The following is a 41,638-nucleotide window of genomic DNA, read 5'->3' on the forward strand; positions in this document are numbered from 1 at the left end:
AGGACAATGCCGAGCGTTTTATTTTCTTCTCCCGCGCTGTTTTGGAATTATGTCTGGCTTTAAACCTCAAACCGGATATTATTCATTGCAATGATTGGCAAACCGGTTTGATTCCCGTTTATTTGAAAACCCTGTATGCCGACACCCCCTCTCTCAGGTCTACCGCCAGCCTTTTCACTATTCACAACCTGGGATATCAAGGCCTTTTCTGGCACTATGACCTTCATCTGACCGGATTAGGCTGGGAATTATTCACCCCCCGGGCCTTGGAATTCTTCGGCAAGTTGAACCTGATGAAAGGCGGGATCGTTTTTGCCGATACCTTGAATACGGTCAGCCCCAACTATCGAAAAGAAATTTTGACCCCGGCCAACGGATTTGGCTTGGAAGGGATACTCAAGACCCGGGAGAACGACCTGTATGCCGTCTTGAATGGAGTAGATTCCCAGGTTTGGGATCCCTCTAAAGATCCTTTTCTGCCGGTTCCCTATACCTCTTCCAATCTGGAAAACAAAAAGATCTGTAAAAGCCATCTCCAGGGATTATTCCACTTAAAGAAAAAGGGGGAACTCCCGATTATTGCCATTATTTCCAAGTTGTTGGATCGGAAAGGCCTGGATCTTGTCAGCCAGTTTTTCCCCCGTTTAATGGAATTGGATTTGCAAATCATTTTAATGGGCCAAGGGGCCGAACAATACCAAAGCTGGGCCATGGAAATGGTCGAGAAATACCCGGGTCTGATCGGCCTCGAAATGGGTTATAACGAACCCTTGGCCCATCAAATTCAGGCCGGGGCCGACATTCTGCTCATGCCCTCCCGTTATGAACCCTGCGGCCTCGACCAGTTATATGCCTTGAAATACGGCACCATCCCTATCGTCAGGGCCGTAGGGGGATTGGAAGATACGGTTGAAGACTATGACCCCCAGAATGACCAGGGGACGGGTTTTAAATTCAAGGAATATGAATGGGAGAAACTGTTTCAAACCATTCAAAGGGCCTTAGCGGTCTTTCGGGATAAACCTCGCTGGAAGCGCTTGATACAGAGGGCCATGAATCAGGATTTTTCCTGGGAAAAATCGGCCTCCCAGTATGATGCGCTTTACCAAAAGGCGATGCAGAAAAAAAGGGTTTTGTAAAAACATGAAGGCTTAACACATAAGTAGATAACCTTTTACCTTGTACCTTATACCTTGAGCCTATTTTTATGAAAGCTTCTATGGAAAAGGGCTTTGAACTGTTAAAAAAAACCATCCGGGTGGCCAATTCCAGTATTGGTTTTGAAGACCGCCTTCAGGGGGTTTTGGATTTGCTGGTTCGAAAAGAAGAGATCGAAAGAGCGGCCTTGTTTTTTGTTACCCCGGAGCAGGAGACCCTGGAATTAAAAAAGGTAAGCCCTCAGGGCGTTCCCTGGAATAGCCGCTCCTTTCATATGGCCCAGACCCCTATCAAGGAAGTCATTCAAAATCGCAGTGCGGTTCTGATCCCCCAATTGACCCGTAAAGAACACAAGGCCCTGTTAAAAAATCCCTTCTTCAAAGGTTTTAATTCCCTGATCGCCCTTCCGGTCGGAGACGATAACGTTCTTTATGGTGTTTTAGGTCTGCTTTCCCGACAGGCCTTAACCCCTGACCCTCCCCACCTGGAGGCCCTCGATCTGGTAGCCTGGGAACTGGCCGGTATTATAAGAAATTCCAGAGTGTATACCGAATCCAAGAAACGGATTGCCGAACTCAGTGTCTTGTACCAAGTGGGTAAAGTGATCGGCTCGACACTGGAATTGAATGACCTGATTGAAAAGACAGTGGCCATAACCGCCCAGGTGATCAACGCCACCGGTTCAACCTTAATGATCTTAGAAAAACATTCCGAAACGGTCCTTGTGGAATCGGAATTTGGGCTGGTGCCCTCTTTGGTGAAAGGGAAAATTCATCAAGATATCCTGGATCAAAAAGGGGATCATATCTATAACCGGGGGGCTACCGCTTATTCCAGATCCCAACTCGATCTGCCTTTTAAAGACGAGAAGGCCAAAGGATCGGTAGAGCCCCATCTCATTTCATCCTACATGTGTATCGCCTTAAATTTCAAAGGCCTTTATCGGGGTCGGCTTTGTGTTTATGAAAAGATAGGTCTGGGCGGGGAGTCTGATGCCTTCTTTAACGAGGAGGACTTGTCGGTCCTTTCGACCATCGGCAATATTATCGCCAGTTCCCTTGAAAATGCCTTGACCTTTCAAAGAATCGAAACCCTGGCCCGAAAAAATGAATGGATGGTTAGAAATCTATCTACTCTTTACCAGATTGATAGTGCCATGATGACCACCGCTTCGTTGAAAGACCACCCCCAGATTATTTTAGAGGCCATTACCTTGGAAGAAGGGTTGGGGTTTAACCGGGCCGTCCTGCTCTTAGCCGATGAAGACCGGAAAATCCTGACTCCCAAGGCCTGGTCTATCCAAAGAGAAATCAAGAAAGGCCCTTCCGGTCAACCGGGAAACGGTCTAACCGGCAGCGGCTTAAGCCGCTTTCTGGTCGATCAAGCCGCTCAAATAAGAAACTTACGCCCGGACTCGGATCACGTTTTCAAGAATATAAAAATCCCCCTGACCAAAGAATCGGGTATTTTGGCTCGAACCTTTTTGGAAGGCCGCACCTTTGTAGTAGAACAGGCCATGGAAGACCCGGATACCAACAAAGATCTGGCCAAGCGTTTGAAATTGGACGCCTTCGCATCCATCCCGATGTATGCCAAGGATAAAGTGGTCGGGGTTATCGAAGTAGACAACTTTATCGATAAACGTCCCATTACCCAAGAAGACCTTTATTTGTTAACCCTATTGGCCCATCAGGCCGGACTGGCCTTTGAAAACGCCCGGCTCTACGATTTTATTGAAAAGACCAATGATGAACTAAAAGTGGCCCGGGAACGACTTATAGAATCCGAAAAAATGGTGGCCATCGGAGAAATGACTTCCGGATTGGCCCATGAGATCCGAAACCCCTTAGTGTCCATCGGGGGATTCGTCCGACGTCTTAATAAAAAATTCCAGGGCGATGATCAAGCCCAGTCTTATTTCCAGGTAATTATAAACGAAGTGGAGCGGCTGGAAAAAATTTTAAATGAAATGACGGATTTTTCTCAGAACCATCGCGGTAATTACAAGGAATGGGATCTGAATCAAATCGTGGAAGAGGCCTTGAACCTGATTCAAAGGGAATTGGACGAAGGCCATATTGGTGTTCAAAAAAAATGGGGTAAAATCCCTAAGGTATTCGGCGACAACCGTCAGTTACGCCACGTTTTTTATAACCTGTTCCTGAATTCCTGTCAGGCTTTGCCCCATGGAGGGCTGTTGACCCTGCGAACCTTCTTGGACAAAGAGCCGGGGCGATCCTGGATTGCCTGTGAAGTCAAGGATAACGGAGGGGGAATCCCGCCGGAACTTCTTCATAATATCTTTAATCCCTTTTTTACCACCAAGGACCATGGCTCGGGCCTGGGACTTTCCATCGTCCACAAGATCATTACCCGCCATCAGGGGGAAGTGGATATCGACAACCGGCCGGGAGAGGGGGTCTCTTTTTTGATCAAATTTCCCTTAGCCAAAGAAGCCCAGCACTATTTCGGTAAAATAAAAATTTTTGAGGAGGAAAATCATGAAAAGGATCTTAATCGCAGATGACGAAGAGGCCCTCCAAAGGCTTTACAAGGAAGAATTTGAGGAAGAGGGCTATGAGGTGCTTTTGGCCGGAAATGGCAAAGAGGTGATTTCCCTGTTGGAAGATCCCGATCACCTGCCGGATCTGATCGTCATGGATATTCGCATGCCGGAAATGAACGGCATTGATACTTTGAGGATGATCAAGGAAAAGTATCCCCAATTGCCGGTCATCCTTTGTTCGGCCTATAGTGAATTCAAACAGGATTTTTCGACCTGGGCCTCGGACGATTATGTGGTTAAATCTTCCGATCTCACGGAACTTAAAGAAGCAGTCAAGCGGCACTTGAAAGAATAAGTCATGGGAAAATAGGGGCCGATTTCGGATTTTAAATTTCGGATTTCGGAATTAAAAAGGCAATCCCTTTTGACATTCGATAGGTTCATGACTCCTTGACACTAAATCTCATTCCATATTTCGTGGCGCCCCAGGGCAGGAACGCTTAGTTCTGATTTGATCAGGTTTTTATAAACCCCTATAGGTTCGTTAACAGGGCTTGGAGTTCATTTCCAATTTTCCAGCATCTGATTCATGATTATTCTGATATTTTCCTCCGGTCCCTTTCTCGGGATGAATTGGGTAATAATTTCTAAAAAGGCCTGGGCGGCACGAGACAACTCCTGTCCTTCAAGATAAGCGATGTTGACCGTTAGATAGAGGTTTTCTCCCCGTATGGGTCGTTCGATAAGTTTTTTTTCATTAAGTTCGGAGAGGACGGACGATTTGACTAAAAAGGAAATACCTTCACCACGTTGGACGACTTGTTTGATAAATTCGGCATTCCCGCTTTCCATAAGAATATTGGGGACCAACTTCTTCCCTATAAATAGATCATTAATTATTTTTCTGGTTGCTGATCCGGTTTCTTTCATTATAAGAGGTTCCCGGGCCAAATCTTCAACGCCAAGGTTTTCTTTTTTCCCTAAAGGGTGATTGGCGGCCAGTATCAGCACTAATTCTTCCTGACAGAAGGGAATGATCCGGATCCGGGGATCATCTTCTATATGGGCGATCACGGCAATTTCATTTTGAAAAGCCAGGAGGCTTTGCATAATATTAAAAGAATTCCCCTCGTCCAGGAAAATTTTGACCTGCGGATAGGTTTCGCAAAAGGCGGAAAGAATAGCCGACATGAAATATCGAGCATAGGTTTTGGTTGTCCCAAGACGTAATACCCCTCTTTTCAATTTTTTCAGGTCCTCAATGACATGTTCCACCTGCAGTTCATATTCAAAGAGCCTTTTTACATATTCAAACAGGGTCTTTCCTTCATCGGTCAAATAAATTTTTCGGCCCCGTTTCTTGAACAATTTCAGAGTAGCCTGGTCCTCCAATTGTTTAATCTGGGCGGTCACTGCCGGTTGCGAAACAAAAAGTTTCCTGGCTGCAACAGTAAAATTTTGAGAGCGTGCCGCCTCATAAAAAAACCTTAACTGGTTGAGATTCAGCATTTTGAAAACCCTGGATTCCCGATAAAAATATTCGGGAATGACGGAAAAAGCGTCACCGTAATATTATTTAAGTTCAAAATAGGATATAAATTCTTCACAAAATAACTTGAATGATTTATTTTTCTGATATATATTTTAATTCTATAACCTCAGCTTATACTATCATAAGAAAAAACAAATTGACAGATTTTTAATCTGGTACAATGATAAGTTCAAACTTTGCTTCACTCTGATTAAATCAAACGACACAACAATTTCAAAAAAGTAAGAAACTGAAACCTTTTTCTGTTTATAAGATTAATGGGTAGGCATTTTGATCTTGTTAAAGAGGAAGGACTAACCCGGCATGATGATGACCTGATTTTTTTTAAAGGGAGGTCATTTTGCAGGATCAGTGAAAGGAGGTGACTTTTTTAATGCAATAGGGGTTTTTATTGAGACGAACCTTAGACCAATAGAAGAGGGAGGTTTTTTATGTCAGAGCTAAAAAAGTTTCCGTATGCCGAAGAGGTAGACTTACCCGCTGAACTGAAAGGTTGGGAAGAGATGTATCCTGCTCACCGGTTATTCAGCAAAGACCGAGACGAATGGGAAAAGAGACATTTTTGGTTTCAGGATAAAATTCATGCTCCAGAACCGATGTATCCGCTTGATGATATTTTTCATGAAGCCTGGCAAATCGCCCTTTCCCAATTTACCACCCGCGTGTTCTGTATTCCTCCTGCCCAGGGAGTCGCCCAAAGAATGTTGGGTTGCTATATGTACATCGCTGCCGTAGAACCGCCTCCGGGAGAAGTCATCGGTCAAAAAGCCGAGCTTTTCGGCAAGCGGGTCCCTTATACCTTCCAGAATTATGAAAAACAGTTCGAGCAATGGCTGGTGCGCTTTAAACAACTGGGCGAAGACATGGAAAAACTCCAGATTCCCGCGGAACTGCCCATGTTCGTTCCTGAGGAAGAAGTGATTCCCATGCCAAAGGGAACGACCTCGGCTAACGATCTGATGGAAAGCTATAACACCATCATCAGTCTTATCTTCAAGGCCTGGCAATACCACTTTCAATATTTGAACCTCGCCTATCTCGCTTATCTTATGTTCGTCGATACCGCCAAGAGGCTTTTCCCGGGAATTAAGGAGAGCACCATCGGTAAAATGGTGGCCGGGGCTGAAGTCTCCATGTTCCGGCCGGAGGAGGAACTCTGCCGTTTGGCACGTTTGGCAACCGGCAAACCGGCCATTGCGGCCATCCTGAAAAAAGAGACTTCCGCCGAAGCAAAAATGAACGAGCTTCAAGGCAGCAGTGACGGCCAGGCCTGGCTGGATGAAATCGAAAAAATCAAAAACCCCTGGTTTTATGTATCCTGCGGCAGCGGCTGGTATCACTATGAAGGAAGCTGGATAACCAAAATGGATGTCCCCTTCAGTTACTTGAAGAGTTATGTCGAAAGACTGGAGGCGGGACTGGACATTGAACGAAAACTGGAAGGAATATCAGCCGAAAGAGACCGCATTGTCAGCGAATACAAGGATCTGATTCAATCGGACGACGACAAAAAATCCTTTGATGATGCCTATAATGTTGTCCGATCAATTTATCGCTATGCCGAAGATCACCTTTTCTGGGTTGAGCACTGGCTCCATACCATCTGGTTCCGTAAGATAAGGGAATTCGGTAATATTCTGACCAAAAACAATCTGTTAAAAAATCCGGATGATATCTATCTCTTCAACCGCTTTGAAGTCCCCATGCTCCTCGAAGATCTGGCTACTACCTGGGCTCTGGGTGAAGGAGTCCCTTCACGAGGGCAACATTGGATGGAAACAGCCGAAAAAAGAGAAAAAATTCTGGAAGCCGCCAGAAAATGGCATGCCACCCCTGCTCTGGGAGTCCCACCGGCCGAGGTTTCCGAGCCTTTTACCGTTATGCTCTGGGGTATTACCACCGATACAGTAGGAGAATGGTTGAAAGGAACCGGCGCCGGAGATCAGGATATGAATGAGCTGAAGGGTTTTGCTGCTTCGGCGGGTATCGCCGAAGGGCCGGCCCGAGTCCTCAAGCTGCTCGAAGATGTAGTCAAACTGCAAACGGGCGAGATCATGGTGGCCCCCTGTACCAATCCCTCCTGGGCACCGGTTTTTACAAAGATTAAAGCAGCCGTAACGGATATTGGAGGGCTGACCTCCCATGCCGCCATTGTTTCCCGGGAATATGGCCTGCCCTCGGTAACGGGTACAGGAGTGGCAACCTCCGTTATTAAAACAGGCGATATCATTAAAGTGGATGGAAGCACGGGTATTGTAACTATTATAAAAAAGGCTTAACCAAAAGTTAAATTAGGACGCAGATTTTCGCCGATACCCCCAAGGATCACTATCTTTATATCTAAAATCCTGGCAATCTGCGTTTATCTGCGTCCAAAAAAGAAATTCCTATAATATGAACTTATTGGAGATGCTTTCCGGAGCATCCCCGGCCTTACGTTGTTGGTATTATGGAAGGAGAACCTCATGTCGGAACAATGGATCTACTGGTTAAAGGAAGTGGGGACCGAACACAATGATATTATCGGGAAAAAATGCGCTAATCTGGGAGAGCTGACCAGGGGTGGTTTTCGTGTTCCACCGGGTTTTGCCCTGGGAGTGGGCGCCTATGATCGTTTTATGAACGAGACTGATGCCACCGTTCGTCTTCTGAAATATCTTGAGTCTTTCAAGGCTGATCCGGAAGATGTAGCGGACACCCCAAAATATGATGCCCTTTCCAAGGAAATCCGGTCGTTAGTCGAATCGATAAAAATGCCTCCCACCATGGAAAAAACCATACGGGAATATTATCTTGGACTGTGCAGAGAAACAGGCATGGAGAATGCCTTTGTAGCGACTCGATCAGCCGGCCCCAAAAGCCATCCCGGACAATATGAAACCTATCTCAATGTAAGCGGCGAAGAGGATGTCATCAAGAATGTCATTCGTGTCTGGGCAAGCACTTTTAATACCCGATCGATCATTGCCAGAGCCAGGTTGAATCTTCCCCTCCATTACGATCCGATAGGCGTTGCCGTCCTGACGATGGTAGATGCCAAGGCGGCCGGAGTGATATTCACGGTTAACCCCGTTAACGGGGATCAATCAAAAGTAGCCATCGATGCCAGTTTTGGGTTCGGTGAAGCAGTGGTCTCCGGCAATGTTACGCCAGATCACTATCTGGTTGATAAAGTGACTCTCGAGATTGACGAGAGAGTGGTATCGGACAAAGGTGCCGAATTTGCCTATAACCCGGAAACACGGATCATTGAATACAAGGAATTACCCGAGGCCCAGAGAAAAATCGCCTGTCTTGAGGAAAAAGAAATTATCGAACTCACCAAAATCGCCAAAAAAGTGGAGGCCCACTTTGGCTGCCCCCAGGATATCGAATATTCGATTTCCAAGACCATACCCTTTCCTGAAAGTATCTTTCTGGTTCAGGCCCGTCCCGAGAGTGTCTGGGGAAAGAAGAAGAAAGAAACGGTTTTGGGCAAGAAGAGCGGTTTTGAATTGTTATTTGAAAAGGCGACTACCCCGATTAAACTTTCCTGATCGTGACTGAAATTCGGGATTTTTTAATTAATTCTGCCAGGAGGTTATATAATGTCGAAAGAGAATATACTCGCGGGAAAAAGAATTCTCATCGTTGATGATGAACCGGATATTTTAGATATCCTCGAAGAATCACTGACAACAAGTGAACTTTCGAGAGCCTCAAATTTTAGTTCGGCTAAAGAGATGCTGGAAACAAAGGTTTTCGATCTGGCCATCCTGGATATCATGGGTGTCGACGGCTATGCCTTGCTTGAAATAGCCAACAGTAAAAATATTCCGGCGGTCATGCTTACAGCCCATGCCTTTACACCGGATAATCTTCTTAAGTCCATGAAAGAGGGGGCTGTTGCTTATCTGCCCAAGGAAGAAATCACCGGGATCACTGAATTCCTGGCGGAATTATTTAAAGCCAAAGAAAAAGGCCTGTCCCCTTGGGCCCCATGGGAGAATAGATTTCCCCCTTCCTATTTTTCAACACGATTCGGAGCGGCCTGGAGAAGTGCGGATAAGGAATTTCTCGATCAATTGAAAGAAATTTTAAGGCAGAGGAGCTCTTCGAAAAAGTAATACGATCATAAAATAGAAAAATATTTTGAGGGGTCTGGGCCGCAGGTTAACTCAAGAAGCGGCACCCGATAATACTTATATAGTATCTTAAAAAGGAGAAAAAAACCATGAAAGATTTACGTGATTTTATTGTGATGGCTGAAAAGGAAGGGATGTTGAAGCGGATCAAACCCGAGGTGGACTGGGACCTGGAGTTGTCCCATATCGCCAAGCTGAACGAGGAAAAAAGCGGGCCGGCCCTCCTTTTTGAAAATATCAAAGGCTACCAAACCCCCTTGATGACCAGCATTTTTACTACCACCCAGCGCCTGGCCCTGATCATGGGCGAACCCAGAGAATCCACCCTGGTAGATTTGATGCGGGTCTGGGTGGGTAAAGGGGAGACCAAGATCCCGCCCAAATGGGTGGACAGTGGCCCCTGCAAAGAAAACATCCTCAAGGGGGACGACATCGATTTATTCAAATTTCCCGTACCCAAATTCTTCCCCAAAGACGGGGGACGCTATTTTGGGACGGCCCACTTCGTAGTGACCAAAGACCCGGATTCGGGCTGGGTCAATCTGGGGACCTACCGTTTGCAGCTCCTGGACAAGAATCATCTCGGGACCCAGTTTATCAAAGGCAAACATGCCGATATCATGCTCAAGAAATATCAGGCCATGAAAAAACCCATGCCCGTGGCTGTGGTAGTCGGCTGTGACCCCTTGTTGTTCCTCATGGGTGCGGCCCGCTTATCGGCCTTCGAATCGGAATATGATTTAGCCGGCTCGATTCGAGGCCAGGCCATCGAAGTGGTCAAAGCGGAAACCAATGACTTGCCCGTACCGGCCACGGCCGAGATTGTCGTCGAAGGCGAAGTGGATGCCGAGGCCTTTATGCCTGAAGGTCCTTTCGGAGAATATACCGGCTATTATTCCGGCGTCGGCACCGACCCCAGGAATTTTATCAAAGTCAATTGTGTGACCCATCGGAACAACCCCATCTTTATGGCCACCACCGTGGGCCGGGCTGTAACCGATACCCACATGACCATGGCTTTAAGCTATGGGGCGACCTTGTGGCAGCAATTGGTGGCCATGCGCATACCGGGATTGAAGGCCGTCTACTGCCCACCTGAAGGGTCAGGGAGATTTCTGGCCATCATTTCCCTTAAACAGATGTACCCCGGCCACGCCGATCAGGTCCTGACCGCCGCCATCTCCACGGAAATGGGCGCCTATGGCCTGAAAACCGTGATCGTCGTCGATGACGATATCGATCCCTGGGATATTCCCCGAGTCATGTATGCCTTGAGCTTCCGGTTCCAGCCGAACCGGTCTCAAGTCATCAAACGGGGAAGGTCCACCCCCCTTGATCCGTCTCTTCCTCTTGACCAGAGGTGGATCACCGGAAGACTTCTTCTCGATGCGACCATCCCTTATGACTGGAAGGATAAACCGATTCCCATCGTCTTGGATTCCGAGATGGTCAAAAAAGTCGAGGCCCGCTGGACGGAGTTGGGGTTGTAACTCAAAAACTGGGTTCGGAGTTTTGAGTTCGAAGTTCGGATTCAGGCCTGACCAATTCAAGCAGAAAGGACTAACATGAAACCCATACGCTATACCCAGGAAATGGTTGACGAGTTTACCCGTAATGGGTATTGGACCAATGAGACCTTTTACGATTTTTATGATCGAAATGCCAGCGAAATAGGGGATCGCGAGGCCCTGGTCGATTCCAAATACCGTTTGACCTGGGCCCAGGCCAAACGGCTTACCGACGGGATTGCCCAAACCTTTGTCAAAATGGGCATTCCCAAAGACACCCGGATCATTATCCAATCTCCAAATAGCGTCTATGGCTTTCTGGCCCGGATTGCCAGTGAGAGGGCCGGGCTGATCTCTCTGACAGTCTATCCCTATCTTCGGGAAAGAGAGTTGGAATACTTTGTCGAACGGACCCAAGCCGAAGCCGTCATCATTTGCTATATTTATCGGAACTTTAACTATCTGGAGATGTACAAAGGATTACAGGCCCGATTTCCCTTCCTGAAACACATCTTTCTCTTTGAGGAAACGGTGCCCCCGGAAGCCCCGTCCGGCACCTATTCTCTGGTTAAATTAGCGGAGGAATCCCTTTCCCGGCCCATCGATGTGGAACTGTTGAAAAGCCGTCGCCATGATCCTAAAAGGGAGGTAGGCTTGCTGACCAGTACGACCGGTACAACCGGTTTGCCGAAACTGGTTGAATGGCCGATCGCTTCCCGGGTCTGCACCTCCAAAGGCCGGGTCGATATCTGGAAACTCACCAAAGACGATATAACCATGGCCATTGCTCCTCATGCCGGTGGAGCGGCCGGAACCTTGACCTATTTTGCCGCCCCCCTGGCCGGAGCCAAGACCGTCATGCTGGAAGAATTCAATCCGGAAGAAGCCCTGGCCTTGATTGAAAAAGAAAAAGCCACGGCCATTGGAGTGGTACCTACCCACCTGGTGCGGATGCTCGAAGCCGACACTTCCAAGTATGACTTAAGCTCGCTGCGATTTATCCGTTCAGCCGGGGGATACTTGCCGCCCCAGGTGGCTGAAGAGGCCGAATTGGCCTTTGGAGCGGCCATTACCAGCGACCTGGGCACCCAGGATGTCGGGTCCGTATCCGGCTGTTCGGTAGATGACCCCAAAGACCTGAGACGGCGAACCGTGGGCCGGATGCTCCCGGGCAACAAGGTCATTCTTAAAGATGAACAAGGAAAACCGGTCCCCGAAGGAGAACCCGGAATCCTCTGGTTTCGAGGGCCCCATGCCCCGGCCGGCTATTACCGGGACCCGGAATTAACGGCCACCGTCTTCGATAAAGACGGCTGGACCACTACCGGGGATATTGTCAAATTTGACCAGGGCTGCCTCTGGATCTTAGGAAGGGCCAAGGACATGATCATCCGTGGTGGACAGAATATCTACCCGGCAGAGATCGAAGGCCTGCTCAACGGCCATCCCAAAGTCTCCAGTGTGGCCATCATCGGCTACCCGGACCGGGAAATGGGGGAAAGGGCCTGTGCCTATGTTGTTCCCAAATCCGGCCAGACCTTCACCTTCGAAGAGATGATTTCTTTCCTGAAAGAAAGAAAAATTTCAGCCTATAAGCTCCCGGAACGGCTGGAAGTAGTCTCTGCCCTGCCCACGGTCGGGGATTCGGGAAAGATCGACAAGAAGGTATTGAAGTCCCAGTTAGAAGAAAAGGTGAAAGCAGAAAATAAATAGGCGCAAGGCACAAGGCATAGGCGCAAGGCACAAGGCTCAAGGCTCAAGGTAAAGACCACTTAAACCTTCCATCTTAATGCCTTGCACCCTGCGCCCTGCGCCTTGCGCCTAAAAGGAAACCTTATGCCCAAATCCATTCTGATCATTTCCACCCTGGACACCAAATCCCAGGAGACCTTTTATCTCCGCGACCGGATTCGAGCCTTGGACTGTCCGGCCCTGTCCATGGATCTATCCATGGGTGCACCGGCCAAAGAAGTTGGAGACATCCTTCCGGACCGGATAGCCCGGGAAGGGGGGGCTTCCATTGAGGCCATCCGTGAATCCAGAGACCGCACCTTTATCACCAAAACAATGACCCAGGGAGCCGTTAAGATCGCCGGGAAGATGTGGCAGGAGGGGCTACTCTCCGGCATCGTCGGATTAGGCGGAGCCACCCTTTCCATGATCGCCACCAACATTATGCGTGCCCTGCCCTTCGGGCTTCCCAAGCTGATGGTCTCTTCCTCGGCCGCCCTGCCCGGTCTTTCCACCCGCTATATCGGCACCGGCGATATCACCTTATTCCATACGGTCATAGAACTCTCGGGCTTGAGCCCCCATCTGTGCAATGTGCTCAATCGGGCAGCCCGCTCCATCTGCGCCATGGCCCAGGAACCGCTCTTCTCCCCGGAAATGGCCAAGGGACCCGGGCAAAAACAAATTGCCTTGTCCATGTTCGGTCCTTGTGATACATTGGCCCATCAGGTCCAGGAGCAGTTATTCCAGTCGGGGTTTCAGGTGATCGGTTTCCATGCCGCCGGGATCGGTGACCGGGCCATGGAAGAGATGATCGCCCAGGGCTTTTTTGACGGCCTGGTCGACCTGGCCCCGGGCGGGGTGGGAGAAGAAATTTTTGGGGGGATGCGCTCGGCCGGCCCTCATCGATTAGAAGCGGCCGGGAGAATCGGTATCCCGCAAATCATCGCCCCCAGCGGCGTTAATTTCATGAGCCCCAATCGGAAGAATTACAAGGCCGAATACCAGGAGCGTCGCAAATATGACCTGGATAAGGACCGCACCTGGCTGCGGCTGAGTACCTCGGAATTAAAACAGGTGGCCGAGGTGATGGCCCAAAAACTTAATCGGGCCAAGGGACCGGTTGTTTTTTTGATCCCCACCAGGGGCTGGTCCACGGCCGATGCACCCGGCGGCCCGGCCTACGATCCCAAAGAGGATGCGGTTTTTACTGAAACTTTGAAAAAAATGTGCCGGCCTGAAATCAGCATCGAGACGGTTGAGGCCTATCTCAATGATCCGGCCTTTGCCCAGGCCGTTGTTCAGGCCATGATAAAGATCAATGTCCGATAATGGCTTCTTGAAAAAGGATGGAGTCGCGCCCAAAAGGATGGAATCGCCCGAATAGGATGGAGTCGTCCGAATAGGTCAGGCATCTTGCCTGACAAGCCTGACAAAAACTCGAAATTAAAAGAGGGTCTGCCGAGAATGAAACGTTTTTTAGTATCCGTCCACGAAGGCCGTTTCCTTTTGCAGGCCATAACCATCCTGATCGGCAAGGACCTGTTGGTTTCCATCTGGGGAGGGACCCATCCCCACATCGGGGCCGTGGCCCTGGCCTTGCCCCGTCCCAGCCTGAAAGATAAAAAAAAGACCAGTGCCACTTCTTCGGTCCTGACAGTCCTCGGGCATAAAGAAGATCAAACGGTCAAAGGTGTATCGGAAACCTTATCGGCGGTCTTTAAAAAAAACACGGTTGTGACCGCCGGAATCCATTGGGATAATTTAAAGGCCGAAGAGATTAAGGTGATCATGGGACTGACGGAAAAATTGACCCAGAAAATAATCGACAAGGTAAATCAACTCTTGTGAGATCGGAACAATCCTATGAATAAAAAAGGAATGATCGTCGGCATCTCCGGGGCCTCGGGGGCTATATACGGCATCCGTCTGCTGGAAATCCTCAAAATGATGGACATCGAGTCTTATCTGATCGTAAGTCGCGCAGCCGAAAAGACCATTCAACTGGAGACCTCCTATTCGGTAGAGCAGGTCAAAGAAATGGCCACGGTCTGCTCTGATCTGGAGGATATCGCCGCCCCGGTTTCCAGCGGCTCCTTCAACAAGACCATGGGCATGGTCATTTTGCCCTGTTCCATCAAAACCCTTTCGGCCCTGGCCAACTCTTTTAATGTCAATATCCTGATCCGGGCGGCTGATGTCACCCTTAAGGAACGACGGAAACTTGTGGTGGCCCTGCGCGAGACGCCGCTGCATTATGGTCATCTGGAATTGATGCTCCGTTTGACCCGGATGGGAGCGATTCTCTTCCCCCCGGTCCCGGCTTTTTATCACCACCCCAAAACCCTTGGGGACATCATCGACCACAGCATCGGAAAAATTTTGGACCTCTTTAATATCGAAGTCCCCTCTTTTAAACGCTGGACAGGGGAGAAAGAATGAATTCGATTCAGGAAATCTTTATTATGGAAGTTGGTTTTTTCAAATTCCGAAATCCGAAATCCGAAATCCGAAATCTATTTTCGTTTTAATATGTGGGTCATCATTAACGGTTTTAAAGAAGAAATCCCGGAACCCAGTTCCATAGCCCAGATTATTGCCGATAATCAGGAATACGATGTTCATATGATCGTGGAATTAAACCACCGCTATATTCATCAGAAAGATCATGAGACCACCTATCTGAAAGAGGGAGACGTCTTGGAATTGATCCACCCGGCCTTCGGGGGATAAAGCCGGATACTGGGCTACTGGCTACTGGATACTGGATACTGGATGACCGATGGTTGCAAGTTTTAAATTAGGACGCTGATTTTCGCCGATACCCGCAGATAACTATTCTTTATATTCAAAATCTTGACAATCTGCACGATCGGCGAAAATCTGCCGATCCGAGTCGATCTGCGTCCAAAAAGGAATTTCCTATACTATCAAGTTACAAGTGAAAAACCTTGAACCCTGGATCTTGGACCTATTTTTATGATTCGTGGCGCTCCACCGCATCCCTGGAAAATTATTTCTTGACACTTCAGCCTCTTTGTTCTATATAGAAATAATAAGTTCACCATATAGAACGATAATAAAACGATAACTAATGCGTTTGATAATTGACTTTGATGATATCCTCCGGGCCACCCTGGACGAAGAATCCGGCAACGAAGGGTATATCGGAATAAATCCGAACGGCCTGGGCTATCATGTTGTGGTGCCGGTAGATCGGCAAATTGCCCGAGGGATAAAGGCCGGCAATCGTCCTCTGGACGAAACCCCTTTCGGGGGGTACAAAGAGTGGCACTATTTCTGTTGTTCGGGATATAACCGTCCGGATATTTTCAATGAAGAGGAAATCCGGAAGCGCCGGCTGAAACAAGCCAGGACTAATGCCTTGCTTTTGCAGACCTGGGCGGTCAGGTTAGGCATAGAGGTGGAAATAAAGTCAGGGCGGCCGGAAGGGTCGTAATACTATTTAGCCGTCAAAACATACGTCAGTTACTTAAAAATAAAATTCTACGCAAAATGGATAGAATTTATTAAAGAATAGGCCGTTAACCCGGAACCAGCCAAGGCATTTAACATGTTTCGTATATCCAATTTTGGTTCCGGCTGGTCCGGGTTGGGATATCCTGACCGATTTCTCGATTGACAAGGTTTATTAAAGAAAGGGCAATTAGCCTATAATTTTGTAAGGGCGACCAGCCGGTCGCCCCAACATCTTTTTTTTAGGAGGAATAAATGCTTTTACCGAAATTTAATTATCATGCCCCCACATCCATCGATGAAGCCTGTTCTCTCCTGGGTCACTACGGGGCAAAGGCTAAGGTTTTGGCCGGCGGGACCGACCTTCTGGTCAATCTGAAAAAAAAGCTCCTTGCCCCGGAACAGATTATCAGCCTGAATAAAATCGATGGCCTTACCGAGGCTTCCGATCAAAAGGGGAAAGGTATTTCCATCGGCCCTTTAAGCACCGCGGCCTATTTAGCCGGCTCCAAGCTGATCCAGGAAAAAGGGCTGGTCTTGTCCCATGGGGCCGGGAGATTAGGATCCCCATTGATCCGCAACCGGGCCACGGTAGGAGGGAATCTGGTGACCGCCCGACCGGCTTCGGACCTGGCCCCGCCTTTATTGGTTCTGGGGGCCAGCCTTATCCTGAAAAGCCCCAAAGGGGAACGCACAGTACCTCTGGAAGATTTCATCCTGGGGCCGGGGCAAACGGCCATACAATCGGATGAGATCCTGAGTCGAATCTTCATTCCTTATTTTGAGGGACCCTCTTCCGGGGCCTATATCAAATTAGGAAGCCGAAAAGCCCTGGAAATATCCCTGGTCAATGTGGCCTCTTTCCTGGCCCTGGGGCCGGATGGTTCCATTGAGCAGGCCCGGGTGGCCCTCGGTGCGGTAGGCCCGACCCCCCTTCTCTCCCCTTCGGCAGTCAAGGTCCTGAAGGGTGTCAAACCCAAAGACGAAAAAGACCCGGTCTTTAAAGAAGCGGCAGGAGCTGCGGCCAAAGATGCCAGACCCATTACCGATCATCGGGGATCAGCGGAATACCGGCGGGAGATGGTGGAAGTTTTGACCTTGCGGACTTTAAAAGCAGCCTATGCTCAGGCGATGAGACAAATGTAGGGGCGACCAACCTCTAATTTTATAAAGGCGACCAGCCGGTCGCCCCGACAAGGAGACCCATTATGAAAAAAATGATTACGCTTAATATCAATAACCAGGAATATGATCTGGTCATCCCGGTCAACCGGACCTTGACCCAGGTGCTCCGGGAAAATTTAAAACTCACCGGGACCAAACAGGGCTGCTCCGTCGGAGACTGCGGCTCCTGCACGGTGTTAATGGATGGACAACCGGTCAATTCCTGCCTGGTCCTGGCCGTGGAAGCCGAAGGTCGTGCAATACAGACCATTGAAGGGTTGGCCGAAGATGGAAAACTCCATCCCATTCAACAGGCCTTTGTAGACCAGGGGAGCATTCAATGCGGTTTTTGCAGTCCCGGCATGATCCTCTCGGCCAAGGCCCTGCTGGACAAAAATCCTTCTCCTACGGGACCTGAGATTCGAGAGGCCATCAGCGGTAATTTATGCCGTTGCACGGGTTACCAAAAAATTGTTGACGCCATTGAATCGGTGACCCAAAAGTGACGAGGGATGTGTGACGGGTGACGGGTGACGGGTGACGTGAAAAAACCTTAATCTTGTCACCTATTATCAGAAACATTTCGCTATTATGAATAATTTTGAAATCTATATGGGTTGATAGAAAGGGAATGACTATGAGTACCTACAACGTTATCAATACTCGAGCCCCGAGATTGGACGCCCCGGCCAAAGCCACCGGACAGGCCTTGTACACCGATGACCTCCAGTTTTCAAACCTCCTATACGGGGCCATCCTGCAAAGCCCCCTGGCCCACGCCCGCATCAAAAATATCGACCTCTCCAAAGCCCGAAAGCTTCCGGGTGTCAAGGCGGTGGTGACGGCCAGGGACCTGGAGATCATCCCTTACGGCGTCTCACCGGCCCGGTATGATGAAACCATCCTGGCTGTAGACAAGGTCCGATATGTGGGGGATGAAGTGGCCGCCGTGGCCGCCGTCGACAGGGAAACGGCCCAGGAGGCCGTAGAATTGATCAAGGTCGACTATGAAGAACTCCCGACCGTCTTTGATCCTTTCGAGGCCATGGCCGAAGGGGCACCCTTAATTCATGAGGCCTATCCGCGCAATCTCTGCGGTGAAGTCCATCAGGAATTCGGCGACGTCGAAGCGGCCTTTGCCCAGTGCGACCTGATCCATGAACATAAATTCGTCAACAAACGTCAGGATGCCGCCTTTATGGAACCTAACAATTGCGTGGCCGTTTTTGATCACCAGGGCTTTCTGACCCTCTACAGCTCCACCCAGGTTCCCCATTATGTACAACGCACCGTGGCCATGGTCTTGAAAATCCCGGTCGGCAGGGTTCGGGTGGTCAAATCCTATGTGGGCGGCGGCTTCGGCCCCAAAGCCTCGGCCTCCACCATGGAATTAGTGGGATGTCTTTTGTCCATGAAGACCCTGCGGCCGGTGAAGATGCATTTCTCCAGGGAACAGGTCTTTCTCCACAGCCGGGGACGTCACCAGTTTTTTCATACCTTCAAAACCGGCGTCAAGAAAGACGGGACCTTGATGGCCCTGCATAACACCTGCTATCTCGAAGGCGGGGCCTATTCCAGCTTCGGAATCGCCACGGTCTATTATGCCGGTTCCCTTTTGGGCGGTCCATACAAACTCCCTAACATGAAATACGACGGATACCGGGTCTATACCAACCGCCCGGCCTGCGGCGCTCAACGGGGACATGGCGGTGTGGCCGCCCGGGCCGGCTTTGAACAGCAATTGGATATTATCGCCGAGCAATTGGGGATCGACCCGGTGGAAATGCGTCTGCAGAATATCATGGAAACCGGCGACACCACCTGCAACGAGCTCAATATGAGCAGCCTGGGCATGAAGGAATGCATCGAGGCCATTCGGAACCAATCGGACTGGAAGCTGAAAAAGGGGAAACTGCCGAAAGGCAGGGGCATTGGCATAGCCTGCGGTTTCTTTGTCTCCGGGGCCGGCTATCCCATCTACCGGTCCGACACCTACCACGCCACCGTGGTGATCAAGCTTTCCGAAGATGGTGGGACCGCGCAGGTCCTGACCGGCAGCGCCGAAATCGGCCAGGGCTCGGACACAGCCTTCGGCATGATCGCCGCCGAGGCCCTGGGGGTCCGTCTCGAGGACGTACGGGTGGCCTCGGGGGATACGGATTATTCCGTTGACCTGGGAGCCTATTCCAGCCGCCAGACCCTGATGACCGGTCATGCCACCAAGGAAGCGGGCGAGGATGCCAAAAGGCAAGTCCTGGAGGTCTTATCCGAAACCCTGAATGTACCCCTGAATGAGATATCGGTTAGTAACGGACTGATTCATTTTGAAGGGATAACCCCGAAATTTGATGCCATCCGGGTGGGCTATATGAAGGAGCATCGGGGCTGGGCCGATTCGCCGGCAGAAGGTCCGCTGACCTTCAAAGAGGCGGCCCGCCTGGCCTACCTGAAGAAAGGGACCATTGTGGGCACCGGAAAATACAAGCCCCCCAAGCTTGGGGGCTCCTTCAAGGGCGCGGCCGTGGGGACCTCCCCGGCCTATGGCTGCTCGGCCATGATGGCCGAGGTGTCGGTGGACCTGGAGACTGGTGAGGTGACCATGGAAAAAATCACCGATGCCCACGACTGCGGCCTGGCCATCAACCGGACCCAGGTCGAAGGACAGATGGAGGGCTCGGTCTCCATGGGGCTGGGTGAAAGCCTGTTCGAAGAGGTAAAATTCAACGAAAAGGGACAAATACTGAATGCCTCTCTGGGTGAATACAAAATCCCCACGGCCCTGGATGTGCCTCCCATAACCTCCCTGATCATCGAGAGCGGAGAGCCCAATGGGCCTTACGGCGCCAAGGAAGTCGGGGAGGGAGGGATCATGCCCGTTATTCCGGCCATCCTGAATGCCATCTATGATGCCACCGGTGTGCGCATTAACGAGATGCCGCTCACCTCCGAACGCATCTGGAAGGCCTTAAAAGAGAAAAAGTAGTTTTACCCTATTCAGGGCGGGTTTAACAACCCGCCCTGAAACGAGTTTCACATTGAATCCCTCCCTGTCCGGCTTGGATCATGGCCTCTTCGAACCTCCTCCCTCGTAAAAAATTTCCCCATAGAAACCCACTCAATGCCTCCCCTTCACAAAACCGCCCCTTTGTTTCCTAATAAGACAGGCCCTTATTCATAACTTGAAATTATGAATACTATAAATATTAACAATTTGACACCAGGTCGGCCTTCTGTTTTATTGCATATAAACTGAGCTTCAAATCTTTGGCCTGTTTCTTCAGAAAAACAAAGCCAAAGAATCTACGCGTTCGTGAAAATTTAATGGCGTCGAATAGGACGGCAGGAGAAGAATACGAGAGTGATCCTTCACAGATTCCACAAAACGGTTCCCGTTTCCTGCCTGGTGTGTCTGGTTAACGTTACCGATCACGGCCTGCCGACGTTCGCACGCACCCAAAAACCCATCAATATCTTCAAAGAAGGGATTTCGTTAATTAGCGCAACTTTCCCTCTGTTTATGACCAAATCCCGTCACCTCTATTTTCTCAGGGTTGTAATGATAACATATATCTGAATCACTGTTTATAGCCTTACTATTGCAGTTAATAAGATTTTGTAATCCGAACCTCGGCTCTTAAGAACCGTTACTGAATTGTTTCTTTGCATAATAGCCTGCCCCGGCATCTATGGGATTGCGGGGAGGGAGACGCTTGCCGATAAACTAAAGCTTGATCCAAAAAGGAGGGCTGAACCATGACCATTCTATTCACGCAAGATTTTGATATTTTTCCGGGAAAAGAGGATGACTTTGAAAAATTCATTGCCGACTATATTCCACAATGTGACCGGATGGGACTTCCAGCCGTTGGCGGGTTCTATGTGGAAGTCGGTTTTGGACCCAGGATTGTCGGCATCAGGAAAACAAATTCTTTAGATGAACTCTACCGCGTTATGGCGGGAACGCCGTTTAAAGAATCTCTCCTGGAACTCAAAAAATATGTCATCAATTATCAGAGTAAGATCCTTGAACCTACCGGCCGGGTGAAACATGAAGGTTATGAAATACAAAAAGGGGTTTGGAAATACAACCAATACTATGATCTTATCCCGGGAAAGAAAAAGGAATATGCGGATTTTGTCATGAATGAACACCTTCCCGCTCTGCAGAAAATCGACTATCTGGAGGTCACCGGGGGATGGAATGTGGTGATCGGCGGGTTCAGTGAAATAGTCACGGAATTTACCTTTAAGAGCCCTATCGATATCGGACGTATGTTGGACAACGAAGACTTTAAAAGAATTACCAGAAAACTTCGTCTGAATTATGTGCTCAACTTTAAGAGCCGCATTATGAGAACGACTGAACGATTTGAAGAACCAAGGTGGTACAGGCTTTAGGAGTATGACCTTTAAGGAAATCCATAAACGTTAACCTTTTTACCGAAAAGGAGGAAAACAACATGGCTTCAAAATTTATGGACCCTCATGATGTGGAAACGATCCCCGGGACCGAGGGTTGGGAGAGGATGTATCCCTACCACTATCAATTCTCCCGGGAGGATCCCCTTCGGGCCGAACATGAAAGCAGTCAGCTCTGGTATTATGACGGCCTGCACTACCCCGAGCCCCATCCCCCTTTTGACCTCCTCTGGGATGAAGCCTGGTTTCTGGCCCTCTCCCAGAATAATACGCGGACCTTCCTGGTTCCTCCGGCCAAGGGTATCGAGCACCGGATCGTCAACGGCTACGTCTTTATTACCCCCATCGGTATCGCCGATCCCAAAGAGATCGAGGCCCGGGTACCTGTTTTCATGAAGCGGGCCGGATACTATTATGATAACTGGGATACGCTTTACGTGGAATGGGAGGCCCGGATGAAGGGTCTCTTGAATGAGCTCGAAGCCGTTTCCTTCCGCCCCCTTCCCGAGATAGAAGATGAATCAATGGTCTTCGAAAAGAGGGGAACCAGCAGCGGCTATCATCTGATGAACCAATATGACCACCTCATCGGCATGGGCTTTAAATGTTGGCAATACCATTTTGAGATGCTCAATCTCTGCTACGCCGCCTTTCTCACCTTTACCAATACGGTGGACCAAATTTTTCCCAATACCCCCATGGGGACCGTGACCAAAATGGTTTCAGGCATTGATGCCATGATCATGAGGCCGAACGCCGAACTCATCAAACTGGCCAAACTGGCCATTGAAAACGATGTGGACCAGGTGATTCTGAAGCCTCTTAACGCCGCCGGGTGCATGAAAGAATTAGAGAAGACGACTCCGGGAAAGTACTGGCTTTCCGAGCTGGAAAAGGCGCGGTATCCTTGGTTCCATATCTCCACCGGCACGGGCTGGTATCACCATGATGCCTCATGGAACGACAACCTGGATATTCCTTTCGATGCCATCCGGATGCATATTAAGGCCTTGAAGGCCGGAAAGGTTATCGACCGGCCTACCGAAAGATTGGTCGAGGAGCGGGACAAGCTGGTCGAAGAATACCGGGGCCTGATTCAAACCGAGGAGGACCGTGAGGCCTTCGACCAGACCCTTTCCATTGCCCGGCGGGTATTTCCCTATGCCGAAAACCACATTTTTTATGTGGAGAACTGGTTCCACAGCGTTTTTTGGAACAAAATGCGGCAGGTAGCGGATATCCTCCATGGCGTCGGCTTCATTGAGGACAAAGAAGATATCTGGTACCTGAAACGAGGAGAGATACGGGAGGCCCTTTGGGATCATGTGACCAGTTGGGCCACCGGAATAAGACCGCGAGGATCTTCCTACTGGCCTCGGGAGATCGCCTGGCGTAAAGGGGTTATGGAGAAATTCAAGCAATGGACCCCGCCGCCGGCTCTGGGCGTCCCCCCGGAGGTGGTCACCGAACCCTTTTCGATCATGTTGTGGGGCATTACGACCGACGTCTTAAAAAAATGGCTCCAGGGTGTTGAAGCGGCAGCCGGCGGCGGGGAAACTGATGAACTGTTGGGGGCCCCTGGTTCTTCCGGCGTTGTAGAAGGCCCGGCCCGGGTTATCCGCTCCGTGGAAGTGCTGGCCGAATTGCAGGAAGGGGAGATCCTGGTAGCCACGACGACTTCCCCAAGCTGGGCCCCGGCCTTCACCAAGATCAAGGGCGCGGTTACGGATGTCGGCGGATCCATGTGTCATGCGGCCATTATCTGTCGTGAATATGCCCTGCCGACCGTGGTCGGAACCGGGCGGGCGACCTCCTTTATCAAGACAGGTGATCTGATTCGCATCGATGGGGATAGCGGCGTGGTGAAAATACTTAAAAGGGCCTAACTAAAACTATATGAAATACTGGAATCCCGGAGCCGGGAGTTAGAGTGTTTAATGATCGCCGGGAACAAGTCCTTTTAACCGCTGATCACAAAGCTCACGTAGATTTGGGGGAAGTCACGATGACTGAAAAGGAAAAAAGCATTATCCTCTGGTATGATGAATTGGAGGGAAAGGACTTCAATCTGGTTGGGAAAAAAAATGCCAATTTGGGAGAGATGATCAGGGCCGGCATTCGAACCAGCCCCGGATTCGCCCTGACCATTTATGCCAATGATCTTTTTATTACCAGTATGGGCATCAAATCCGCATTGGAAAACTATTTAAAGGATCTTGGCCGGGTCACCTATGAAAACAGCCTCAAGGCCAGCGCCTTTGCGGTGAACCTCATTGAGGAGGCCTCCGTTCCATCCATCATTACCGATGAATTGTTTCGGGAATATCAGAAACTGTGCGACCTGGCCGGGGTTGAAAACGTTCCGGTGGCTACCAGATCGAGTGGTGCCATTTCCATGCCCGGCCAGATGGAAACCTTCCTGAATATCCGGGGGCAGGAGGATCTCCTGCACTATATCAAAAAAACCTGGGCCAGTGCCTATTTTGTGGAAGCCATCACTTATCGTATGAACAAGGGCCTGGGTTTTATCCTCAACATCGGCGTAGGCGTTCCCAAGATGGTCAACTCCCGGGTATCCGGGATTGTCTTCACCTTGAATCCGTTGAACGGGGACCGTTCCAAGATTTCGGTGGATGTCAGTTATGGTCTGGGAGAGGCAGTCGTCAGCGGCCTGGTCACTCCCGACAATTTTCTGGTAGACAAAGTCACGTTAGAACCCATTCGATCCAAATTGGGAGAAAAGGAGGTGCAGTGCGTTTATGAAGAAACGGGAAGCACGATTAAAACGGTAAATGTTCCCCAGGAGGCCCGTAGCCGGCTCTCCATTGACAAAGAGGAACTCAAAGAAATTTGCCGGATTTCAAAGGCCATTGACCGGTATTATGGCAAACCCTACGACATCGAATTTGCCATAGATGCCGATCTTTCTTTTCCTGAAAATGTCATCATTCTTCAAGTCCGACCCGAGTCGGTCTGGTCTAAGAAAGAGATTAAACCCAAAATAGAGAAAAAGAAGGATGCCATGGATCGGGTTATTAACCAACTCATCACCGGAGTCAGGCTGAAATGACTCACGATGCTCCCCTGCGTCGCTAAGTCCATTGATGAAAAGTCGAACCCCTTGCAGAAGAGAGATGTTGGAAAACCAGCAGTCGATGCTGTGCTTTAAAATGTCAACCTGTACAACTAAAAAAAGGAGAAAACAAATGTCACAAGAACAGAATCAAGGATGGGCCAATGCCGCACCGTTTGCCATTTTGTCCGTGGCCGTGTTAATTGCCTGTTTAGGGGGATTTCGTGCCGGCTTTATTCCGGCCAGTTCCGCTCCTCTTATGGTGGGGGTGCTGATCTCCTGCTTTCTCCCACAACTGATCGGCGGAATCATCGCCTTTAAAAGAGGGGAAGTTCTGTTGGGCACCATTTGCGGCCTTTTTGGAACGACCATTACCCTGGGGGCGGCCTTTACCTTATGGATCCAGATTTTTGCCGCACCCGCACCCGGGGCCTTCACCCCGCAGATTATGGCCTTCTTTTGGATTACCCTGTTTATTATCACCGAGATCTTTGCCATCGGCTTCGGGCGTATGAGTTGGTTTTTGATGCTGGGAATCGCTGAGGTTGGTGTGGTTTTTCTGCTTGAGGGCATTTATTCCTACCAGGGGGCCCCTATCGGTCCCAACGGATACATTATTTCCGGATTAGGCCATCTCGCGGGTTATCTGGAATTACTATTCGGTTTATTCTGCATCTATTCTGCCGGGGGCATATTATTGGCCGAGCATTTCCAAAGGCCCGTACTGCCTTTAGGTAAACCCGTTTTCAAATAAGTTACCTTAATTTTTGACCCTCTCGGAAAACCAGGGGAACGGCAGGGAATACCCGCCGTTCCCCTTTTCTTCTCCCCATCCCAAGATCTTCAATAGTTGCTCGTTACTTGTTACTCTTTACTCGTTGAAACCCAATTTCAGGCTTCGTGGCGCCCCCCAAGTGGCATGAGGGTTTAGAGAGAATGCCTTCTTTTTCTTGACACCAGGTCCCTATCTTCCTATGATAGGTCCGAAATAGAGATAACCATTAAGGTTCTTTCAAAAATCTAAATTATGCAAAACTATAACCCAATAGGTCAGCCCCGCCCGGGCGGGGCTGACTGTTTAATGGTTTCAACACAATCGGCCTTCGGCCGATCCGACTCTTGTCAGGCAGGATGCCTGACCTATTTTAACCAAATTTAAACATTCGCAAGAGGTTCCATTATGAATGGTCTAAAGAAGTCCGACAGGGATAGTAGTCAAAAAACCCTGGGGGTAAAGGAAATATTTTTCGATTTCGAAGGAACTCTGGTAGATTTTCAGTGGCAACTGGTACCGGCAGTCCATGAATGTTTATCGGCACTCATGAAGGCCGGCTTCAAAAAAGAGTGGTACGGAGCCAATCCAAGTTATGCCCATATTTACAACCACACTTTTGATCTTATCCGGAAGGGGGAGGTCCAGGACGAAGCTTCCCCGGCTTTGGCCATTATAAGCACCATTTACGACCGATACGACGCCGACGCCTTGTCCCGCTGGAATCTTTACCCTGATACGCTGGATGGTCTTGAAATGCTCGGAAAGCAGGGATTTCGAATGGGCATAGTAAGCAATATAGGCACGCAGGCCCTCCGAAAGGCCATGGACCGGCTGGATCTTTCGGGTCGCTTAGAGGTGGTGATATCCCGTAATGACGTAAAACACATCAAGCCCCACCCCGAGGGACTGATCAAAGCCGCCGAAACGCTCCAGGTCGTTCCGGCACAGATCGTATTTATCGGGGATTCCAGAAATGACGTCCAGGCGGCCCGGGCCGCCGGTATGTTGGCCGTTTACCTTCGTGGAGGGGAAGATTCACCTGAAGACATGGCCCGATTCCCGGCCGATCTCGATATAGACCACCTCGGTCAATTGCCGCCTCTCCTTTCCCGGATCATCCCTTGACTCCAGAAATTCTCCTGAGGTGACAGGCATGATCAATTTTAACCAGCTTAGGATCTTCTACCAGGCAGCCAAATATCAGAGTTGCACGGTTGCCGCCAAAAAGCTTTTCATCACCCAACCGGCGGTCACGGCTCAAGTGAAGGCCTTCGAAGATTCCTGCAATCTCCGGCTGTTTAAAAAAAGGGGGCGAAAGATCTATCTGACCGATGAAGGGAAAAAACTATATCAATATGCCAATCAAATTTTTGAATATGAGAAAGAAATCGAAGATATCATCGAGGATATGCGGGCCTTAAAGACCGGCGTATTGAAATTGGGAACCACCAAAACCTATGCCCGGACCTACATGCCCATTTTTATCACCAGATTCAGACAATCTTACCCCCACATCAAGATCCACCTCAATGAAGGCAGTTCTCTCGAAATGGCCAACAGCCTCCTGGATTTTCAAAACGAGATTGCCATCATCGCTAAAATTGAAGACAATCCCCAGATCTGTTATGTCCCCTTTTGCCGGGAGGATATTTTGGTTCTCATGCCTCCGGATCATGCCCTCGCCAAAAAGAGATCCGTGACGTTAGCTGAAATCGCTCAGGAACCGATCATCATCAAGGAGAGGGGTTCCGGCACCCGGAAAGCCTTGGATGAAGCTTTGGCCCAAAAGGGGATTGTCCCCAATATTTCCATGGAAACAACCAATACCGACTTCATCAAACAACTGGTCATTCGTGGGGCGGGGATCTCTTTTTTGGTAAAATCAGGAATCTTAAAAGAACTTGAAGAAGGGAAACTGGTCACCGTTCCCATAAAAGACTGCCAAATTCACTCGGATGTCAACCTCGCCTATTTGAGAACCCAGCATCTCTCAACGCCGGCCCAAGCCTTTCTCGAACTCCTGAAAGGCTTATCTTTGGAAGAGTCCCCCCTTCAGAATATAGAGTGTTTGATTAACAGGATGGCTGTCCCCTCCCGCTGAAAGGTCAGGGGGCAGGGGCCGGGGGCCGGGGGCCGGCAAAAAAACCGTGATGCTTTCTGAGGTATGAGGGTTTAAAACCAAAAGGAAGTTCGGAGTTCGGAGAAACACGTTTTCCTCTTCCGTGGTAACACAAAAAATATTTCAAGATGCAAGTTTCAAGTTCGGAGGACAGCGGAAGATATATGATTTTCCCCCGGCCCCCGATCCCTGCCCCCTGATCCCCAAACATTATCTTCAATAAACAACCCATCCATAACTATTCCTTATGAGTTCCATAAAAATTATGAAATTGACAAAATGGGTAAAATGAATCATTCAGAAATCATATTTTAATTTAAGGAGGCTATTAAAATGAAAGACCTGAGAGAATTTATCGCCAAGTGTGAGGAAAGAGGGATTCTGCATCGGATCAAGGCTGAAGTGGATTGGGATCTTGAAGCCTCCCATATCGCCAAGCTGAATGAAGAAAACAAGGGGCCGGCCCTGTTGTTTGAGAACATTAAGGGATATAGTTCGCCCCTCCTGATGAGCACCTGCACCACTACGGAAAGACTGGCCATCATCATGGGTATGCCTCCGGACTCCACCCTGGTCCAGCTCATGGAACAGTGGGTTGAGAAGGGGAAAAAAGGGATCCCGCCGAAACTTGTGGATTCCGGCCCCTGTAAAGAGAACAAGATGACCGGCGATGCCGTGGACCTCTTCAAATTCCCGGCGCCTAAGTTCTATCCCCGGGACGGCGGCCGATTCTTCGGCACGGCTCACTTTGTGGTCACCAAAGACCCGGACTCCGGTTGGGTCAACCTGGGAACCTACCGGCTTCAGTTGCTGGGGAAAAACATCCTGGGCACCCAGTTTATCAAAGGGAAACATTCCGATATCATGCTCAAGAAATACCAGGCCATGAAAAAGCCTATGCCCGTAGCGGTGGTCGTGGGCTGCGATCCTCTTTTGTTCATCATGGGTGGGGCCAGACTCTCCGCTTTTGTGTCTGAATACGATCTGGCCGGCTCCATAAGGAATGAGCCCATCGAGGTGGTCCAGTGCGAGACCAATGACCTGATCGTTCCGGCCACGGCCGAGATTGTCGTTGAGGGCGAAGTGGATGCCGAGGCCTTTATGCCCGAAGGTCCTTTCGGGGAATATACCGGTTATTATTCCGGCGTCGGCACCGACCCCAGAAATTTTATCAAGGTCAATTGTGTGACCCACCGGAACAATCCCATCTTCATGTCCACCACCGTCGGCCGGGCCGTGACCGATTCTCATATGGCCCTGGCCCTGGCCTATGGTGCTTCCCTCTGGCAGCAGCTCGTGGACATGAAAATCCCCGGCCTCAAAGCGGTTTATTGTCCTCCTGAAGCTGCCGGACGCTTTCTCGCTATCATTTCCGTGAAGCAGATGTATCCGGGACATGCCGACCAAATCCTGACGGCGGCCATCTCCACGGAGATGGGGGCCTACGGTCTCAAGACCGTCATCGTGGTCGATGATGACATCGATCCCTGGGATATCCCCCGGGTCATGTATGCCCTGGCCTTCCGGTTTCAGCCGAACCGATCCCAGGTCATCAAACGGGGAAGGTCCACACCCCTGGACCCGTCTCTCCCTATTGATCAGAGGTGGATCACCGGCAGGCTCCTGCTCGATGCCACCATTCCTTATGATTGGAAGGAAAAACCGATTCCCATCGTCCTGGATTCGGATATGGTCAAGCGGGTTCAGGGTCGATGGTCAGAACTCGGGTTTTAAAACAACAACGTGTTCCCCATGAGGAAAGAGGTGCGTTAATATGAAACCTGTACGTTATGATGCGGCAGAAATTGAAAGATATCTGAAAGAGGGCTATTGGGATAAATCGATTCTTTCTGATCACTGGGAAAAAAATGCCAGAAAGTGGCCTGACAAAGTTGCCCTGGTGGATTCAGCCGGAGGCCGGCTGACCTGGAAAGAGGCGACGGACAGGATTGACCGGATTGCCTATGCCCTGGTTAATGAGGTGCAGTTGAAACGGGATGACAAACTGATGGTCCAACTGCCTAATTGTGTGGAGCAGGTCCTGGTGCGTCTGGCCTGCCAAAAAGCGGGCGTCATTGCCATTCCGGAAATGACCACCTTTCGCCAGGCGGAGATCCTGGATATTGCCACGAAAACGGAGGCCACGGGGATTGTAATCCCCAGAGAATACCGGAAATTCGACCATTATGAGATGGCCAAGGACCTTCAGCGGGAATTACCGAACCTGAAGCATATTATTGTGGTCGGCCAGGATGTACCAAAGGACTGCATCTCCCTGCAAAAAATCATGGATTATCCTTACGAACAGAAATACGATCCCCTCGACCTGGTGTCCAGAAAAATGGATGCCGTGGAAGAAGTAGGGTTCCTGGTGACGACGACCGGAACCACCGGGCTTCCCAAGCTCATTGAACACCGGATTGCGGCCCGGGACATATGGACCGCCAAGGCCCACATCAGGAACTGGGAACTGGGTCCCGAAGATTGCGTCCTGGCTATCGCCCCCATTGCCGGGGCAACCGGGGGTACACCAACCTATGTAACGGCCCCGGTGGCCGGGGCGAAGATTGCCTTGGAATATCAGTTCACCGGCGAAGAGACCCTGGCCTTTATGGAAAAAGAAAAGGTCACCCTCATCGCCCTGGTCCCGACCCAATTGGCAGGGCTTCTGGAATTGCCTGTGGACAAGTATGATCTTTCTTCTTTGCGCATCATCAAGACGGCCGGAGGTTATCTCCCTCCCCCTCTGGCAAAAAAAGCGGAAGAGACCTTCGGCTGCCCTATCCTCGGAACCTACGGCACCCAGGATACGGGTTCCATTTCGGGGGTGCCAATAACCGCTTCTGAGGAGCAGAGATACACCACGGTCGGCCGATTACACCCGGGGATTGATATAAAGATTCTGGACGACTCCGGAAAACAGGTTGAGCCGGGAGGCGTGGGAACACTCTGGTTCAAAGGCCCAGGGAACTCTATCGGATACTATAAGGATATCGAGAAGACCATGACTGAAGCCTTTGATAAGGATGGGTTTGCCACACCGGGGGATCTGGTCACCCTGGCCGAAGACGGCTACTTGAAAATCATGGGCAGAAAAAAGAATATCATCATCCGCGGCGGACAGAATATCTATCCCAAAGAAATCGAGGATTATCTTCTGACCAGTCCCAAGGTAACCAATGTGGCCGTTGTGCCTATGCCCGACCCGACCATGGGCGAGAAGGCTTGTGCCTTCGTGACGCTCAAGAAGGGTGAACATCTCAGTTTCGCGGAGATGATCGATTTTTTGAAGACCAAAAAAATCGCCCCTTTTAAGCTCCCCGAAAGGCTGGAGGTATTGGAAGCCCTGCCTCTCGTGGGGGAAAGCGGCAAGATCGACAACAAGGCCATGGTTAAGATCGTTACGGAAAAGCTTAAACAGGAAGGCCAGATCCAATGATCTCTTGGCGGAGGCCGAGTTGTAATCATGTCTGTCAAATCTGAGACCCGAAAGAAAAAAAATATCCTCTTCGTCTGTTGCGGCAATCGGGAAAGAAGTTTAATCGCTGAAAACCTGCTTGGCCGGAAACTGGAAATGAAATGTCCTCAACTCTCAGAGAAGGTGGATATCGGTTCGGCGGGTATCTTCCCCAAGGCCTACCTGGAGCAGGCCCGAAAACTCGGGGTCACTTTTGTGGCCCCTTATTTCGGGAAAAGCCCCAACATCTATGCCGCCAAGTACCTGGCCGGGAAGGGCATAGATGTTTCCCTATACCATTCCAGAGAACTGACCAAAAGAATGCTCAGGAAGGCCGATCTGGTCCTGGCCATGGACAGGGTCTTAAAAAACGAAATACTCGGCCTGCAGGCTAAGACTTCGGCTGAGATAGGGGTCTTGAAGGAGTATATCTTTGGCCCTGACTGCCCGCATCCGAATATCGGCGATCCCATGAAATTTCCGGAAATCGACCCAAAAACCGGGGCCTGGATCTGGCCGGAAGGCTATGCCGACGATTATATCCTGGAAATAGAGCGATGCTTCTCCCAAGGGTTGGAAAAATTCGTGGACTTTATTGAAGGTTAGATTATGGACAAAAATATCCTGATTATGGCCACCCTGGATACCAAGGAAGAAGAGGTCAGGTATTTGCAGGAGAAGATCCGGTCCCTGGGGCTTAATCCACATATCATGGATATGGCCATGCGGGGGGGAAAACCTTCCAGGGCGGATATCACTCCGGGCCAGATAGCGCAAGCCGGCAGAAGCAGCTTAGAGGAAATACACAACTCCTGCGATCGGGAGGCGGTTACCAGGATCATGCTCAAGGGGGCTAAACGTCTTGTCCTGGAGCGGTTCGAAAAGGGTAAAATCGATGGTACCATTGCTATCGGAGGCTCCAGCGGATCTCTGATGGCCACAGAAATTATGCATTCTCTTCCCTTCGGGATTCCCAAGGTCATGGTTTCCTGTACGGCGTCCATTCCCGGTCTTTCTACCAAGTACATCAAAACCTCCGATTTGGTTCTTTTTCATTCGGTCATAGAAATATTCGGCCTTTCGGATATCCTGAAAAACATCCTGGACCGGGCCGCCTGTGCCCTGGCGGGAATGGTCCAGGGGGTGGTCACACTGCCGGTATCCAATAAAAGCAAGGCCATCGCCATGACCATGCTCAGCCCTTCTGAACGGTGCGCTGCAGCGGTGAAAGCGGCTCTTGAAAAAGAAGGTTTCCAGGTCATCGGCCTTACCGCCACCGGGGTCGGGGACCGGGCCATGGAAGATATGATTGCACAGGGTTTCTTTCAGGGCGTCATTGATCTCACGCCCGGGGGAGTGGGGGAGCATCTTTTCGGTTTTATGCGGGATGCCGGGCCGCATCGATTGGAAGCGGCCGGAAGGAAAGGCATCCCCCAGATCGTTTCGACCTGCAGCGTGAACCATATGACGCCGGCCAAGTCCAAATATAAACCGGAATACCATGAGCGGCGTAAATACAACCTGGACGGTTTTCGAACCTGGTTACGTCTTTCACCGGATGAACTGCGGCAGGTTGCCGGAGTCTTTGCGGAAAAACTGAATTCCGCCAAAGGGCCTGTCAAGATCATGATCCCGCTGCAAGGCTGGTCATCGGTGGATAGGCCGGGAACTCCCACCTATGATCCCGAAGAAGACCGCCTATTTTCCGAGGAACTCCGTCGCAGGCTGAACCCGGAAATCGGGATCATCGAGGTTGATGCCAATCTGGAGGACCCGCTATTCGCCGAGGCCGTTTCCAGGGAGGCCTTAAGCCTCTTTACACAAAGGCCATCTCAGACTCCTGATCTATAGGAAAGGTCTTCGACTTTCCGGGCTATGATTCTTCCTGGAATCTTTGGCTATTTTTTCGAAAAAGACTCTATACGATCATGGAAAGCTCCGGAGAAGATCATGAGCACCTGGTTCCGGTTTTCCACTTCAAGGGCCGAGGCCAAAGAAGCGGTCTCCAGGTTATGATCCAAAACCTTTTTAGTCAGCTTCAGACCGCCGACACTCTTATTGATCATCATCCGGGCATAGATCAAGGCCTCTTGGACCAATTTTTCGTGGTCCACTACTTTACTGACCAAACCCATTCGCTCGGCTTCATGGGCCAGGACTTTTCGACCGGTCAGGAGAATTTCTGACGCCCGGGAGAGGCCGATCAACCGGGGAAGCAGATAAGAAGACCCCATCTCCCCACCGGAAAGACCGATATTGATAAAGGAGGCTACGAAATAGGCCTCCGGCGAGGCCAGGCGAATATCGGCCCCCAGGGCCAGGGCCATTCCCCCTCCGGCAGCCGGTCCGTTCACCGCGGCGATCACCGGCTGGGGGATATTCCGGAGGCCCGAAATGAGACCGGCATACCTTTCCTGGACCAGTCGGAGAAACGATTCCGGATTGGATACGGCAGCGCTGTTGCTACCGGCCTCGCTCAGGTCAGCACCGGAACAAAACCCACGTCCCTGACCGGTAAGGATAACAACCCTCAGGGAATCGTCCTTCGCTAACATCGTGAACAGCTCATCCAATTCCTCGACCATCTCCCTATTCATGGCATTCAGTTTTTCCGGCCGGTTCAAGGTGATAAGCCCTACTTGTGGTTCTATCTCTTCGAACAAAAAAGTGTTGTAAGCCTTTAATTCCATATACATTTCCCCTTCTTCGACGAGAAGTCAATTATGGATTGCGGGTTTATTCTGAATTCCGGCTCCTGGATTCTGGATTCCAAACTTCTACAACTTGAACTTTCCCTTAAAGTACGTGTCTTTAACGCTCTTGGCTTTGGTTTTCCCCCAGGATTCCACCCCCATTTTCTTGATCAAACACAAATTAAAAACCTTGGTATTGTGCGGGACCTGCGAGGCCCGGTCTGCATAGGGATGGAGGTGGTCGCAGGGGAAATCGGAACAGTCCCCGCAAAAATCAAGACCTTTCTTGTCAATGCATCGATAAACCTGACAGGGTTCGACCATGTTTAGAAAGGGAATCGTCCCATTATGCGCACGGCATCCCTGACAAACGGCCTTTTCCTCGGCGATTCCCAAATTCCCGGCGATCTTTTGCCGTAGATCCGGATTTTCCTGGGCGATATAAACCGGGCAATTGAAACAATCCAATCCGCAAGGTGCGGTCATCTGTAAATAATCCATAACGTCTCCTTTTCAGTGTCGATAGCTTCTCTGATCTTAGATTATCCGATACATTTAAATTCTTAGCCCCAAACGATGGGTCCTGAAAATTCATGGATCGCCTCTTCGTTTGAACCTGCTGGATTCTACCGGCGACCAGACTACCTCATCCTAAAAACAATATCAAATAATAACGCATTATAAATATTACATTAAAAGCATAATTAGTCATTAGAGCACTAATTTTAGTGCTTATTTATTATTCAATCGTTCTTTATCTCTTTCCCCTCATTCTTCGGTACGTTTTGGGAAATCATTTGCGATAACCAGGCATTGAAAAGGTTTCCGCTCGTTGAGGCCTCTCCACTCCCAACCAGGACCTGGGGCACAATCTGAATCTTACCGGCCGCTATCTCCTGAATAAGTTTGATTATCGCTACATTCTGCTGACCAATAGCCTCCTTCTGAGCATTGTAAGCAGCGGCAATCCCGTCGCCCTCGATCTTACTTTTGTAAGAATTACCGTCAGCCACCAGTATGGTGGATTCTTTGGTACCTTGAGCTACCAGAATTGTGGATTCCTTAGTACCTTGAGCTTGAAGAATCACGGAGCGTCTATTGCCGTCAGCTTCCTTAACTTTGGCTTCGGCCCTATCATTATTGATGTCTATAGATAATTTGGCATCAATAACATCTTTCTGCTTATCAGCCCGGGAGGATTTTTCCATGACCGCGATGCGTTTTTCTTGAGCCAGCGCCTCCTGGTCATACTGGGCTTGCTGCTGATTGGCGATCTCCTTCTTGGTTTGAGTGTCCAGCAAATCCTTAGGTATATCGATATAGGCAATGAGTAGGTTTTGGGCCTCAACGTTGTACTCGGAAAATCTCTCCTTGGCGTGGGCCAGTGCCTCGGTCTGTAAGTCCGTCCGGCTTTGGAAAAAGTCAATCGCTTTCTTCTCGCCGGCTTTATTCCTGAAAGAGGAATCGATCAGCGGATGGACGATTTGATCGATCAGATTGGCCACGGACCCGAATCTGGCTATGATGTAGGCTGCATTGCCGGGTTGAATTCGAATCACCATGCGAACATTGACTTCCAGTTGAAAGCCGTCTTTAGAAGTCACCTTCAAGGGGTCAAAACTGTACAGGACCCCCGCGGCCTTAGCCTCCGTTGGTTTAACTCCCTTGACCTCTGTCCCGATTCTTCCCTCGGTTGCCCAATCGATGGTAACGGCGGAAGTAGGCACTTGATAAGCGGAAAAAGCAATGGCATTCAGATTGTATTTCCCAGGTGCTATCGGCTCTCTCCAGATGCCGCGAGTGTATTTATCGGTTATCAGTATTTTCTCAACATCTTCATGGATCGGACCACTGAATTTTCCTTCACCGGTAGGTCGATCAGGCCCTTCGGGTGTCCTCTCCAACTCCAACCCCACGTTGGACCTGATTACTGCCACATAACCTGGAAGGACCTCGGCTACACTTTCAACTTTAATATCAAATAAGTCCGGATTGATGTAATATATTCCCGGTTGCAGGGTATCCAACTGTGGCCCCCGGTATCCTTTGCTATCGATAAAGAGCTGCCCATTTTGATAAGCTTTGTGGTCTGCTTCGGTACCGTCATCATTTAGAGCCTTCGGGGCGATGACATAGCCAGTCGGCAGGGGAATGCCATCTTTAGCAACGGCGATACCGATGGTATTCTCAGCTACTTTTACCGCGGGAGCTTTGGTAATATTGAACAGCCTGGAATTGATCCGGTAGGTGCCTGGACGTAGAATTCCAACCTGCGGTCCCTTCTTCCCATGGTTGGCTAAGAACATCTCCGCGTCTTGAAATTGATTACACTCGACTTCGTCGGCTAACACTCTACCTTTAGGGAGCGGCTCGCCGTCAATGGATTCGACGATACCGATACTGGCAATATCCACCGTCACTACTGGAACTTTGGTAAATGACCAGACTATGGGCAGCCTCCAATAGAGCCCGGGCATCAAAGTGCTCGCCTGAACCCCGATTTCCCCATGACGGGCGATTATTTGTCCTTCAGGCATTTTTTTGCCAAACATGTTCTTAGTAAGGATGCCGACTTGATTGGCCCCAATCAAACAAAAACCGCGAAGGATAAGGAGCAGAGCAATAAAAACGACCAAATATAAGACGAACCATCCTATCATTCCTGTCATTGGTTTTGTTTCTCCTTTCTATTTTTTCTCAATGCCCTTCGGGCTTAGAGTAACCTAAATGTCCACCCTTAAGCGAAATTCAATTCCCACGCCGGTACCCCAGAGAAAGGTTGGGTCCGGAAAAGGTTAAACCGTCTGCAACGCGCCTGTGGCTGACACGTAATCACATCCTGCCGAGAGTTTCATCCCGCTTCCAGCGGCGGAGCACCGGCACCAGGATCTCCCTGAACTCGTCGCGCCAGCGCACCCAACGCCCGGGATAGGGGACCACGATGCGCACCCCGCTCCAAGCTGCGACCCCCTCCGCCCGTGCGCTATTCTCATTGATCGAACGGAGCAACACGACGATCGCGAGTGGGCGCAGCCGGCGCACTGTTTCCGCAAGCCTCGCCTCACCCATCCGGCGCACCTTCTTGCGCTCCCGGGGCTCGAGACGATCCACCGGACGCCCGCACAGGTCCACCAGATAACACCCGAGGTCGCAAAAGACTGCCAGGAAATCGCGGCCCCGGAGCCGGGGGAAGGCCTCCTCGAAGGTGGTCGAGAGCGCCCGGTAGAGCCCCGAATCCCTTCGATAGAAGAATGCCCCCGAAGCAGGCGGGGCCTCCCCTACGAAGAGGACGCGAACCCGTTCTGGCCGATAGGACTCGCGCAAGCGTTCACGGTCGTTCTTCACTCGACCCCTCCTTCAGCGATCCTTGCCGACGAACCGGTCCCTTACCAGGGAAATGCGTTCGCCGTCCCTGTTCAACAACCCCCCAAAATGGATTGAATTATCGCCTTTTGTTCTTCAGCCGGCACTTCGGCTGTCCGTTCCGCCACCTTCCGACCATTCTTGAACAGATACAGGGTCGGATACCGCTCAACATTCAGATTCTTTTTGGTCTGCGGATTTTTATCGACATCCATTTGCCGAAAACAAACCTGCTTAAACTCCGGCAATTCCGAGCAATCATTTATAACAGGCATGATCCGTCTGCAGTCCCCGCACCAGGGGGCATAAATCAATAAAAGAACGGGCTCTTCGTTTCCGACAACTTCTTTTTCAAAAGCAACATCTCCAATTTCTTTAACCATTCCAAAATCCCCTTTCCTCCGGAGGCCGGTTCGAACGGTTTGCTCAGGTCCTTCGCCTGAAAAAAAATACCATACTTTTTAATATTCGGCAAATTTAATGGAGTTTCCTTTAATTCGGAAATGGGAAAACACAGGGGGTGTTCTCTCTTGCAAACAAAATTTCACCAGATTTATTAACGATACAGAAAGAATTTCTTTTTTTATTTGTTGGATTTGGTTGTGTTGGTTTTTAGTTGGGGCCGGACCCAATGCTACCCCTCGATGGGTGATATGCCAGATCTGGTGGGGAATAAAATGTCGCTTTGCTCTTGCCATACGTTTTTCCGAAAAGCCACCTTTTTGCCCTTAAAAACGCAATATAGACCATTTTTAGAGGACAAAATTAACAATGACATTCATTATATCAAATAGTTCGCGTGGCCCGACTCCCCGCTATTAGCAGCGGGCCTCCCGCTGTGAGGCGCGGTAATGCAAAGAAACGACTCAACGGCATAAAAGCGCATCAGCCAAGCGGTTGTTGCCGGGTCCTCTGGCGTAGCCTGAAACCAATATTCAAACACCCCCTCCCCGATGACCTTTGGCGACTTCGACACAAGCCTCGCCACGGTTTGGCCGATAGTTGAGCGTATATCTGAATCGATCCCTGTGAGACCGGACTCTGCAAATGAGCAAACCTCGTGGGTACTCGGCAGGCGCGTACCGAATTCCTTGAAGTACAGCCCTTTGACGATTCGGTCAGCAACTCGGCCAAGGCGCTCCAAATCTACATCGTACGCCTCAGCGCGACCGACATAGAGACCAGTAGGCGTTTTCACGGACACGGCCCTCATGCTTCGAAGCAGTCCGTGAAGCATGCCTCGCTTCCGAGGCTTTCCGAGTCCTCGGTGAACTGCGTCCAGAAGCTTCGGTATGGCCGGATGCGTGACGTCGCGCCGCATCACCAGCATCATTCGAAAGTACTCATCGTCCCTGGACGCGCCTTTGTTGCAGTCGAGGCAACTTGGCACGGTGACGAGATCCGAAGGCCGGGGCGACGGAAAAAGGCATGTCGGCGGAATGTGGTCCGCTGTCTTCGGCTCAGGTTTACCACAATAGGTGCAAAACCCCACTTTTATTCCTTTATCCGCCCCTAATGCGGCGTTGATCCGTGGCACGAATCTTGCGGGGCAGAAGAGCCTTACAAGCGAGTGACATCAATGTCCAATAGCCTGGTTGGTGCCGCTACGGCGACGTCAGCCGGGACATGGCCCGACAGGGGCAACGCCTATAATCCCATTTTCAGCCTTCAGGGCAGACAAGCAAAGTCTACCAATTTCTTAAAGTCACCTTCCATTAAAATACGCACCGATTGACCTTTTCGAATCAGTTGCTCTGCCTTCCTGTGTTTCGAGCTTTTCTCATGGTCCGCAAGTTTCTTAACATCTTGATCTCCTACGACAAGAATTGTAGTCTTCGCGTTAACCCCAGCGGCAACCGCGCAACCGGTCTTCGCGGCCATTTCAGAAGCCATCCATCGTGGAATACTGAGAGCTCCTGTGAAAACCAGTGTTTCACCATAAAGAGCACCCTCAGGATTGCCATCTCGGACAACATTACCAGACCGATATGGAAAGCCGATACTTTTTTCTACGCGCCGTAGCCATTTATTCAAATCCATCCCTGTCTTTTCAATAGCGGCGAGAAGAATGTGTGCCGATGCTTTTGCGTCCTCAAGAGCATCATGATGTGCAAATTGATATCCTATAACAGTGCACACATTTGCAAGGCCATACCCGCGATAAGCGAATTGTTCCCATGTTCTTCGTGCCACGCGGGCTGAGTCGAGCCAAGTGCAAGTAGGCTCACGCAGGTCATGCTTTAAACAAGCTTGATGAATCGCCACTCTGTCAAAGTGGGTGTGGCAAACGGCAACTCGACCATCCAGGTAGCCGCATATGCGACTTGCAATATCTTGAAATTTCGGAGCGCCCTTTACTATGGTCTCATCAATCCCGTGGATCGAAACATTGATTTCATGAAAGAAGTCCTCTGGATCAACATAAGTCTTCCATTCTTCCTGAAGCGATCCGTCCTTGAAGTGCACAAGCCCAAGCTGGCAGATAGAGGACATATCCGCATTTGCCGTCTCGAAATCAAGAGCCACGAACTCCATAGTCCTTCTCCCTTAACGTCCGCGTTTTATTATTACCACCATACAGGAACTTTTTCCCTTAAATAATCTTTTTCTTCATACGATGCGACAGTTACAAACTTGTGTTCATTATCAAATTCTCTTCCATATCTATCTTTCAAATATTTATCGATGGACTTTTCTGCATTTTGCCGAGCAAGTAAAGGCTGATCTGACCAATATGTTACATTAAAAAGTGGAACATGAACTTTTTCAGAATTACCCTCATACAGAGATAAACGCAAAAGAATCATATAATCAATAGAACTTTTATCTTCATTTAGATAACCCAACCACTGATTTCTGTTATACAAATCAGTAATAATTTCTTTATTGGGGTATTCTTTACAAAGAACAAATAAATCTGTCAAGTAATCGTCATTTTTAAGATTTAGGTCAAGCAAATTAAAAGTACATTCTTTTATTTGTTCTTGTCCATATTCATTAGATTGCACACACCTATTTCTATATATTTCCCAAACTGTGCCGTTTGTTCTGACAAATCTTTCAATATTATTATGTATTGCAAAATCGCTTGTTTTAATAAAGGGATCATCCTTAAAATTCATTTTGGGAGGGACTATTTCTATAAAATATTTGATTTCATTTCCATTTTTTACACCCAAATAGTAATATTTTGCTCCGGGGATTGACAAATCTGTTAATTCTGTTTGTTCATTAAACCCAAAAATATTACAGGCTATATATTTAAATGCATTTAATAGTTTTCCATTTGATTCTATAAATTGTTTTTCTGCGATTATAATTTTGTTTTGGGCGTTGGCCAAATAATTTTTAAAACGAGATTTTACTTGTTTAGGAATTGTAGGCATAATTACCTTTCATAACAAGAAAATCAGCGGGAGGCCCGATTTTAGCCGATCCGCTGGATTGACTGGTTGGCGATTCTTTCATTCTTGATAAAACCACCGAATAAATCTGTCACTAGCAGGGCCAGACCATTCTTTTCTCTTTGGCACAGGCTCTTTGCCCCACCCAACTGCATATGTGAAAAGCTTTGTCTCTGCTGCTGCAAAAGCCTCTTTGTCGCTTGGCGAGTCCTCACCTAAGTAACACTCTGGCCTATCGCGTTCACCGGTGAGCCAGCCAGCTTGTAAAATTGCAGTACGACAATCCTCGCATCTTAGTATTGCCAAAAAAAGGGCGCTAACGGCTCTAACCGCTTTATGTAAAGTTGCTTCTGTTCTGTTTTGCAAACGATCATGTTTAAGTCTGTTGTAGGCTGTCCACCAATCAAGAAAGTCCTGGTCATCTCTCGTTATATATTTTCCCGTTTTTGACCATCCTTTGAATGGATATTTCTTTAAAGGTTCTTCGGCCCAAAAAACTACCCACTTCGGCTCCATATATTCACCATAATATTTGAAATAATCGAGCATTGTAAGATCATTCCTTTTTTTGCCCTTTTGTACACATAATGATGGCCAAGATTGAGCACGCCATAAGGAGTCAAGAAGACTACATGCTTCTAAAATGACTGTTACAAGATAATCAGACCAAACTTGTTTATGGTTTTCGCAATATGGAACATACTGAAGGACACGATAAAGCGAATCCTCAATCCGCTGATATGTATTCAATACTGTTTCTGCAGGAATTATTTTTAACATATCAATTTATTTGCTCGCCAATGGCCTAGTTGGCGCCGCTGTGGCGGCGCCAACTAGGGACATGCCACCGACAGCGGAAATGCCGTATTGGCGACGACGCAGTTGCCGCCAATGTTAAGGTTAACCTGCCAGCCCCCGCAACGATGGGGATAAACAGAGCATCTTCCGGTCAGGTTGACCCGTTGGCAGTTAGAAGTCAGACGACCTCCGGCAAAGCCGGAGGCTTGAATATTTAAGCCCCTCAAAGGGGCTCACAAACAAAAACCAAAACCCGCGTAGCCGTCACCCCGGCGAAAGCCGGGGTCCAGGGCTTTTCCCAAACCTTTTAGAATCAC

35 protein-coding genes are annotated in these 41,638 nt (G+C 49.5%); 26 read left to right on the forward strand and 9 right to left on the reverse strand.

Features of this window, described 5'->3' with window-relative positions; translation table 11 throughout:
• From HY879_26355 to HY879_26365, 3 genes are all read left to right on the forward strand, one after another.
• The coding region (locus HY879_26355; protein ID MBI5606868.1) for a glycogen synthase at positions 1-1,139 on the forward strand (1,139 nt) is incomplete at its 5' end.
• Between the two features lie 68 nt (positions 1,140-1,207).
• A complete protein-coding gene (locus tag HY879_26360) occupies positions 1,208-3,685 on the forward strand; it encodes a GAF domain-containing protein (protein ID MBI5606869.1) in 2,478 nt (825 codons plus the stop codon).
• The gene (locus tag HY879_26365; GenBank protein MBI5606870.1) at positions 3,660-4,019 is read left to right on the forward strand and encodes a response regulator; all 360 of its coding nucleotides are present in this window, start codon (positions 3,660-3,662) and stop codon (positions 4,017-4,019) included. Before HY879_26360 ends, HY879_26365 begins: the two co-directional genes overlap by 26 nt.
• 206 nt (positions 4,020-4,225) lie before the next feature.
• On the opposite strand, the gene HY879_26370 is transcribed toward HY879_26365, so the two are convergent.
• Positions 4,226-5,173 carry a LysR family transcriptional regulator gene (locus HY879_26370; protein MBI5606871.1) on the reverse strand — a complete coding sequence of 316 codons (948 nt, stop codon included), beginning with the start codon at positions 5,171-5,173 and terminating at the stop codon, positions 4,226-4,228.
• A gap of 474 nt (positions 5,174-5,647) precedes the next feature.
• On the opposite strand from HY879_26370, the gene HY879_26375 reads away from it, so the two are divergent.
• The 23 genes from HY879_26375 (at position 5,648) to HY879_26485 (ending at position 32,914) form a co-directional block, all read left to right on the forward strand.
• Complete coding sequence (locus HY879_26375) at positions 5,648-7,495, forward strand: PEP-utilizing enzyme, mobile region (GenBank protein ID MBI5606872.1); 1,848 nt, start codon at positions 5,648-5,650, stop codon at positions 7,493-7,495.
• Positions 7,496-7,681: 186 nt separating this feature from the next.
• Positions 7,682-8,752, forward strand: coding sequence for a PEP/pyruvate-binding domain-containing protein (locus HY879_26380; GenBank protein ID MBI5606873.1), 1,071 nt, complete (start codon positions 7,682-7,684; stop codon positions 8,750-8,752).
• A 51-nt stretch (positions 8,753-8,803) separates the two neighbouring features.
• A complete protein-coding gene (locus tag HY879_26385; GenBank protein MBI5606874.1) occupies positions 8,804-9,322 on the forward strand; it encodes a response regulator in 519 nt (172 codons plus the stop codon).
• A 107-nt stretch (positions 9,323-9,429) separates the two neighbouring features.
• Entirely contained in the window at positions 9,430-10,830 is a 1,401-nt protein-coding gene (ppcB, locus tag HY879_26390; GenBank protein MBI5606875.1) for a phenylphosphate carboxylase subunit beta, read from the forward strand.
• Positions 10,831-10,905: 75 nt separating this feature from the next.
• Entirely contained in the window at positions 10,906-12,561 is a 1,656-nt protein-coding gene (locus tag HY879_26395; protein MBI5606876.1) for an AMP-binding protein, read from the forward strand.
• Positions 12,562-12,684: 123 nt separating this feature from the next.
• On the forward strand, positions 12,685-13,911 hold the full coding sequence (locus HY879_26400) for a Tm-1-like ATP-binding domain-containing protein (protein MBI5606877.1): 1,227 nt from the start codon (positions 12,685-12,687) through the stop codon (positions 13,909-13,911).
• Between the two features lie 135 nt (positions 13,912-14,046).
• On the forward strand, positions 14,047-14,430 hold the full coding sequence (locus HY879_26405; protein MBI5606878.1) for a hypothetical protein: 384 nt from the start codon (positions 14,047-14,049) through the stop codon (positions 14,428-14,430).
• Positions 14,431-14,445: 15 nt separating this feature from the next.
• Positions 14,446-15,021 (forward strand): UbiX family flavin prenyltransferase, encoded by a 576-nt coding sequence (locus tag HY879_26410; protein MBI5606879.1) that lies wholly within the window; start codon positions 14,446-14,448, stop codon positions 15,019-15,021.
• Positions 15,022-15,051: 30 nt separating this feature from the next.
• Positions 15,052-15,312: a sulfur carrier protein ThiS gene (thiS, locus tag HY879_26415; protein MBI5606880.1), complete on the forward strand. Its 261-nt coding sequence runs from the start codon at positions 15,052-15,054 to the stop codon at positions 15,310-15,312.
• Between the two features lie 361 nt (positions 15,313-15,673).
• Entirely contained in the window at positions 15,674-16,039 is a 366-nt protein-coding gene (locus tag HY879_26420) for a hypothetical protein (protein ID MBI5606881.1), read from the forward strand.
• 272 nt (positions 16,040-16,311) lie between these two features.
• Positions 16,312-17,202, forward strand: a complete 891-nt coding sequence (locus tag HY879_26425) for a xanthine dehydrogenase family protein subunit M (GenBank protein MBI5606882.1) — start codon at positions 16,312-16,314, stop codon at positions 17,200-17,202.
• A 62-nt stretch (positions 17,203-17,264) separates the two neighbouring features.
• Positions 17,265-17,726, forward strand: a complete 462-nt coding sequence (locus tag HY879_26430; GenBank protein ID MBI5606883.1) for a (2Fe-2S)-binding protein — start codon at positions 17,265-17,267, stop codon at positions 17,724-17,726.
• 131 nt (positions 17,727-17,857) lie between these two features.
• On the forward strand, positions 17,858-20,203 hold the full coding sequence (locus HY879_26435; GenBank protein MBI5606884.1) for a molybdopterin-dependent oxidoreductase: 2,346 nt from the start codon (positions 17,858-17,860) through the stop codon (positions 20,201-20,203).
• A 770-nt stretch (positions 20,204-20,973) separates the two neighbouring features.
• A complete protein-coding gene (locus HY879_26440) occupies positions 20,974-21,618 on the forward strand; it encodes a hypothetical protein (GenBank protein MBI5606885.1) in 645 nt (214 codons plus the stop codon).
• Positions 21,619-21,680: 62 nt separating this feature from the next.
• On the forward strand, positions 21,681-23,525 hold the full coding sequence (locus HY879_26445) for a PEP-utilizing enzyme, mobile region (protein MBI5606886.1): 1,845 nt from the start codon (positions 21,681-21,683) through the stop codon (positions 23,523-23,525).
• Between the two features lie 44 nt (positions 23,526-23,569).
• Positions 23,570-24,709: a PEP/pyruvate-binding domain-containing protein gene (locus HY879_26450; GenBank protein ID MBI5606887.1), complete on the forward strand. Its 1,140-nt coding sequence runs from the start codon at positions 23,570-23,572 to the stop codon at positions 24,707-24,709.
• A 136-nt stretch (positions 24,710-24,845) separates the two neighbouring features.
• A complete protein-coding gene (locus HY879_26455; GenBank protein ID MBI5606888.1) occupies positions 24,846-25,466 on the forward strand; it encodes a hypothetical protein in 621 nt (206 codons plus the stop codon).
• A 426-nt stretch (positions 25,467-25,892) separates the two neighbouring features.
• On the forward strand, positions 25,893-26,612 hold the full coding sequence (locus HY879_26460) for an HAD-IA family hydrolase (GenBank protein MBI5606889.1): 720 nt from the start codon (positions 25,893-25,895) through the stop codon (positions 26,610-26,612).
• 28 nt (positions 26,613-26,640) lie between these two features.
• A complete protein-coding gene (locus HY879_26465) occupies positions 26,641-27,588 on the forward strand; it encodes a LysR family transcriptional regulator (protein ID MBI5606890.1) in 948 nt (315 codons plus the stop codon).
• A gap of 351 nt (positions 27,589-27,939) precedes the next feature.
• A complete protein-coding gene (gene ppcB / locus HY879_26470) occupies positions 27,940-29,340 on the forward strand; it encodes a phenylphosphate carboxylase subunit beta (GenBank protein ID MBI5606891.1) in 1,401 nt (466 codons plus the stop codon).
• Between the two features lie 40 nt (positions 29,341-29,380).
• Positions 29,381-31,045 (forward strand): AMP-binding protein, encoded by a 1,665-nt coding sequence (locus HY879_26475; protein ID MBI5606892.1) that lies wholly within the window; start codon positions 29,381-29,383, stop codon positions 31,043-31,045.
• 27 nt (positions 31,046-31,072) lie between these two features.
• On the forward strand, positions 31,073-31,669 hold the full coding sequence (locus HY879_26480) for a hypothetical protein (GenBank protein MBI5606893.1): 597 nt from the start codon (positions 31,073-31,075) through the stop codon (positions 31,667-31,669).
• A 3-nt stretch (positions 31,670-31,672) separates the two neighbouring features.
• Positions 31,673-32,914 carry a Tm-1-like ATP-binding domain-containing protein gene (locus tag HY879_26485; GenBank protein MBI5606894.1) on the forward strand — a complete coding sequence of 414 codons (1,242 nt, stop codon included), beginning with the start codon at positions 31,673-31,675 and terminating at the stop codon, positions 32,912-32,914.
• Between the two features lie 47 nt (positions 32,915-32,961).
• Here HY879_26485 and HY879_26490 read toward each other — a convergent pair whose 3' ends face one another.
• The 8 genes from HY879_26490 to HY879_26525 form a co-directional block, all read right to left on the reverse strand.
• Positions 32,962-33,753 (reverse strand): enoyl-CoA hydratase/isomerase family protein, encoded by a 792-nt coding sequence (locus HY879_26490; GenBank protein ID MBI5606895.1) that lies wholly within the window; start codon positions 33,751-33,753, stop codon positions 32,962-32,964.
• Between the two features lie 87 nt (positions 33,754-33,840).
• Positions 33,841-34,257, reverse strand: coding sequence for a DUF3795 domain-containing protein (locus HY879_26495; protein MBI5606896.1), 417 nt, complete (start codon positions 34,255-34,257; stop codon positions 33,841-33,843).
• 242 nt (positions 34,258-34,499) lie between these two features.
• On the reverse strand, positions 34,500-36,425 hold the full coding sequence (locus HY879_26500; protein MBI5606897.1) for a hypothetical protein: 1,926 nt from the start codon (positions 36,423-36,425) through the stop codon (positions 34,500-34,502).
• A gap of 163 nt (positions 36,426-36,588) precedes the next feature.
• On the reverse strand, positions 36,589-37,101 hold the full coding sequence (locus tag HY879_26505; protein ID MBI5606898.1) for a hypothetical protein: 513 nt from the start codon (positions 37,099-37,101) through the stop codon (positions 36,589-36,591).
• Between the two features lie 71 nt (positions 37,102-37,172).
• On the reverse strand, positions 37,173-37,502 hold the full coding sequence (locus tag HY879_26510; protein MBI5606899.1) for a thioredoxin family protein: 330 nt from the start codon (positions 37,500-37,502) through the stop codon (positions 37,173-37,175).
• A 1,285-nt stretch (positions 37,503-38,787) separates the two neighbouring features.
• Complete coding sequence (locus HY879_26515; GenBank protein ID MBI5606900.1) at positions 38,788-39,654, reverse strand: transposase; 867 nt, start codon at positions 39,652-39,654, stop codon at positions 38,788-38,790.
• 32 nt (positions 39,655-39,686) lie between these two features.
• A complete protein-coding gene (locus HY879_26520) occupies positions 39,687-40,505 on the reverse strand; it encodes a hypothetical protein (GenBank protein ID MBI5606901.1) in 819 nt (272 codons plus the stop codon).
• A gap of 78 nt (positions 40,506-40,583) precedes the next feature.
• Positions 40,584-41,303 carry a hypothetical protein gene (locus tag HY879_26525; protein ID MBI5606902.1) on the reverse strand — a complete coding sequence of 240 codons (720 nt, stop codon included), beginning with the start codon at positions 41,301-41,303 and terminating at the stop codon, positions 40,584-40,586.
• Positions 41,304-41,638 lie beyond the last annotated feature (335 nt).

The organism is Deltaproteobacteria bacterium (assembly GCA_016219225.1).
GTDB lineage: Bacteria > Desulfobacterota > RBG-13-43-22 > RBG-13-43-22 > RBG-13-43-22 > RBG-13-43-22.

Bases quoted from the DNA above. Each gene is read 5' to 3' on its own strand.
- HY879_26360 (MBI5606869.1), top strand. From the start codon at position 1,208: ATGAAAGCTTCTATGGAAAAGGGCTTTGAACTGTTAAAAAAAACCATC.
- HY879_26365 (MBI5606870.1), top strand. From the start codon at position 3,660: ATGAAAAGGATCTTAATCGCAGATGACGAAGAGGCCCTCCAAAGGCTT.
- HY879_26370 (MBI5606871.1), bottom strand. From the start codon at position 5,173: ATGCTGAATCTCAACCAGTTAAGGTTTTTTTATGAGGCGGCACGCTCT.
- HY879_26375 (MBI5606872.1), top strand. From the start codon at position 5,648: ATGTCAGAGCTAAAAAAGTTTCCGTATGCCGAAGAGGTAGACTTACCC.
- HY879_26380 (MBI5606873.1), top strand. From the start codon at position 7,682: ATGTCGGAACAATGGATCTACTGGTTAAAGGAAGTGGGGACCGAACAC.
- HY879_26385 (MBI5606874.1), top strand. From the start codon at position 8,804: ATGTCGAAAGAGAATATACTCGCGGGAAAAAGAATTCTCATCGTTGAT.
- ppcB (MBI5606875.1), top strand. From the start codon at position 9,430: ATGAAAGATTTACGTGATTTTATTGTGATGGCTGAAAAGGAAGGGATG.
- HY879_26395 (MBI5606876.1), top strand. From the start codon at position 10,906: ATGAAACCCATACGCTATACCCAGGAAATGGTTGACGAGTTTACCCGT.
- HY879_26400 (MBI5606877.1), top strand. From the start codon at position 12,685: ATGCCCAAATCCATTCTGATCATTTCCACCCTGGACACCAAATCCCAG.
- HY879_26405 (MBI5606878.1), top strand. From the start codon at position 14,047: ATGAAACGTTTTTTAGTATCCGTCCACGAAGGCCGTTTCCTTTTGCAG.
- HY879_26410 (MBI5606879.1), top strand. From the start codon at position 14,446: ATGAATAAAAAAGGAATGATCGTCGGCATCTCCGGGGCCTCGGGGGCT.
- HY879_26420 (MBI5606881.1), top strand. From the start codon at position 15,674: ATGCGTTTGATAATTGACTTTGATGATATCCTCCGGGCCACCCTGGAC.
- HY879_26425 (MBI5606882.1), top strand. From the start codon at position 16,312: ATGCTTTTACCGAAATTTAATTATCATGCCCCCACATCCATCGATGAA.
- HY879_26430 (MBI5606883.1), top strand. From the start codon at position 17,265: ATGAAAAAAATGATTACGCTTAATATCAATAACCAGGAATATGATCTG.
- HY879_26435 (MBI5606884.1), top strand. From the start codon at position 17,858: ATGAGTACCTACAACGTTATCAATACTCGAGCCCCGAGATTGGACGCC.
- HY879_26440 (MBI5606885.1), top strand. From the start codon at position 20,974: ATGACCATTCTATTCACGCAAGATTTTGATATTTTTCCGGGAAAAGAG.
- HY879_26445 (MBI5606886.1), top strand. From the start codon at position 21,681: ATGGCTTCAAAATTTATGGACCCTCATGATGTGGAAACGATCCCCGGG.
- HY879_26455 (MBI5606888.1), top strand. From the start codon at position 24,846: ATGTCACAAGAACAGAATCAAGGATGGGCCAATGCCGCACCGTTTGCC.
- HY879_26460 (MBI5606889.1), top strand. From the start codon at position 25,893: ATGAATGGTCTAAAGAAGTCCGACAGGGATAGTAGTCAAAAAACCCTG.
- HY879_26465 (MBI5606890.1), top strand. From the start codon at position 26,641: ATGATCAATTTTAACCAGCTTAGGATCTTCTACCAGGCAGCCAAATAT.
- ppcB (MBI5606891.1), top strand. From the start codon at position 27,940: ATGAAAGACCTGAGAGAATTTATCGCCAAGTGTGAGGAAAGAGGGATT.
- HY879_26475 (MBI5606892.1), top strand. From the start codon at position 29,381: ATGAAACCTGTACGTTATGATGCGGCAGAAATTGAAAGATATCTGAAA.
- HY879_26480 (MBI5606893.1), top strand. From the start codon at position 31,073: ATGTCTGTCAAATCTGAGACCCGAAAGAAAAAAAATATCCTCTTCGTC.
- HY879_26485 (MBI5606894.1), top strand. From the start codon at position 31,673: ATGGACAAAAATATCCTGATTATGGCCACCCTGGATACCAAGGAAGAA.
- HY879_26490 (MBI5606895.1), bottom strand. From the start codon at position 33,753: ATGGAATTAAAGGCTTACAACACTTTTTTGTTCGAAGAGATAGAACCA.
- HY879_26495 (MBI5606896.1), bottom strand. From the start codon at position 34,257: ATGGATTATTTACAGATGACCGCACCTTGCGGATTGGATTGTTTCAAT.
- HY879_26500 (MBI5606897.1), bottom strand. From the start codon at position 36,425: ATGACAGGAATGATAGGATGGTTCGTCTTATATTTGGTCGTTTTTATT.
- HY879_26510 (MBI5606899.1), bottom strand. From the start codon at position 37,502: ATGGTTAAAGAAATTGGAGATGTTGCTTTTGAAAAAGAAGTTGTCGGA.
- HY879_26515 (MBI5606900.1), bottom strand. From the start codon at position 39,654: ATGGAGTTCGTGGCTCTTGATTTCGAGACGGCAAATGCGGATATGTCC.
- HY879_26520 (MBI5606901.1), bottom strand. From the start codon at position 40,505: ATGCCTACAATTCCTAAACAAGTAAAATCTCGTTTTAAAAATTATTTG.
- HY879_26525 (MBI5606902.1), bottom strand. From the start codon at position 41,303: ATGTTAAAAATAATTCCTGCAGAAACAGTATTGAATACATATCAGCGG.